The sequence below is a fragment of the Chelativorans salis genome, from assembly GCF_025336525.1.
Taxonomy (GTDB): domain Bacteria; phylum Pseudomonadota; class Alphaproteobacteria; order Rhizobiales; family Rhizobiaceae; genus Chelativorans; species Chelativorans salis.
Genome location: NZ_JAOCZP010000001.1, coordinates 792,316 through 849,986 on the forward strand (window position 1 = coordinate 792,316; position 57,671 = coordinate 849,986).

General features: G+C 62.6%; 45 protein-coding genes and 1 pseudogene (2 of these 46 only partly in view). 26 read left to right on the forward strand and 20 right to left on the reverse strand.

Going from position 1 to position 57,671, the window contains the following annotated elements; translation table 11 throughout:
* A protein-coding gene (locus N5A92_RS03815; protein ID WP_260900518.1) for an autotransporter crosses the window boundary here: on the reverse strand, positions 1 to 2,180 show its 5' portion. The gene continues 406 nt to the left of window position 1, outside the view; only the first 2,180 of its 2,586 coding nucleotides appear in the window; its start codon is at positions 2,178 to 2,180; its stop codon lies off the left edge, out of view.
* A 336-nt stretch (positions 2,181 to 2,516) separates the two neighbouring features.
* Between N5A92_RS03815 and N5A92_RS03820 the strand changes: the two genes are divergently transcribed.
* The 6 genes from N5A92_RS03820 (at position 2,517) to N5A92_RS03845 (ending at position 13,587) form a co-directional block, all read left to right on the forward strand.
* The gene (locus tag N5A92_RS03820) at positions 2,517 to 3,971 is read left to right on the forward strand and encodes a caspase family protein (protein WP_260900519.1); all 1,455 of its coding nucleotides are present in this window, start codon (positions 2,517 to 2,519) and stop codon (positions 3,969 to 3,971) included.
* 118 nt (positions 3,972 to 4,089) lie between these two features.
* The gene (gene icmH, locus N5A92_RS03825; protein ID WP_260900520.1) at positions 4,090 to 5,091 is read left to right on the forward strand and encodes a type IVB secretion system protein IcmH/DotU; all 1,002 of its coding nucleotides are present in this window, start codon (positions 4,090 to 4,092) and stop codon (positions 5,089 to 5,091) included.
* Positions 5,091 to 8,597 (forward strand): type VI secretion system membrane subunit TssM, encoded by a 3,507-nt coding sequence (gene tssM / locus N5A92_RS03830; protein ID WP_260900521.1) that lies wholly within the window; start codon positions 5,091 to 5,093, stop codon positions 8,595 to 8,597. Before icmH ends, tssM begins: the two co-directional genes overlap by 1 nt.
* A 165-nt stretch (positions 8,598 to 8,762) precedes the next feature.
* Positions 8,763 to 10,808: a serine/threonine-protein kinase gene (locus tag N5A92_RS03835; protein ID WP_260900522.1), complete on the forward strand. Its 2,046-nt coding sequence runs from the start codon at positions 8,763 to 8,765 to the stop codon at positions 10,806 to 10,808.
* A gap of 11 nt (positions 10,809 to 10,819) precedes the next feature.
* Positions 10,820 to 11,293, forward strand: coding sequence for a DUF1036 domain-containing protein (locus N5A92_RS03840; protein ID WP_260900524.1), 474 nt, complete (start codon positions 10,820 to 10,822; stop codon positions 11,291 to 11,293).
* Positions 11,290 to 13,587 (forward strand): M23 family metallopeptidase, encoded by a 2,298-nt coding sequence (locus N5A92_RS03845; protein ID WP_260900527.1) that lies wholly within the window; start codon positions 11,290 to 11,292, stop codon positions 13,585 to 13,587. Before N5A92_RS03840 ends, N5A92_RS03845 begins: the two co-directional genes overlap by 4 nt.
* 51 nt (positions 13,588 to 13,638) lie before the next feature.
* Here N5A92_RS03845 and N5A92_RS03850 read toward each other — a convergent pair whose 3' ends face one another.
* From N5A92_RS03850 to N5A92_RS03870, 5 genes are all read right to left on the reverse strand, one after another.
* Positions 13,639 to 14,094 (reverse strand): OmpA family protein, encoded by a 456-nt coding sequence (locus N5A92_RS03850; protein ID WP_313958380.1) that lies wholly within the window; start codon positions 14,092 to 14,094, stop codon positions 13,639 to 13,641.
* 432 nt (positions 14,095 to 14,526) lie between these two features.
* Positions 14,527 to 15,351, reverse strand: a complete 825-nt coding sequence (locus N5A92_RS03855; protein ID WP_260900531.1) for a class I SAM-dependent methyltransferase — start codon at positions 15,349 to 15,351, stop codon at positions 14,527 to 14,529.
* A 91-nt stretch (positions 15,352 to 15,442) separates the two neighbouring features.
* Entirely contained in the window at positions 15,443 to 16,126 is a 684-nt protein-coding gene (locus N5A92_RS03860) for a hypothetical protein (protein WP_260900532.1), read from the reverse strand.
* A gap of 157 nt (positions 16,127 to 16,283) precedes the next feature.
* Positions 16,284 to 17,960, reverse strand: a complete 1,677-nt coding sequence (locus N5A92_RS03865; protein WP_260900533.1) for a LuxR family transcriptional regulator — start codon at positions 17,958 to 17,960, stop codon at positions 16,284 to 16,286.
* A 313-nt stretch (positions 17,961 to 18,273) separates the two neighbouring features.
* The gene (locus N5A92_RS03870; RefSeq protein ID WP_260900534.1) at positions 18,274 to 19,080 is read right to left on the reverse strand and encodes an Fpg/Nei family DNA glycosylase; all 807 of its coding nucleotides are present in this window, start codon (positions 19,078 to 19,080) and stop codon (positions 18,274 to 18,276) included.
* Positions 19,081 to 19,275: 195 nt separating this feature from the next.
* On the opposite strand from N5A92_RS03870, the gene katG reads away from it, so the two are divergent.
* Entirely contained in the window at positions 19,276 to 21,453 is a 2,178-nt protein-coding gene (gene katG, locus N5A92_RS03875; protein WP_260900535.1) for a catalase/peroxidase HPI, read from the forward strand.
* 131 nt (positions 21,454 to 21,584) lie between these two features.
* Here katG and N5A92_RS03880 read toward each other — a convergent pair whose 3' ends face one another.
* Positions 21,585 to 26,300, reverse strand: a complete 4,716-nt coding sequence (locus N5A92_RS03880; RefSeq protein ID WP_260900536.1) for an alpha/beta fold hydrolase — start codon at positions 26,298 to 26,300, stop codon at positions 21,585 to 21,587.
* A 374-nt stretch (positions 26,301 to 26,674) separates the two neighbouring features.
* Here N5A92_RS03880 and N5A92_RS03885 point away from each other — a divergent pair, with 374 nt between their 5' ends.
* From N5A92_RS03885 to N5A92_RS03895, 3 genes are all read left to right on the forward strand, one after another.
* Complete coding sequence (locus N5A92_RS03885) at positions 26,675 to 26,995, forward strand: hypothetical protein (protein WP_260900537.1); 321 nt, start codon at positions 26,675 to 26,677, stop codon at positions 26,993 to 26,995.
* A 212-nt stretch (positions 26,996 to 27,207) separates the two neighbouring features.
* Entirely contained in the window at positions 27,208 to 27,435 is a 228-nt protein-coding gene (locus tag N5A92_RS03890) for a DUF1127 domain-containing protein (RefSeq protein WP_260900538.1), read from the forward strand.
* Between the two features lie 254 nt (positions 27,436 to 27,689).
* Complete coding sequence (locus tag N5A92_RS03895; protein WP_260900993.1) at positions 27,690 to 28,289, forward strand: alpha/beta fold hydrolase; 600 nt, start codon at positions 27,690 to 27,692, stop codon at positions 28,287 to 28,289.
* A 15-nt stretch (positions 28,290 to 28,304) separates the two neighbouring features.
* Here N5A92_RS03895 and N5A92_RS03900 read toward each other — a convergent pair whose 3' ends face one another.
* The 4 genes and pseudogenes from N5A92_RS03900 to N5A92_RS03910 all read right to left on the reverse strand — a co-directional run bounded on the left by N5A92_RS03900 (position 28,305) and on the right by N5A92_RS03910 (position 31,493).
* Positions 28,305 to 29,786: a pyridoxal phosphate-dependent decarboxylase family protein gene (locus N5A92_RS03900; RefSeq protein ID WP_260900539.1), complete on the reverse strand. Its 1,482-nt coding sequence runs from the start codon at positions 29,784 to 29,786 to the stop codon at positions 28,305 to 28,307.
* The gene (locus N5A92_RS27410) at positions 29,740 to 30,045 is read right to left on the reverse strand and encodes a 2Fe-2S iron-sulfur cluster binding domain-containing protein (protein WP_425248537.1); all 306 of its coding nucleotides are present in this window, start codon (positions 30,043 to 30,045) and stop codon (positions 29,740 to 29,742) included. The genes N5A92_RS03900 and N5A92_RS27410 overlap by 47 nt, the downstream gene beginning before the upstream one ends.
* Positions 29,928 to 30,890: pseudogene (locus tag N5A92_RS03905) on the reverse strand (PLP-dependent cysteine synthase family protein); the annotation flags it as partial. The gene N5A92_RS27410 and the pseudogene N5A92_RS03905, both read right to left, overlap by 118 nt.
* A gap of 102 nt (positions 30,891 to 30,992) precedes the next feature.
* On the reverse strand, positions 30,993 to 31,493 hold the full coding sequence (locus N5A92_RS03910; protein WP_260900541.1) for a cupin domain-containing protein: 501 nt from the start codon (positions 31,491 to 31,493) through the stop codon (positions 30,993 to 30,995).
* Between the two features lie 190 nt (positions 31,494 to 31,683).
* Here N5A92_RS03910 and N5A92_RS03915 point away from each other — a divergent pair, with 190 nt between their 5' ends.
* A complete protein-coding gene (locus N5A92_RS03915; RefSeq protein WP_260900995.1) occupies positions 31,684 to 33,639 on the forward strand; it encodes a BTAD domain-containing putative transcriptional regulator in 1,956 nt (651 codons plus the stop codon).
* A gap of 121 nt (positions 33,640 to 33,760) precedes the next feature.
* Positions 33,761 to 34,750 carry a ribonuclease Z gene (locus tag N5A92_RS03920; RefSeq protein WP_260900542.1) on the forward strand — a complete coding sequence of 330 codons (990 nt, stop codon included), beginning with the start codon at positions 33,761 to 33,763 and terminating at the stop codon, positions 34,748 to 34,750.
* 86 nt (positions 34,751 to 34,836) lie between these two features.
* Here N5A92_RS03920 and N5A92_RS03925 read toward each other — a convergent pair whose 3' ends face one another.
* Positions 34,837 to 35,037 (reverse strand): DUF2905 domain-containing protein, encoded by a 201-nt coding sequence (locus N5A92_RS03925; RefSeq protein WP_260900543.1) that lies wholly within the window; start codon positions 35,035 to 35,037, stop codon positions 34,837 to 34,839.
* 55 nt (positions 35,038 to 35,092) lie between these two features.
* Entirely contained in the window at positions 35,093 to 36,130 is a 1,038-nt protein-coding gene (locus tag N5A92_RS03930; RefSeq protein ID WP_260900545.1) for a GntR family transcriptional regulator, read from the reverse strand.
* Between the two features lie 147 nt (positions 36,131 to 36,277).
* On the opposite strand from N5A92_RS03930, the gene N5A92_RS03935 reads away from it, so the two are divergent.
* From N5A92_RS03935 to N5A92_RS03955, 5 genes are all read left to right on the forward strand, one after another.
* On the forward strand, positions 36,278 to 37,021 hold the full coding sequence (locus N5A92_RS03935) for an SDR family oxidoreductase (protein ID WP_260900546.1): 744 nt from the start codon (positions 36,278 to 36,280) through the stop codon (positions 37,019 to 37,021).
* Positions 37,021 to 38,112 carry an Ldh family oxidoreductase gene (locus N5A92_RS03940; protein WP_260900547.1) on the forward strand — a complete coding sequence of 364 codons (1,092 nt, stop codon included), beginning with the start codon at positions 37,021 to 37,023 and terminating at the stop codon, positions 38,110 to 38,112. Before N5A92_RS03935 ends, N5A92_RS03940 begins: the two co-directional genes overlap by 1 nt.
* A 96-nt stretch (positions 38,113 to 38,208) precedes the next feature.
* Positions 38,209 to 39,201 carry a C4-dicarboxylate TRAP transporter substrate-binding protein gene (locus N5A92_RS03945; RefSeq protein ID WP_260900548.1) on the forward strand — a complete coding sequence of 331 codons (993 nt, stop codon included), beginning with the start codon at positions 38,209 to 38,211 and terminating at the stop codon, positions 39,199 to 39,201.
* Between the two features lie 33 nt (positions 39,202 to 39,234).
* Entirely contained in the window at positions 39,235 to 39,732 is a 498-nt protein-coding gene (locus N5A92_RS03950; protein WP_260900549.1) for a TRAP transporter small permease, read from the forward strand.
* A 6-nt stretch (positions 39,733 to 39,738) separates the two neighbouring features.
* Positions 39,739 to 41,019, forward strand: coding sequence for a TRAP transporter large permease (locus N5A92_RS03955; RefSeq protein ID WP_260900551.1), 1,281 nt, complete (start codon positions 39,739 to 39,741; stop codon positions 41,017 to 41,019).
* A 90-nt stretch (positions 41,020 to 41,109) separates the two neighbouring features.
* Here the strand turns inward: N5A92_RS03955 and N5A92_RS03960 are convergent, their stop codons facing one another.
* Positions 41,110 to 43,140, reverse strand: coding sequence for a CocE/NonD family hydrolase (locus tag N5A92_RS03960; protein WP_260900552.1), 2,031 nt, complete (start codon positions 43,138 to 43,140; stop codon positions 41,110 to 41,112).
* Entirely contained in the window at positions 43,127 to 44,434 is a 1,308-nt protein-coding gene (locus N5A92_RS03965) for an ATP-grasp domain-containing protein (RefSeq protein ID WP_260900553.1), read from the reverse strand. The genes N5A92_RS03960 and N5A92_RS03965 overlap by 14 nt, the downstream gene beginning before the upstream one ends.
* A 338-nt stretch (positions 44,435 to 44,772) precedes the next feature.
* On the opposite strand from N5A92_RS03965, the gene N5A92_RS03970 reads away from it, so the two are divergent.
* On the forward strand, positions 44,773 to 45,657 hold the full coding sequence (locus N5A92_RS03970) for a hypothetical protein (RefSeq protein ID WP_260900554.1): 885 nt from the start codon (positions 44,773 to 44,775) through the stop codon (positions 45,655 to 45,657).
* Positions 45,658 to 45,860: 203 nt separating this feature from the next.
* Positions 45,861 to 46,484: a hypothetical protein gene (locus tag N5A92_RS03975; protein WP_260900555.1), complete on the forward strand. Its 624-nt coding sequence runs from the start codon at positions 45,861 to 45,863 to the stop codon at positions 46,482 to 46,484.
* Positions 46,485 to 46,543: 59 nt separating this feature from the next.
* Here N5A92_RS03975 and N5A92_RS03980 read toward each other — a convergent pair whose 3' ends face one another.
* Both N5A92_RS03980 and N5A92_RS03985 read right to left on the reverse strand, forming a co-directional pair.
* Entirely contained in the window at positions 46,544 to 47,206 is a 663-nt protein-coding gene (locus tag N5A92_RS03980; protein ID WP_260900556.1) for a response regulator, read from the reverse strand.
* A complete protein-coding gene (locus N5A92_RS03985; protein ID WP_425248538.1) occupies positions 47,203 to 48,603 on the reverse strand; it encodes a sensor histidine kinase in 1,401 nt (466 codons plus the stop codon). The genes N5A92_RS03980 and N5A92_RS03985 overlap by 4 nt, the downstream gene beginning before the upstream one ends.
* Before the next feature lie 366 nt (positions 48,604 to 48,969).
* Between N5A92_RS03985 and N5A92_RS03990 the strand changes: the two genes are divergently transcribed.
* The 7 genes from N5A92_RS03990 to N5A92_RS04020 all read left to right on the forward strand — a co-directional run bounded on the left by N5A92_RS03990 (position 48,970) and on the right by N5A92_RS04020 (position 56,624).
* Positions 48,970 to 49,878 carry a LysR family transcriptional regulator gene (locus N5A92_RS03990; protein WP_260900558.1) on the forward strand — a complete coding sequence of 303 codons (909 nt, stop codon included), beginning with the start codon at positions 48,970 to 48,972 and terminating at the stop codon, positions 49,876 to 49,878.
* Between the two features lie 176 nt (positions 49,879 to 50,054).
* Positions 50,055 to 51,050 (forward strand): tripartite tricarboxylate transporter substrate binding protein, encoded by a 996-nt coding sequence (locus tag N5A92_RS03995; RefSeq protein ID WP_260900559.1) that lies wholly within the window; start codon positions 50,055 to 50,057, stop codon positions 51,048 to 51,050.
* A gap of 69 nt (positions 51,051 to 51,119) precedes the next feature.
* Positions 51,120 to 51,614 (forward strand): tripartite tricarboxylate transporter TctB family protein, encoded by a 495-nt coding sequence (locus tag N5A92_RS04000; protein ID WP_260900560.1) that lies wholly within the window; start codon positions 51,120 to 51,122, stop codon positions 51,612 to 51,614.
* A gap of 1 nt (position 51,615) precedes the next feature.
* Positions 51,616 to 53,124: a tripartite tricarboxylate transporter permease gene (locus tag N5A92_RS04005; protein ID WP_260900561.1), complete on the forward strand. Its 1,509-nt coding sequence runs from the start codon at positions 51,616 to 51,618 to the stop codon at positions 53,122 to 53,124.
* Entirely contained in the window at positions 53,117 to 53,890 is a 774-nt protein-coding gene (locus tag N5A92_RS04010) for a 3-ketoacyl-ACP reductase (protein WP_260900563.1), read from the forward strand. The genes N5A92_RS04005 and N5A92_RS04010 overlap by 8 nt, the downstream gene beginning before the upstream one ends.
* Positions 53,891 to 53,898: 8 nt before the next feature.
* Positions 53,899 to 54,735 carry a shikimate dehydrogenase family protein gene (locus N5A92_RS04015; RefSeq protein ID WP_260900565.1) on the forward strand — a complete coding sequence of 279 codons (837 nt, stop codon included), beginning with the start codon at positions 53,899 to 53,901 and terminating at the stop codon, positions 54,733 to 54,735.
* A complete protein-coding gene (locus N5A92_RS04020) occupies positions 54,732 to 56,624 on the forward strand; it encodes a bifunctional sugar phosphate isomerase/epimerase/4-hydroxyphenylpyruvate dioxygenase family protein (RefSeq protein WP_260900566.1) in 1,893 nt (630 codons plus the stop codon). The genes N5A92_RS04015 and N5A92_RS04020 overlap by 4 nt, the downstream gene beginning before the upstream one ends.
* Before the next feature lie 81 nt (positions 56,625 to 56,705).
* On the opposite strand, the gene maiA is transcribed toward N5A92_RS04020, so the two are convergent.
* The 3 genes in view from maiA to N5A92_RS04035 are tightly spaced (at most 7 nt apart) and all read right to left on the reverse strand, a layout consistent with a single transcriptional unit that may run on beyond the window.
* Positions 56,706 to 57,356, reverse strand: a complete 651-nt coding sequence (maiA, locus tag N5A92_RS04025; protein WP_260900567.1) for a maleylacetoacetate isomerase — start codon at positions 57,354 to 57,356, stop codon at positions 56,706 to 56,708.
* Positions 57,356 to 57,553: a DUF2783 domain-containing protein gene (locus N5A92_RS04030; RefSeq protein ID WP_260900568.1), complete on the reverse strand. Its 198-nt coding sequence runs from the start codon at positions 57,551 to 57,553 to the stop codon at positions 57,356 to 57,358. Before N5A92_RS04030 ends, maiA begins: the two co-directional genes overlap by 1 nt.
* Before the next feature lie 7 nt (positions 57,554 to 57,560).
* On the reverse strand, positions 57,561 to 57,671 hold the end of the coding sequence (locus tag N5A92_RS04035) for an FAD-dependent oxidoreductase (RefSeq protein WP_260900569.1). 1,473 nt of this gene lie beyond the right edge of the window; the window shows 111 of its 1,584 coding nt (coding positions 1,474-1,584); the start codon falls outside the window, past its right edge; its stop codon occupies positions 57,561 to 57,563.

A 57,671-nucleotide genomic window follows, 5' to 3' on the forward strand; every position in this document is an offset into this window, starting at 1 on the left:
GTGAAAATGCGGCCGACAGACCCCGTCACCGCGAAACCTTTGGTATCGTAACTGCCCGTGGTGTTCAGGACACCGTTCGTTATATCCGTCTCCCCCAAAAAGGCGGTAGCCGACACGAGCGCATAATTGAAACCCTGGCGGAAGAGCCCGTAGCCGCCGAACATGACGCTTCCATTGTCGGCGTCGCCAATGCGGTCGAACCCCTGGAAGGCACCCAAGCCGACATCGGTCGACGCATAGCCGCCGAACAGTCCGAGATTGAGCCCATAGCGGTCGTCGAAGCCGAAATGCTTTGCCGCGTTGAAGTCGAGGCTGATTGCGGCGGAGAAGTCGCTGGCATCGAAGCTTGGGCCCGGACCCGTCAGGCTGTTGTGGCTGATCGTGAAGCCATCATGCTCGACATGCGCCCACTGGCCGGAGGCGAAGACACCGAATGTGGGGGCGATCGCCACCATTTCCGCAGGCCCGAGGCCAAGAAGCGCGGCAATCGCGTCGTTGTTGATGCCGTAGAGGGTGCTCAAAACATTATCGACGGTGCTGACGTCGATGGCGTTCTGCGGGGCGGCGGCGACGCCAAAGAGCGCCGGGGTAACGCGGATGAATAATCCGTCGAGACCGGCGATCACCTCATAGGTGAAGAGCGAAGCTGTCGTGCCTGGCACGCCTGAAATGAGAAACGTGCCGTCGACCGGCCCGCCGGCAAGGATGATGGGGATGTCCGTCGGGCCGGTGAATGCCGGCGTGCCCAGTAGATTGACGAGGATGGTGTTCGTACCGGTCGCCGTCAACGTGTCGGCGACGAGTCGGTCCACCAGCGAGGTCTGCTGGTTCAGGTCGATGCCAATCTGACTGTCGCTGATCGCCAGCCCGCCGAGCGTCAGAACATCGCCCGCCACCCCGTCGATCATGTCGAGGGTCGAATTGGACAGCGTCAGATCTCCAAGGAGTCCGGTGTCGCCGTTGACGAAGAGGGTCGAACCGTTGCTCAGGCTCAGATTGCCGATACCGATCGTTCCCGTGCCGAAGCCGAGCGTGGAATTGTCTAGCGCCAGGCTGTCGAAGCCGGTGAAGACCTGTGTTTTTGTTCCGCCTCCGGCAAGATCCGTGTCTGTTATGCTGCCGACTGAATTCGTGCCACTGAAAAGGACATCATTGCGCAGGTCGAGCGGGTTCGGGACGACGGCATCGTCGATGATCAGTGTGTCGCCCGAGATGCCGACGATGTCACCGCCAATGGTGCCGCCGTAGAGGCGAACTGTTTCGGCTTCCACATCGCCTGCGATCGCGCCGCCCGAGACCGTGACCTCGTCTTCGCCCTCGTTTCCGCGTACATCCCCCTCGATTTGGCCGCCGGAGACGGCGATCCGGTCCGAACCCTCGTTGCCGGCAACATAGGAACTGATCGCGCCGCCCGAGATCGTGAGCGTGTCGTCGCCGCCGCCGCCGCTCACCGCTCCTCCCAGTGTGCCGGCGGTCATCTCGAAAACGTCGTCGCCATCCTCAAGGCCAACGGCATCGGGCCCCGTCTCGGCGTTGCCGTGGATATTTGCGGTTCCGGAGATCGTCACTATGTCGTTCTGGCTTCCGGCAAATATGGACCCCTCTATCGTGCCCCCGCTGACAGTAAACGTGTTGCCGCCGCCGAGGCCGTACAACGATCCGGTGACCGTGCCTCCGCTCATGATGAAGGTGTCGGCGCCCGGCGCATCCTCCGCGTCCTCACCATAGACACTGCCGTACACGGCGCCGCCATGCATCTCGAACCGGTCGGCGCCGGCGCCGAGATCGATATGGATTAGGTCCACCGAATTACCGACCGTGCCGCCGGAGATGACAACGGTGTCGTCACCGCCGAGCATCAGGATGAAGCCGGGGCTGGACAACAGGTTGTTGTCACCATCGACGGCTGGAGTTTCCGCGCCGTCCTCGCTGATGCTGCCACCCGTCATGGTCAGCGTATCGCTCGCATTGCCGTCGTAAAACTCAAGGTCTCCAAAAAAATACTGAGTGGCAAACGGCGCCGCCGCTGGATCGCCAGGCTCGCAGACGATGTCCACCCCGCCCGCAGTGTTCTCACTCGCCTCGCAGGCTTCGGCCCCTGATGAATAAAAAGATGATGCAGCGGCAACCGCCAGCCCGGACGCACCATACAGCCGAAGTGTCCAAGACCTGCCGATCATCGCTGTCCCCTTCCCGCCAGAGGCCTGCGCGCCAACCTTTCGTCACCTCTTCGGGTGTGGCCGCGCTTCAAAATACCACCAGCTGCAATCAGGCGCCACATTTCGCTCAGGTGAACAGAAAGGTGGGGTGCATATAGTGTTCGTTGGGATACACTTTCGCGGATCCCGCAAATGCTTTCCGCGCCCAAGTTAGCTCGCCCTATGCCGCGCTTCCATCTTGGTGTAGAATTTGTCCCGATCTTCGGCGCTACGGAGGTGGGTCTCCCCAGAGGGCGACACTGCTTCGCCGAAGAAATCGATGGCCTCAGGATTGCCGCGCGGGACGAGCAAGCTGCCATGCCCCATCTGTTCCTTCTTCATGTTTCGGCGTTGCTGCTCTTTTTCATGCTCGGCTCGTCTGGCGCTCGTGCGGCGGTCGAGGAAGAAGACGCCGCGCAGCCGCGAACGCGCATCGCAATCGTCATCGGCAACTCCGACTATCAGAGCGCAAGACTTGAGCATCTGCCAAACGCGACCAACGATGCGACGAAGCTGGCCGAGAGCCTGGAACGGCTGAATTTCGACGTTATGACGGGTACCAACCTTTCGGTCGAGGAATTCAATGCGCTTTTCGACGAGGCGGAGAGCAAGCTTCCCGGTGCCAGTGCTGTTCTGATTTTCTACGCCGGCCACGGCATTCAGTCTGAGGGCGAGAACTATCTGCTCCCCGTCGATACGCCCGATCCCGAAAGTCTGGAAAAACTGAAGGCCGGTGCCATCAGGCTCAACGAGCTGATTGCGCGCTTTGCGAACCGCGCTCGCCAGACGTTTATCTTCCTCGACGCCTGCCGCAACAATCCGCTCGGCAGCGGCGCGGGCGCGAGCGACGGTCTGGCGCAAGTCGAGGTAGGCGAGAATACCTTCATCGCCTTTGCCACACAGCCGGGCAATGTGACGGTAGACGGTGCCGGCGAGAACAGCCCCTTCACCGCTGCGCTCCTCAAGAACATCGAGATTCCGGGCTTGAGCATCTCCGACATGATGATCCGTGTGCGCAACGGAACGGAAGCGCTGACGCTCGGCCGACAGGTCCCGTGGGACCAGTCGAACCTGCGTGAGCAATTCTATTTCACCGAGCAGCAGGTGCTTGATCCGGTGCAGCTCAGCGCCAGCCTTTCGCGCATCCTGTCAGACCCCATCGCCAAGGAAAAGCTGCAGGTCGAGCTTGCCTCCAATGACCTGCAGACCGCGGTCCTTATCGTCGGGCAGACGCTTCGATCGGTGGAAATTCCCGAGGATGCGCCATCCGGCCTAGCCGGCACCCAGATCGCCAGCCTTTCGCACGAGACACTCGAAGGTGCCCGCCAAAGCGTGGTGTCCGGCATTGAGACCCTCATCGTTGGCAGGACCGCCACCGAGGATGACAGCAAGAAAGAAAGAATAGAGCTTGCCCGCAGCGTGCAGACGGAGTTGAGGCGCCTTGGCTGCTATCGTATGGGCGTGGACGGCATCTGGGGCAAGGGTTCGGTTCGCGCGGTAACGGACTTCTACAGGAACACCGGCCAGTCCGTTTCGAGCACCGAGCCGACTGTCGAACTCCTTGGCGACCTGTTTCTGCGCTCCGGCCGCATCTGCAAGGAACCCGTCATCGTCAGGAAGGCCGCGCCCGAGAAGGTTGCCTCGGGTGCCGGCGAGACGCGTAACAGCCGGCCCGGCGGCCGGAGCACCGGAGGGCATTCCGAACCCGTCCGCCCACCTGCGCCCCCTCCTCCCGACATCAGCGGCGGGATAGGTATCGGCGGTGTGTTCTAGGCAGTGCGGACCATGTGATGCGGGGCGCCCGGAAGCAAGATGAAGGGGGTATGACCACCGTACACCCATCGCGGGACGGTGCCTGTGGTAGATGCCGCGGACTGCCGGAAGATCGCCCATGACCTCGAATGACGATCCACAGGGCGAAGACGGCAAAACCATTATTCGCCCGAGCCGCCGGAACCAACCGGATCGCGCAAGCCGGACGCCTGACGACGGTACCCTTTCGCAGCACGGAGGCTCCGGAGCGACGGTATTCGATCCTGGCCTCGCGCAGCGCCCTCCGGCAGGCTGGCAGACGGGTACTGTGATCTTTCAAGGCCCGCCTTCCGCTGACAGCCTCTCATCTCCGGCGCCCGATGCGGTGCTCGCCGTTCCCGACGGCTTTGCATACACCTCCGCCAATCCGTTCATCGCCGCCGCCGCACCCGTCTTGGTAATCCTTGGCCGTCTGCAGCTTGCGTCGTCGACCAATGCCGACCAGGCGGCACTGGCAGAACGCATTGCACGTGCCATTCAGGATTTCGAACATCGGATCTCCGACGCGGGTCTTTCTGATGAAGACATACGGATGGCGAAGTTCGCGCTGTGCGAGACGGCTGACGATGTCATCGCGCATCTGCCGGACACGGATCCGAAGGGCTGGAAAGAACACGCGATGCTGCCGCGGTTCTTCCACTTGACAGCATTCGGCACCGGTTTTTTCCAGGCGTTGAACAAGGTGCTAGCGGACCCGGACCGGCACTGTGATCTCATCCAGTTCATGCACGCCTGCATGTCGCTCGGCTTCGAAGGTCAGTATCGGGGGAGCGTGCGGAAAGACCATGGCATCGATCGCGTACGCCGCGACGTCTATGAGACGCTGCGCTATTTCAGACCGCGGACCGAGGAGGATATCTCGCCGCGCTGGAAAGGTTTGGCGGAGGAAGCACCAGACACCGCGTCGCGCACACCCCTGTGGTCGGTCGCAGCCGGCCTGGCCGTGCTGCTAGTCGGCGGCTACGTCGTCCTGCGTGTGCTCATTGCCGGCGACGGCGAGGCCGTCGTGCAGAAACTGCTGGCGCTCAACCCGGACACGCCTGTCACCATCGAGCGCGCAAGCGTCTCGAGGCAGCCATGATGAGTTGGCCTCTGCGGATGGCAGCAGCAGCGGCACTGACAGCTCTCATCGCCGCACTCTGGCTGGCCGGGCCGATGATTGGTTTTGGCGATGTCCGACCGCTCGAGCCTGCCTGGGTGCGCGCTGTATCAACCGGCGTTCTCCTTGTCGGCTTCGGTACCTACTGGATCTTTCGTTTCCTGCAGATACGGCACTCGCACGAGGCGCTGATCCCGTCCGCCCGCAGCGGCGCTAATGGCGGTGATGCGCCTGAACTGCAGACGCGCATGGCGGAAGCGGTGGCCAGGCATCGACGGGCGCGGGGAAAGCGCGGCTTGCGGGAAATCCCATGGTATCTCGTCATCGGTCCGCCGGGCAGCGGCAAGACGACGGCACTGGCCAACTCGGGCCTGAAGTTCCCCTTCGCTGGCCCGGAAGCGGGCGACAGAACGCAAATATGCGACTGGTGGTTCGCCGAGGATGCCGTGCTCGTCGACACGCCGGGGCGCTATACCACCCAGGGCGGCGATCCGCGCAGCGACAACCAAAGCTGGCTCGCCCTCCTATCGCTTCTGAAAAGACATCGCGGCCAGTGGCCCATAGACGGTGTCATACTCACCTGCAGCCTCGAGGATCTGATGATCCTCGACGACCAGGGGCTAGGCGCGCACGTGGTCGCCATCGGCAACAGACTGCAGGAAATCGAAGAGCATCTGCAGAGCGGATTTCCGGTCTATGTGCTTTTCACGAAGGCTGATCTGGTCGCCGGCTTTGTGGAGTATTTCGGCAGCTTCGATCAAGACCGCCGACACAAGGTATGGGGCACAACATTTGACGCGGGGGAAAACCTAAAAACCTTGCTCAAGCAAATCCCGGCGGAGTTCGAAGCTCTCGCGGGACGCCTGGCTGAAGAGGCCACCGACCGGCTCCAAGAGGAGCGGGATTCCGCCGCCCGCATTGCGCTCTTCGCCTTCCCGGCACGGTTCGGCCTTCTGAGGGAGCGCGTCACCGGCTTTCTCCGCTCCATCTTCGAACGGGGCAAGCACGGCGAAGACGTGAAGCTGCGCGGCTTCTACTTTTCTTCCGCCACCCAAAAAAGCCCGGCAATCGACCAGGTGCTACAGGATGCCGCCGGCGGCTTCGCCCGCGTCAACGTTCCCGCTCACGCCTCGAAGGACGGCGAGGGCTTCTTCCTCAACGATCTCCTGAGCAAGGTCATCTTCGCCGAGGCTGGCCGGATACTCCAGGACCGCTTTGCAGCACGACGCGCAGCGACATTGCGCTATGGCGGCCTAGCGGCGATAGCGCTGGTTGCTGCCGGCGCGCTCGGCATGTTGGGATGGAGCTATTCAGCCAACAGCTCCCTCATCGCACTCACCGACGAATCCGTCGAGGACCTGCGGCACGGATCGGAACAGCTGCTTGCCAGCACGACGGTCGCCGACGCGGACCTCGAAAACGTCATCACCGTCTTGCAGACACTGCGTTACCTGCCCGCCGGCTTCGAGACCCGGGACCTGCGGGCACCGATGCATGAAACTTTCGGCCTCAGCCAGCGCGAGCGCCTCCGTTCGGCGTCGATCACCGCATACCGGCAGGCGCTGGAGCGTATGTTCCGCTCGCGCCTCCTCCTTCAACTCGAACGGACCATCGGCGAAAGGATGGTCGATCCCATCGAACTCTACGAGCCGCTGAAGGTCTACCTCATGCTTGGTGGGCAGGCGCCGAAGGTGGACGACGTACTTATCGTCGCCTGGATGCGCAGGGATTGGGAGGAAAACCGCTACCCGGGATCGAGCAACCGCGAAGGCAGGCTGGAACTCGAAAAACACCTGCGCGCCATGCTCGAACTCGATGACGGCAGAGAACCGTCCTTCGCGCTCAACCGCTCGCTGGTCGAGGCCGCGCAGCGCTCGCTCGGGCGGTTGACGCTGGCAGAACGTGCCCGCGCCCTGATACGCTCCGCGATCTATTCGGCAGGTCTTGAGGATTTTTCGCTGGCCGCAGGCGGGGGGCCGGAAGCCGGCCTCGTGTTCGAAACGGTCGATGGCAACGATGTGGCGACCCTCACCGTGCCCGGCCTTTACACCTATGAAGGATTCAACAGCTTCTACCTGCCGCAGCTGGCCGGTGTCGCGCAAAAGCTGACCGATGATCACTGGGTGATCGGCGACGGCGGCGAGCAGGGTATGGAGCGGGAGTTGCCGCGGCTCGGACCCGAACTCCTGGCCCGCTATGGCAGGGATTTCGGTGATGCGTGGAATGCCGTTCTCAACCGACTGAAATTCAAATCCCTGTCAGCCGACGGGCCGCAGTATCTCGCGCTCTCGGCCGCCGCCGCGTCGGACTCGCCCCTCAAGCGCCTTTTCGAAGCAGTCGCCAGCGAGACGGCTCTGGCGCGGGCGCCGAGCGTGGCAGCGAACGGAGAGGCTGCGCAAGAGACGGCCGAGCGCGCAAAGGGTCTCGCCCGCATCGGCATCCAGCTCCCCACGAGCAAATCCCAAAATCGCGCGGGCGCGGCCTTCTCGGGCGCGAACCAGCTTCCCGGGGCAAGCGTCGAAGCCCAGTTCAGGCCCTATCACGCGGTGGTCAGCGGCCCTCCCGGTCAGCGCCCGATCGATGTCCTGGTCCACAACCTGCACGACATCCACCAGAGTCTTCAGCTCGCCGCCGCCGTCCCGGGTCAGGCTGAACGCGCGAACGCGAACCTGCAGCTGCAGATCTCCAGCCTGCGCACCAATGCCTCCCGACTTCCCAAGGCGATGTCCAGGATGGTCCATGAGGCAGCTGACGAATTCGAGGGCGATGCCGCGGAAACGTCCATCGCCAAGCTCAACCAGATGCTGCAGGAGACGGTTACCGATCCCTGCCAGGCAACAATCGACAACCGGTATCCCTTCGCCAAGGGTAGCACGGAGGACGTGCCGTTGGCGGACTTCGTCAGGATGTTCGCGCCCAACGGTGTGATGGACCGGTTCTTCGCGCAGCATGTCGCCCCGCTCACCGATCTCAGCAGCCAGACCTGGCAATGGAAGCAGGGCACGCGCCTGGGCCGCGAGCTTTCGGTCTCGGCGCTGAAGGCGTTCCAGCTCGCTGCCGAGATTCGCGACGCATTCTTCCCGCCCGGCGCCTCTGCTCCGGCGGTCGACATCACCTTCACGCCGGTTTCGCTGAACAGCGACGCCGAGATGGCGCTTCTGGATGTCGACGGCCAGTTGCTCCAGAGCTACCAGTCCGGCAGCGTTCCAGGCACAGTGACATGGCCGGGCAGCGGCATGTCCTCCGGCAGCGCGAACCTGAGCCTGACGCCTGAACTGCCCGGCAGGGAATCGGCAGTTCGTTTCCAGGGCCCATGGGCACTGAAGCGGCTCTTCGATACGGCCTCCATCACCCGCAAGGAGGACGCGGTGGAGGCACAGTTCGTGATCGGCGGCCGCGACATCGCCTATTCGATCACGACGCGCTCTTCAGACAATCCGTTCCTCCTGCCCGCGCTCTCCAATTTCCGGTGCCCAGCGGAGTTCTGACGGCGCACCGCCAAGCCGCGAATTTCTATACTCTTGCGCGCCCCTGTGGCAGACTGCGGGACGCAGGCAGGGTGGCGACGAAGCGTGAGGAAACGCCGGGAAGACCTTCCCGTTCTTTCCGCCGCCGTCGCATCGCCGGCAGCCGCTTGGCGGAGGGCGGGTTTGATGAACTCCGATGACAGAACCCGGGTCTTGCCGGGGATGACGAGCGCGACCGTGGGCACTCAGCTCAGCGGCATCTATGAGCTTGACGAACGCATTGCCTCCGGCGGCATGGGCGAGGTCTACCGCGGCCACAACATCCAGACCGGTGACGACGTCGCCATAAAGATCGTTCTGCCGGAATTCGCCCGCGACCAGACGATGCTGTCTTTGTTCCGCAAGGAAGCCTCCATACTCAATCATCTCTCGCATGATGCTGTCGTGCGCTACCACGTCTTCACGGTCGATCCAGGCATCGGCCGGCCATATCTCGCCATGGAGTTCGTGCGCGGCCAGTCGCTGTTCGACGTCATGCGGCGTGGGGCGCTTCCGGCCGAACAGGTGCGCAGGTTGTGCCACCGTCTCGCCTCGGGCCTCGCCGCCGTTCACGAAGCGGGAGCGGTGCATCGCGACCTTTCACCGGACAACATCATCCTGCCGGAGGGCCGGGTGGAGAGGGCCAAGATCATCGACTTCGGCATCGCGCGCTCGGCGACTGTCGGCGGCGAAACGCTGATCGGCGGCAAGTTCGCCGGCAAGTACAACTACGTCTCTCCCGAGCAACTCGGCCTTTACGGCGGCGAGGTGACGGAACGCTCCGATATCTACAGTCTCGGCCTCGTGTTGGTGGCTGCGCTCATTGGCGAACCCCTTGACATGGGAGGATCGCAACTCGAGGTGGTGGAAAAACGCAGGATCGTGCCCGACCTTTCCTGCATCGCGGGCGAACTTCGGACGATCATCGAGGCGATGCTGCAGCCCGATCCCGGCGATCGGCCGGCGAGCATGGCGGAGATCGCCTGGATGACGCGTGACGACACCGTCACCGGGGCTCCGGGCAATCCGGCCCCGCCCTTCGCAGCGGTGGACCCGGGTCGGGAGCCATCGCCGGCGGGAAGCGAGGAGTCGGGCTTCGTCCCCCATATATCGCCCCGTTTGCCCCGCCCACCAGCAGCTCCCGCACATGCCCCGCCCCCGCCCGCCACGACCGGGCAATCATCGGGCAGGAGAGACATAGCGCTTGCCGCCGTGGCCGCGGTCATCATCATTTCCGGCGCAGGCGCCTATCTCGCACTCCGACAGCAGGCGCCTGCCCCGCAGGTGGAATCGTCATTCGAAGCCGCTCCCGAAGTCGCCGAGCTGGCCGTGGCCACCGATCAACCGCCCCCACCTTCCCCTACGGCGCAAACGGAAGCGCAGGATTCTCCGGCATCTCCGGTCGAGGAGGCCGGAATCGCGCCGTTAGAATCTCCGGCACCCGCCGCTCCTGATACGGCGCTCGTTGAGCCGGAAACGGCGAAACCGCGGAACGACAGCGGGACGGCGACGGCAATGAACATTCCCAAGATTGCGGTTCCTCCGCCGGAAGCCATCGACGACGCCGCCGAGCGCATATCCTGGCTGCGTGACTACCAGGGTGGTGCATGCTTCTACGCGACGGCGACGACGGTCACCGACAAGACTGTAGAGATCGAGGGTTTCGGAACCACCGTCGAACCTTTCAAGGCGCTTCTCGAGGCCTTCCAGGCCGAGTTCGACATCGAGCCGGATATCAGCGTCAGGCTTATAGAGCCGGCGCAGTGTGCCGTGACCGACTTCCTGCACGCTCTCGGCGGCACCAAGGCCGAGAAGCCGGAGTTCGTTCTAGACCGCACGTCGGTGCCGAGCGGCCTGCCGATCAGCGGCAGACTGGAAACACGCACCGGGCTGCAGTCAAGCCTGCTTCTGATCGACAACGAGGGCATGGTATACAACCTGGACAAACGCCTCTCCCCCGGGGCGGGCGAAGCAACCTTCAGTATCCCGATCAGCCTTGATGGCGAGGGCCGCGCAGCCGGAGCTGGTGTGCCCCAGATCATGTTGGTGATCACCGGCGCCGGCACGGTTCAGGCCGCTGCCTTCTCGGAACCCAGCCCGGCGGGTACCACGCTTCCGGCGATCCTGGCGGAGATCCGGGATAAGGGGATGAACATGTCCGCGACGGCCAAATATTTCCGGCTCGGCGGATAGCATCAGGACAGATGGAACATCGCCACCCTCCCCGCTTCTGTCGATCCACGGAGTCCCGCTCCGCCACCCTCGCCCGCTTGGCGCCCGTCGCGCTCGCCGTTGCCCTACTGGCCGTCCTCTGGCCGGAGCGCGCCCGCGCCGAATTCACTGTCTGCAACCAGACGCTCGACGTCGTGAACCTCGCCGTCGGCCAGGAGGTCGACAGCGCTTTTCAGACCAACGGCTGGTGGACCGTGGGGGCCAACCAGTGCGTAAACGTCATCCGGGAGGAGCTGGCGAACCGTTACATCTACATCTATGCGACGGATGTCTTCGGACAGCCGATCCTGAACGGCTCCACCGAAATGTGCGTGGAGCGTCGGCGCTTCACCATCCGCGGCATCGAGGACTGTTGGCAGCGCGGGCACATTGCAACACGCTACTATGAGGTGGACACGCTTGAGCAGGTGCGCTGGACGCTCTTCCTGACAGAGAGCGGCCCATGATGCACGGGATCGACTCCAGTTTCCGATTGCGGAAAGAGGCGCTCTCCGCGCGGCGCTCGCGGATGAGGCGTCACAAGATCGTCGCCGGCCTCTTGGGGCTGCTTTCGTTTGCTGCCGCTGTCTACATGATGGCCGAGTACTGGCTGCCTGGCGACGAAGATGAGGAATTCAATGTCGCCGAGGGCATGGGCGAGCTACCAGCTGACGCGCCGGTCTATGTTCCCGCTATTGTTGACCTTCCGGGCGACCCCATGTGGATAAACTTCGAAAAGGGCACAGAGAAGAAAGGTCGGTCGATCGCTCGGCCGGCGGAGCTTGCGGATCCGGGCATATCGCCCCGCGTCGAGATTCTGGCGGATGCCATGCTGAGCTCCAGCGAACGCTTCATGACGACGATACCTTCAACGCAGGAGGACTTCGCGTTCTTCCAGGCGCAGCGAGCTGTGGTGGCAGGGGCTCCCGACGTCGGCTCCGATTTTCAGCCTTCAGGAGGCGTTGTTTCCGGTGAAACGGCGGAAGCCATCGCCGATTCCGGGGCCGGCTGGAGTGAAACCATCGACAAAGGCGAGGTCAAACTCCCTGCTTTTCAAAAAACTGAGATCGAGAACAACACAAGCGTGGCGATGACCGTCGACGAATCGGAACGAAGCGTAACGACCGACGACATCTTCGTCAGGGTTCTCAGCAAGCGAAGCCTGGAGAGCGTCGTTCTGGACGAAGATTTCGATGCCGGGGAAGCGGAACGCGCCGAGCAAGCCATGATCGCCCTCTTCGGCCTCGAGAGCCTTGAGCCCGGCTACGTCGTCGCCCTGCGCGGATATCGTCCCTCCCGGCAGACGCGTCCGCCGCTGCTGATGCAGGTCTCTATCTACACCAGGGACGCCTTCGTCGGCACGCTCGCACGCAACAGCTCCGGCGATTTCGTGTTGGGGGCCGATCCATGGGTGCGCAACGATCTATTCAACTATTCCGGCGTTCCGCAGGACGACACTCACAAGCGCCAGTACCGCTTGCTCGATGCGATCTACTCCGCGGCCGCCCGCAACAACGTCCCGACCGGCGTGATAGGCGAAGCGATTATGTATCTCTCGCGCGGCGAGGATCTCAACGCCTTCGCCACAGAGAGCGACCGGCTGGCCCTCGTCTATTCCCAGACCGCGCGCGGCGACGACGGCGTATCGGGCCGGGTGCTTTATGTGGGCGTCCACGGCGCGCAGAGGAGCTTGGAATGCTTCGTCTTCCGGCAGGACGACGGCAACTACGCCTGCATTACGCGGGAAGACCAGATCCATTCGCTGACCGTCACCAACGGCATGGTCACGCCCGTGAACGGGGTTTTGACGTCAACATTCGGGCCGCGGAAGCACCCCATCCTGAAAACAGTCCGCATTCACAAGGGAGTGGACTGGATGGCGCCCGTCGGCACCCCGGTCTTCGCCGCTTTCGATGGCAAGATCACCTTCCAAGGCAACGGCGGCGGCTATGGCAATCTGGTCAGGATCGCCCATCCCGACGGTCGCGAGACGCGCTATGCGCATCTGCAGCGCTTCAATTTGAAGAACAGCGTCGGCACCGCCGTCAAGGCTGGCGAGGTCATCGGATATGTGGGAACGACCGGTCTTTCGACGGGCCCGCATCTTCACTTCGAGCTCTATCAGGCGGGCTCGGCCGTCGACCCGCTCGGCACGGGGACGGCGGTCGCGTCGGACGATTCCGCCGTGGAAGCGCTGACGGCACGCATTATCCAGGTGGAAAGTGGCGGCGACATACGGGCCAAGAACCCCAAGTCGTCGGCGACAGGCCTCGGCCAGTTCATCGAACGCACGTGGGTCCGGATGATGAATACCTATCGCCCGGATCTTGCACGCTCGCTCTCGCGCGAGGAGCTTCTGGCCCTGCGTTTCGAACCGACCATCTCGCGCGAGATGGTGCGCAATCTCGCGCGTGAGGGCGAGGCCTACCTGAGGGTGCGCGGTCACCAAATCACGGCCGGCCGTCTCTATCTCAGCCACTTTCTGGGAATGGAGGGGGCCCACAAGGTGCTTTCGGCACCCGGCTCAATGCCGCTCGTCGCCGTCGTTGGGCAACAGGTGATAGCAGCCAACTCGTTCCTCACCGGCAAGAACGTCGCCTACGTCGTCGACTGGGCGGAGCGGAAGATGCGCGGCCATGCGGCGCCAACCGCGCCGCAACCCGCTTCGTCCACTAGGGAGATTAGGGTGTCATCGCCCGAATTCGAGAAGTACAAGCAGGCGATCGTCCAAATCCTGGACGCCACGATGAGCGCCCTTTGAGGCCAAAGAGCGTTTCACGATCTCTCGGCCGCGCACGGCCCCGAGCGGTCTCTACTGGAGATTAATCTTCATCTCGACCCGTCTGTTCACCGGGTCGTATGGGTCATCCGCCCGAGGATGCGTTTCGCCCATGCCGACGGGCTTGAGCCGCGAAATCTCCACGCCGGCGGAAAGCAGATATGCCGTCACCGACCGCGCCCGCTTCTGCGAGAGCTCATCATTGTAGCTGTCTGCGCCGGATGCGTCGGTGTGGCCTTCGACGATAAAGGAATGAGCCTGCAGTCTGTTGTCCTTCAGCGCCTTGGCAAATTCGTCGAGCGTTGTTTGCGCATTCGATGTCAGATCGGCAGAGTCCAGATCGAAATTGATGAGCATGTCGAGCCCTGTCTGGGCCGGCGCATCGTTCCCGTTATTGCACTCGTCTTCCGTGCCCACGCAAATCCCGCGCGATACGCCGAGATCAGCCGCGTTTGCGAAAAACTCAACGATGTCCTCTGAAGTCTGCAAAGGTTCGGCCGACGCATTCGGTGTGACAAGCGCCGCCGCCAACAAAAAGACTGAAGCACTTCCCCGCACTGCGGTGCCTCCAGCTTGCGAAGTCCGATCTTTGCAGCAGATCGAAAGGAAAGTATTTTAGTTCCGGGCCTGCAGCCTGTCAACGCAACGAGTCGTGGTCCGTTCAGTGTGAATGCGTGTGCCATTCCGGACCATCAAGGACGCCACTGTCAGGCGCTTCCACTATGAGAGTTACGAATCGATAATTCGCTATCGATGCATCGCGGGCAGCTCGAAAAGCCGAAATATCCCGGTAGATTTGAACGGTGTCGTCCTGCTCCAAGAGGACTGCGCCTTACCCCAGGCGGCTCGTTGCTGCGAGCGCGCCTGGAGGCAGCCGTCCTTTCATTCGCTCCGCGAGTAGCATCGCTCACATTCAGGAGCCTATTTCAGCGCAGTCGCCGTCGTCATGCCCACTTGAAGCGACATCGAACCGTCGACCACAAATTCCTGCCACTGCGCACAGACATCGCGCTCCAGCGCCATGCGCTTGGCCTCATCTGCCTGAGCCGCCGCTTCGGCAATCGGCGTGCTGTTGATGTATTGCCACAGGAAATCGGCGGGTGCCGGGAGACGAAGGATCTTGGGCTTCGCCTGAACATCGACGTCCCGGAAGCCGGCGCTGCGCATGAGTTCCGCAAGTTCATCGACATCGTGCATCGAGAAGACAAGATCACCGAACGATGCGGCTTCCGAGCTGAAGTTGCGGGCCAATGCATCCGTCATGACCGCGAAGATGGGCGGCTTGGGCCCGGGCACGGTGACAAAGGCACGTCCACCCGTATCCAGCACCCGCCGCATTTCGCGCAACGCTGCCAGCTTGTCCGGGATGAACTGAAGTCCCATTTGGCAGAGGACCACATCGAACGCCGCATCCGGAAGCGGCATCGACTCGGCACTTGCCTCGTGCCAGTCGATCGAAATATCCGGTGGGGTCCGCGAACGGGCCACCGCCAACATGCCGGGATTCACATCCAGGCCGGCAACCGCGCCCGTGGCGCCGACGCACTCCGCCGCGAGCCGCGTCACGACCCCGGTTCCACACGCGACATCGAGCACGCGCTCGCCCGGTTGGAGCCTCGCGGCGGCGATGAGATCATCGGCCACCGGTGCACCGATGGAAGGGACGAAAAAGCGCTGATAGTTCTCTGCTGGGCTTCCTCCAAAGGACTTGCCATACACTTGCTGAGTCATCGTCAGTTCCTCCATTTCCTGGGACTTCCCAAGCCTCGAGCGTTGGCCGCGCAAACGCGGAATTCCCCAACACATCGGAGATCGACCTTTACGGGCGGGCATTGATCTAGGCACCGGAGGGTGCATCGCGCCGGTTGGCGGCATGGTGCGTTTCCGCCCTGACGAGGCCGGTTCCGAGCCAGAGGAGCCAAAGACACATCAGGATCGAGGAGGCGACCCAGATCGGTCCACCAAAGCCGATCCCCGCCCAAGCGTTGAGCACCCAGCCGATGAAGGATCCGCAGGCGGCGACAGCCGCAACACCTGCCGCCCAGACCGGCGTTGCCTTTTCAGCAGTGCGTGTCTCTTCTCCCGCGATTACCGCAACTGCCAGTGCGAGGGCGGCAAATCCGTTGGCGCGTCCTTCCGAGAACGCCCACCAGGCGGCAAATGCCGCCTCGTCACCCGCGACCGCAACATGCGTGACAGCGGTTGCCTCGGCGACGGCCGTCGATGACGTCCAGAGTGCGCCGATGGCGAACATCCCCCAGGCAAAGACCGTGAAGGGGCTTTCCGCCAAGCGCGTGCGGGCGCCCAGCAGGATGATGCCCGCCATCGCGAAGAGCGATAGCCCCACGGCTGCGAACCAGTGCGCGAGTTGCCAGCGCAGTGATTCCGCTGCAATGACCGCCATCATGTCTGAGAGACGAGGTTCAGGCGCACCGTGAATGACGAAAGTGATGATTAGCATGACCGCCCCGAGGGCGAGTGCCGCGCCGGCCGCCTGTACTGCTGCAGACTTCTGAGTCATTGTCACATTCATCCGGCCGGCCGCTGTCGAAGGGCGGACCGGATGCTCCCTGTTGGATGTCTTTGGGGAGTCTAGATCGCGGAAGGCCCACCTAACTTCGGCAGAATTACCCAAAAGCAGCCAAGCGGTCGGTGGGTAGAATCACCCACAGGCGACTTCACATGAGATTGTGCCGATAGGCGTAGGCCGTCGCGGCTGCACGCGAGGGAAGGTCGAGCTTAGTGAAGACGTTCTCCAGATGCCGGTCGACCGTACGCACGCTGACACGGAGTTCCTCCGCGATCGCCTTGTTGGTCTTTCCCTCTGCGACCAGCCTCACGACCTGAAGCTCCCGCGGGCTGAGCCCGTGCGCAGGCGCTTTTGCCGGCTTGCTCAGAAGCGCCTCGACCCGCGCCAGATCCGGCGCAGCACCAAGCCGGTGGAAGGTGGAGCATGCCGTGTCCAGCTCCATGAAGGCGCCGTCATTATCGTCAAGCGAACGGCAGGCAAGGCCCATGAGCACCCGCGCCCGCGCGGCCTCATAGGGCTCCTCGACCTGCAGCCAGACCGCTAGAGCCCGGCGGGCGAAGCCCAGTGCTGACCGCGCGTCGCCGTCGGCGAGCGCGACGGCAGCGCCCGCCTGCGCGGCGATCGCCTTGAGTACGGGCGCGTCGATGGTGTTTGCAAACTCCTGCAATTCGTCGGCAGCGCGGTGCGCTTCCGCCATCTCGCCCGCCTCCAATGCGATCTCCACCCATGCCGGCAGAAGCCGCGAACGGCGCAGGGGCTCGCCGACAGCGTCGAGAACGCGGCGCATGGCAGCGACCGCGTCGGCCGTACGCCCCTGCACGAGGCGTAGGAGGGAAAGGCCCGGTTGGGGCTCGAAACCGTGCCGGTTGGCCTCACGGTAGTCCTCTTCCGCCGCGGGAAACTCGCCGCGCAGGCGGTGGATCTCGGCCCGTTCGTAAAAGGCTTCGCCGGGAGGCTGCAGTTCGGTGCCTTCGCAGATCGTCATGCAGACGCGACCGGTCTCCGCGATCGCGTCGTCCCATGCGCCGCCATGGCGCATGATCTGGGCACGATGGACGAGGCAGGCCCTGGTGAAGGCGACAAGCTGCGGCTGCTCAGCGCACCAGCTTGTGAGAGCCGAGGTCCATGCACCGGCGCGGTCGAGCGCATAGACCTGCCGGCAGGCCTCGATGACGCTGCAATAGACGAGGCCCGTCATGATAGGCGACAATTCGCCGGTGGTGACCGCCGCCATCGCCTCGTCGAGAAGTGCCAGCCCTTCCTCAATGCGCTGCTGGCGGATAAGGGCCTTGCCCTGCAGATGGCGGGCGCACGCGCCGAGATCGGCGTCCCCGAACCGTTCGCCTATCTCGACGGCGTGCGCTGCCGTGGCAAGGGCCTTCTCGGCGTCGCCCGCATGAAGATGCTGCTCTACCAGCGGCAGGAGGAGATAGCCCTCCTCCACGCAGGCGCTCTTCTGGTGCTTCAAGAGCCGCTGCGCGCGGCCGAACCATCCGCCTGCCGGTCCCATCTCGCCGCGAAAGGCGAGCTCCAGGCCGAGCCAGAAGGCACAGCGGATTGCACGCGCCGCGTCGCCCGCCTCGGCATGGGCTTTATGCGCGCGGTTGAGAGCGCCGAGATACTCGTCGTCGCGGCCGATGAGATAGGCGGAGGCGGCAAGGCGCTCGAGATCCTCCGCGTCGAGCGGGGCGTGCTCGACGGCATGCCGGAAATAGCCGTGGGCGTCGGCCCAGGCACGTCGCGCGTACGCTTTGCGCCCGCGATCGAGAATCCGGGTCGTTTCGGTGTCGTCGGAGCGCGTTTGGCGTGGATCGGGGCTGGCCATCTTCCTCCGTCCATTCACGGTTAGCATAGCAGAAAAGGAGAAAACGCGCGAACTTGAGCCTTCCGTGCCATAAGCAGATGTCGCGCCGGGATGGCGACAATGAACGCCCGCCTCCGCGGCTAGCTGGAGGCGACCGCCGCCGCCTATCTGCCCGCGCGGGCCTGTCGACCAAATCGTCCTGCAATCCGAAGAATCCAACGCTGCCAATGCGAAAACACAAAACTCCGCCGAGGATCCTCGACGCTTTTTGCTTTCTGCGGCAGCGCGCGTCGGAACGCGCGTCAGCTGGATTGCCTTTCAGGCACTCCCGAGTTTACGGTTCGGCTTGGCAGTGCGGACAGATGTAAGCGGTGCGGCCAGAGACTTTGAGCGACCGCACCTGGCCGCTGCAGCGCGGGCAACGGGCGCCGTCTTTGCGGTGTGGCAGTAGATAGTCCTGGGGTATGCGCTTCTCCACGTCCTGCGTGCCGGCGCCATTATCGATCGCCACACGGAGCACTCGTCGCGTTGCCTCAAACAAAGACGACAGCTGCTCCCTTTTCAGATTCTGCACTTGTGCCTTGGGATGCAGGCGCGCATGGAACAGGATCTCGTTCGAGTAAATGTTCCCGATGCCCGCCAGCAGGCTTTGATCCATGAGGGCCGATTTGACCTGCCCCTTGCGGCGGCACAAGCGCTCCGCAAAGGCTCTTCGATCGAGGGACGGATCGAGCGCATCGGGGCCGAGTTTATGGGAGGCGATGAACACGTCGGGATCTTTGAGGAGACGAATGCGGCCCAGCATCCGTTGATCATCATATGCAAGGTGGTAGCCGTTGTTGAAGTCAAGCCGCAGCCGGTCGTGCTTGGGATCGTCTTTCAGGCGCTTGAAGTACTTTAGGCGGCCCGTCATGCCGAAATGCAGGCCAAGCCATCCCTTCCTGTCGAGCGCGACGAAGAGATGCTTGCCATGGCGGCGGGTGGTTTCCAAGCGCCGCCCGCGCAGCGCGCTGGCGGCTTCTTTGCCGGAGACGCCGCTGAGGACCTTGGTGCTGCCGACATTGGCTGCGCTAATGGACTTGTGAAGCGCCCTTCTGCGCAGATAGCGGCCATAGTTCTCTACATCCGGAAGCTCGGGCATCTGATGCTCCGTGTCTTGACCGACAAACGGATGCCAGCCGAGCCGGTTCCGCACGGCGCAATTCCATCTGGCGGATCGTCAACTGGATCATAAGGAAAACCTATCGAAGGAAACAGAAAACGCAATTGGCGATTATCATCTGGCTTCTTTACTCTAGAATAATTCTAGGCAGCGAGCGGCCGATTGGAGGAAAACATGGAAGTGAAGACTGACGAAAATGCGGGTAAGTGCCCATTCACCGGCGGCGCCCGCGGCCCCAGGAACCGTGACTGGTGGCCGGAGCAGTTGGACCTCGACGTCCTCCATCGGAATTCGGATCTGTCCGATCCGATGGGTGAGGGCTTCGACTACGCCGAGGAGTTCAAAAACCTGAACCTTGACGCCGTGATTGCGGACCTGCATGCCCTGATGAGGGGTTCGCAGGATTGGTGGCCGGCCGACTTCGGCCACTACGGCGGGCTGATGATCCGCATGGCTTGGCATAGCGCGGGCACCTACCGCATCACCGACGGTCGCGGCGGCGCCGGCGCTGGCCAGCAGCGGTTTGCCCCCCTCAACTCCTGGCCGGACAACGCGAACCTCGACAAGGCGCGCCGGCTGCTCTGGCCGATCAAGCAGAAATATGGCCGGAAGATCTCCTGGGCCGACCTAATGATCCTGGCCGGCAACGTCGCGCTGGAATCGATGGGCTTCAAGACTTTCGGCTTCGCCGGCGGACGCAAAGACGTGTGGGAGCCGGAAGAGCTCTACTGGGGACCCGAGGGTACGTGGCTGGGCGACGAACGCTACAGCGGTGAGCGCCAGCTCTCCGAGTCGCTGGCCGCCGTGCAGATGGGGCTGATCTACGTCAATCCGGAAGGGCCGAACGGCAAGCCCGACCCGGTCGCGGCCGCCCACGACATCCGCGAAACCTTCTACCGCATGGCCATGAACGACGAAGAGACCGTCGCGCTGATCGCCGGCGGCCACACCTTCGGCAAGACCCACGGTGCGGGCGATCCATCGATGGTCGGCCCGGATCCGGAGGGTGCGGCCATCGAGGATCAGGGCCTCGGCTGGAAAAGCGGGCATGGCACGGGCTTCGGGCCCGATACCATCACCGGCGGCCCGGAGGTCACTTGGTCGCAGACGCCGACCAAGTGGAGCAACCACTTCTTCGACAACCTGTTCAAATACGAGTGGGAGCTGACGAAGAGCCCGGCAGGCGCCTGGCAGTGGAAGGCGAAGGATGCCGAACCGTCGGTCCCGGACGCCCACGATCCGTCGAGGAAGCATGTGCCGACCATGCTGACCACGGACCTGTCGCTGCGGTTCGACCCGGAATACGAGAAGATCTCGCGGCGCTTCTACGAAAACCCGGATCAGTTCGCCGATGCCTTTGCCCGCGCATGGTTCAAACTGACGCACCGCGACATGGGTCCGAAGGTGCGTTACCTCGGCCCGCTCGTGCCGAAGGAGACGCTGATCTGGCAGGACCCGATTCCGGAGATCGACCATGAACTGGTGAGCCACGAGGACATCGCCGACCTGAAAGCAAAGATCCTCGCCTCAGGACTGTCCGTGTCGGAACTGGTTTCAACGGCATGGGCCTCAGCCTCGACCTTCCGCCGCTCCGACAAACGCGGCGGCGCCAATGGCGCGCGCATCCGGCTCGCGCCTCAGAAGGACTGGGAGGTCAACGATCCGGCTCAACTGGCAAGGGTGCTCGAGACGCTGGAGGGCGTACAGAAGGATTTCAATGGCGCACAGACCGGCGAGAAGAAGGTATCGCTCGCGGATCTGATTGTTCTCGGTGGTTCGGCAGCGGTCGAGAAGGCTGCGAAGGACGCCGGCATCGACGTGACGGTGTCCTTCACGCCGGGGCGGATGGACGCAAGCCAAGAGCAGACGGACATCGATTCCTTCCGTGCGCTCGAACCGCGGATCGACGGCTTCCGCAATTATCTCAGCGGCAAGCAGTTCATGCTGCCTGAGGAGGCGCTGGTCGACCGGGCGCAATTGCTGAGGCTGACGGGGCCGGAGATGACGGCTCTCCTCGGCGGTCTGCGTGTCCTCGGTGCGAATGCCGGCGGCGCCGAGCACGGTGTCTTCACCCGTGAGGTGGGGAAGCTGACGAACGACTTCTTCGTCAACCTGCTGACCATGGACACGCAGTGGCAGCCCGTCGCCGACGGCACATATGAGGGCCGCGACCGCAAGACGAACGAACTGAAATGGCGGGCCACGCGTGTCGATCTGATCTTCGGTTCGCACTCGCAGTTGCGTGCGTTTGCGGAGGTCTATGCTTGCGCGGACGGCCAAGAGAAGATCGTGAAGGATTTCGTGAAGGCCTGGACCAAGGTGATGAACGCGGACCGATTCGACCTCGCCTGAACTGAGCGGGACGCAGAATAGGACATTCTCCCACGCGACTGGCACGGGCGCGGCGCGATCCGCGCCCGCCTCCCAACGGCACGATTGCCGAGATCATCGGCACGAGGGTAAGGAACTTTCTCTATTGTGAACTATGCCGGACTATACCGCCACGCTGTGGAGGTATGATCCCCGGCAATGTCGCCTGACGCCCACCGACCGTCTATCTCGACATGAGAATCGCGTAGCTGCATGTCGCCGTAGAGCTTTTCGGCCTTAGCAAGAGTTTCCTCGGCCGTGCCGAGTTTGGCCCGACGCTGTGCGAGACCAAGGGTACGGAGCGATCGTGCAAGCTCGGGCTGCAACGCGTGCTGCTTCGCAAGCGCACAAGCTTCTTCCAGCCATGCCAAACTGGACCGCGAAGGCTTGAGTTCCGCGAACCCGCGCAGCACCATGATCTCGCTCCATGGATCCCTACGCTGCCGGGCAAACTCGAGCACATGCCCGAGATTTGCCGCAGCTTCCGGTTCGCCCAGCCGCGCACGCACGCAGGCCAGCACCGCCCTGGCGTGGCATTCGAACTGCGGCAGGTCCATCCGTTCGGCTTCGGTGATCGCCTTCTCGAGCGTGGTGTGTGCGGACTCCAACTCACCGATCATGAACTCCGCGTGGCCTAGGATCGTGAGCAGCCAGCGCTGCACCAGGAGCGGGCTGCAAGGGTCGGATTCTGAAGCGCTTTCACGCAGGCTCGCCATGAGTGTAGCGTCGGGGCCGCGCAAAACCCCGACAACACCGGCGAAGTAGACGGCGGCGCAACTATCGACAGGCCGTTCCACCTCGCTGACCACTCGCCGGAGCTCCGCAAGCGTTCGATCCGCTTGCTCAAAAAGTCCGAGGCGCGCTTCTGCCTGCGCGCGGTGCCCGAGATACCAGACCGAGCGTAGGCCGATCTGACCAAAACGCTCATGGCGCCATCTTCTGATGAAGCATTCCTCGTGTGGGACGAGCCGTTGAAGCACTTGCCGCGCCTCGCTGCGTAGAACAAGTGCCTGCGAAGCGGCCAGATCGGCTTCGCAGATGCAGCGCTCTACTCCAGCCTTAAGCGCTTGGCGCTTCAGCGTTTCGGCTGGTTCGAGCGCCGCCTCGTATCGGCCGTGGGAGCTGTTCAGATAGCTCAGATGCAGGAGGACGTCTGAAACGCGCTGCGAATCCCCCAGTTCCATCGCCAGTTCTCGTGCTTCCAGCAAAGGCAGAAGCGCCTCCTGATAGGCTCCGAGGGCGCCGTAGGCGGGCCGCATCCGCACGCGCAGGTCGATCGCTTGGGCAAGTGTCTCCTGCGTTCGCGGCAGTGCGGCCACCGCTGTTCGCGCTTTTTCGAGAAACTGCGCGGCTGCGGCGTAGGCGGAGCGTTCCTCCGCTCTGCCCGCGGCAAGCAGAAGATAGCGCGTGGCAGCTTCCCACTGCTCGGCCCGTAGCGCATGCTCTGCCACCTGCTCGATGTAGTGGTTGAGCGAGCCGGCATAGAGGTTTTCCATGGCCACCAGCACGCTTTGGTGCAGCTTTCTGCGATCCTCCGTCAGCAACGAATCATAAGCGACATTCAGTGTCAGTGCGTGCTTGAACGTGTATTCCACATGTGGAAAGCTTTGCACCTCGAAGAGGAACTCGAGATCCTGCAGCTTGACCAGAGCCGAATCCAGCTCGGTTTCCGGCGACAAGAGCCGCAACAGAGGATACGGCACATTCCGTCCAATCACGGCCGCAATCTGCAGGACTTGCCGCTCAACCTCTCCGAGCTGCTGAATGCGCGCGGCAATCACCGACTGGACCGTTGACGGGACGACCACATCCCTTACGGCGCTCCTCGCCTGGAAATGCCCCGGCGGACCGGTGAGAGCGCCGCTGGCAACCAGCGCCCGCACCATCTCTTCCAGGAAAAGCGGCGTTCCCTCCGCGCGTTCGGCAAGGAGGGCGCGCAACTCCCGCAGGCTGGGATCGGAACCCAGCAGTTCGCTGAGTAGCTGCTCCATCTCTTCGCGAACGAACCGCTCCAGCCGGATCTGCTGGAAATAGCCGCGACGGCTCCAGTTGTGCCGATAATGGGGCCGGTAGGTGGCGATCAGCATGATACGGTTGGCGCCGATCGTGTCGACGAGCCGGTTCAGGACAGCCTCGCTCTCATTGTCTATCCAGTGGAGGTCTTCCACCAGCAGGGCCACCGGTGATTGCCTGCTCATCGCAACCAGGAACGCGCTCATTGCCTCGCAGACCCGCGCAGTCCGCTCCCGTGCATCGATCTGCTGCCAAACCCCGTCTTCGAGAGGCAGATCGGCCAGGAAGGAAAGCGGCGGGATGTGATGGGAATCAAGCCTGAGTTCCGCATGCTTGCGCAGGAACCGATCGCGCGCTTCCGATAATGTGTCCTCGCTGCGGATGCCGCAGGCCGAAAGCAGCAGTTTTTTGGCGACGCCGAGGGAGACAGTCGAATCGAACTCGAGCCCACCGCTCTCCAGAACGGCAAAGCCCGCCACTTCATCGATAGCCAGGAATTCATGCGCGAGGCGGGATTTACCGAGGCCGGGGTCGGCGACGATGCCGACCACCTGTCCGTACCCCTCACGAACGCGGCGCCACACCGCAATCAGGCTCTTGAGCTCGGCGTCGCGCGCAACGAGCCCTGTCAGTCCGCGGTTGGCCCTGAGATGCCAGCGGGAGAGGGCATGGTTTTCGCTGATGAGTTCGTACGTGCGCTCGTCCCTTCCAAGCTGCGGGTGCTCCGAATGCCGCATGCGCTGCATCTGGACATAGCCGCCGGCCGCCGCGCGCGCTCGGGCGGTCGCCGCGACAATTTCCCTGTGCAGCGCCCGCATTAGCCGGTTGGCAGCTCGCGGGGCCGCCCCGTTCAATTCCACCCGGCTGCCTTCGGCGCCCCGGTGCTGCCGAACGATAACCTCTCCACTGTCGATCCCCGCCCTCAGGCGCGCACGGCCCTGCGACAACTCCTCCACGGAAAGCTTCGCCGCAAGGGCGGCGCGGCAAGCGAGGAAGGCATGGTCTTCCGTCGCTCGCGCCAGCCCAAAAGCCGCCGTGACGGAGCCCTCTATACTTGCCGTCACAACGCCGCCATGGTCCTCGATCACTTGGACCAGCCGGTCGTAGACGGGCTGAAGCTCGCCGACCACCGTTTCCGGATCGGCCGTCTCGAAGATGTACTGAGGGCTGACAACTTCCGCTGCCAGTATGGTGACGTGCTGGCGGGACCGATCGACACCCAGCCGGGCCTGCGGCATCGCCAGCTTCTGTGTTTCTTCGGGATCAGCCAGGAAGCGGCGGGTCTCCTCTAGGAAGACGGCGAAGGCAGGCTCCTGCGCGAGCAAGACATGATTCGCGCTGTCCAGGGCAAGGAAGCGCGCGCCGGGGATCTTGGCCGCCATCGCTTTCCCGTGCTCGAAAGGAATGACGACATCGCGGTTCGCATGCATGACAAGCGCCGGCGCGCGGATCCGCGGCAGCAGGTCGCTTACGTCAATGTCGGCAGTCTCCTGGAACATCCGGTATGCCGCTTCGGGAGAAACCGTGACGCGCTGCAGCTCGTTGTACCAGTCCTTCTGCTCCGTCGTGGCCTCGGGAATGAACATGGACGTAAACATTTGGCGAAAGACGGGATCGTCCTGTCCCCATCCCTCGCGGATCAGCGCACCCATTGCTTCGCGACGCGCAATCTCGCGCGGGTCGCCGCGTTTGCGCCATCCCTGCATATAGCCGCCATAGAGTACCATTCCGGCCACCCGCTCGGGATGGCGCGCGGTATATGCGACGGATAGAGCACAGCCCTGGGAGATGCCGAGCAGGAAGAAACGGCGTAGCCCGGCGGCATCTATGATGCTTTCGAGGTCGGCGATCATCGCCTCGAACGATAGATCGGCTGGATCACGATCCGACAGCCCGTTTCCACGCTGATCATAGCGCACGAAGCGGAAATGCGCCGAGAAACCCTCCATCCAATGCTTCCACACCGGGCTGTCCCAGTCGCGTTCCAGGTGCGACATCCAATGTGAAGCCCTCACCAAAGGCGGGCCTTCACCGCTCAACGCATAGGCAAGCTGAACTCCATCGGGCGTCGCACATCTGCGGATTTCCTGCGCCAGTGGCGCCCGTACCAGCGTTCCCTGCCGCTTTGGCTCCTCTACCTTTGCCGCGTCGCCCCGAACCGATTCTGCATCAATCTCCCCCCGCCGGCTCTGGACCACCGCCAGATGCCGAGCCGCTTCGCCTAGCCTGCGAATCTCGTCGCGAAGGCCATCGTCTTCGGATTGAAGCGCCTGCAGATCATGCGCATGCGGCAGTGCCCGCACCGGCTCCTCGGCGAGGCGATCGATGAGCACGCGCAAGATGCGAAGCCGGGTCACGTCGAGTTCGTCGCCGATCGCCGTCCTCCAGGCTTCGAACTCCGGGCAGCGCGGCAGTGACAGGTTGTCGAGGAACCGCCCACGAAAAGCGCCAGCCAACGTCTCCAGTACATTGGTGTCGAGCGCCTCGATGTCACCGCTCGCAAATCCTCTGAGCGGCGCGATGTCGAGCAGGAATCCGTCCTTGTTCAAGTGCACGACATTGCGGTCGGCTTCTAGAATGCCACTGTCGCCGGTGTCCACAATGTGCCTGATCTTCGACAAGCTCCAGCGTAGTGCACCGCGCGGATCGTCCGGGATCTCCCAGAACATCTCGCACAGCCGTTCGCGCCGCTGCGGCCGGTCTGTCAGCGCCAGATAGGCAAGAAGTGCGCGCGTTTTCTTGGACGGCGGCAGCGGGCAAGCTTCGTCGTTGCGAAGGACGGTCAGGTCTCCGAGGACGCGAATTTCAAGCGACACGGCAACCCCCAATCAGTCTTCAAATGTACCAATTTGAACCGACTGCCGGAAGTCATCATTTCTTCCCAACAGGAACAGTTTTGGAAGTGAGCGGCAAACAGTTCTAGCCCGGTTCAGCACTTCCGGAAGCTAGTACTTTAGCAGCCCGCCCCCTCGAAATTGATGACTGACTTGAGCGACCAAAAGAGGTTGGTGGCCGCCATTTTTGGTAGCTTTTGCGCGTGTTGGGACTGGCGGCGGCGCCCGCCGCCTTGCGAGAGAAACACCCTAACAGCAGATTCAACGCACGATTACACGCTTCCATCCACGTTGGTTCCTACGCCCGGCCCCTATCAGTGAAATCCTCACTGAACCAACCAACATCAGAGGCTACCATGTACAAGACCATCATTCTTTCCTCCATCTTTGCAGTGCTTAGCGTCGGTAATGCGGCTGCCTTCGACGCCGCTTGGGGCTTCGGGCCGAGCGACGAAAATGATCAGCCGATCCCACGCTTCCAGGTCGGGGAGTCCGTTGACCGGTCCGCCGTAACCTCCGGAGTCACAAACACCCGCGAGTCCTACGGCTATGCCACCGGTGCGGCAATGAATCTGTCGGAGGGAACCGGGCGCACGGTTAAGTTCTCCGCCGCCCAGGGCTTCGGCCCCAGCGACGAGGACGATCTGCCTGCTCCGCGCTTCCAGATCGCCCGCTGACCGGCGGCAGCGGATTCCGGAAGCAAGCAGCCCCGGCACCTCCGGGGCTGCTGAGGGCGCAGCTGTAAAGTCGGTTTCGATCGCGACACGGTCATACGCCCAGCTACCACCCATCATCTAATGGCGCACCGCACGCAACCGCTCCGCGTCCGCTGACGCGGAGCGTCGTGATGAATTGCCTTTGGGAGCGCCGGAGAACCTCGGAGACATGCATGTACAAAGCAACCGTATTGAGGCCCCCTGTGGCCTTCTCCCGTGGTGTGAGCTTCCTCGCATCCAGCTTCCGCCATATACGGCGTCAATTGCGCCTGCGCAGGACCATCCGGGATCTGGAATCGTTACCGGACCATATCCTGCACGACATCGGCCTTACGCAGTCGGAAATCGCGTCGGTATTGCGGCTCGGGCCAGACGACACGACCCGGCGCCAGCGCGGCTGATGCGAGGGATGAGCGATGAACGTCCTTCAGTTTTCCGCCTACTATCAAGCGGTCATCTCAGACCGGCGCGTGCTTGCGCTCCACTGCTCCGGCAGCGTGGGTGGACAATGGCAGGCGCTGCGCCAACGCTTGGGAGCCGGCTTCACCTTCAGCGCTCCCGATATGATTGGCACGAGAAGCGTCGGTCATTGGGCGGCGGGTGCGCCTTTCGCCCTCTTGCATGAGGCTGCATCGCTTATCGGCATGAGGGGCCTATCCACCTGGTGGGCCATTCCTATGGAGGCGGCGTGGCGCTGCATCCCGCCACAAGGCGCCCCGAGCGGATTGCCAGCCTGACGCTCTACGAGCCCTCGGCCTTCCATCTCTTGAACGAGATCGGGGTCGAGGGACGCGAAGCCTATGCCGAGATTATGGATGTGGCCGGTAGGATTCGCAAAGCGCTCGATGACGCCGTGCCCGAAGCCGGTGCCCGATGTTTCATCGACTATTGGAACGGGCTTGGAAGCTGGCGCGCCATGAAGGCGGCGATCCGCGCCGAAATCCTTGCCTACCTGCCAAAAGCGCCACTCGAATTTGCGGCGCTGGCCGAGGAAAATATACTGAGCACCGTCTATGCAGACTTCCCATTCCCCGTAATGATCATGCGCGGAGGCCGATCGCCTCGCTCCGTACAGCTCATAGCCGACTACCTCGCCCGTCGCATTCCCGCGGCCGTCCGGATCGACTTGCCGGAGGCCGGCCATATGGGGCCGATCACCCATGCGGAGATGGTGGCGGAGCGCTTTGCCCCACACATCGAGAACGCCTGCGTCTTTTTCAATGGCCATTCTCAGGCTGCCGGACATCTGGCATAGGGTAGGCGGTCGAGATCACGCGACCGCGATGCCGGAGATGTGGCGGCCGAGGCGGACACACTCGCGGACGAGGAGCCTGAGATCACCGCCTCGGGTGCGATGGTTGTTGATGGCGACCCTCAGGCAATGTTCACCGCGCACCGTCGTGTCAGAGAGCGCTGCCGTACCCTGTTCCTGCAGGCGCAACATGATCTCCAGATTGAGCGCCTTCAGCTCGCCGCTACCCATCCCCTCGGAGCGAAAGCGAAAGCACACGATGTTGATGTTGGTCGGCGCGACGAGCTCTAGGAGAGGCTCGTTCTCAATCAAATCACTGAGAAAGGCGGCTTGGGCGATGTTCTGGTCGATCAGTCGGCCGAACGTCTCCACCCCGTGCTCTTTGAGCGCCATCCATACCTTCAGCGCCCGGAAGCCGCGCGTAGTCTGCAGGCCAAATTCGTGCAGCCAGAGGCCTGAGGCCAGGCCGCGCGGCGTCGATTCCAGGAACTCGGGCGTGACTGCAAAGGCGCCCCTATGCGCGGAGGCGTCTCGCAGCAATACGCAGCCGACCTCGAAAGGCGCGTGCAGCCATTTGTGGGGATCAAGTGCGACGGAATCTGCGAGTTCAATGCCGGCAACGCGATGCGCATTCTTCGGCGCGATAGCGATAAGTGCACCAATGCAGCCGTCGACATGGAACCAGAGATTCTCCTCCGCCACCAGCCGTGCCAGCGCTGGAAGATCGTCGATGGCGCCCGTGTTTACCGTCCCGGCCGTCGCGATCACGCACGCCGGCCGAAATCCGGCAGCGCGATCCTCGGCGATCGCCGCACGGAGCGCCGGAATCTCGATCCGTAGGTCGCGGTCCGTCGGGATGCGCCGCAAGGCCCGATTTCCCAGCCCGAGTGCCTCCATGGCCTTGCGATGGCAGCTGTGTATCTGGTCCGAGCCATAGAAGCGCAGCGGCTTGTCGATGGCGGCGACACCGGCTTCCCGCACGTCGACGCCAGCCTTGACGTTCCGTGCCACCGTCAGCCCTATGAGGTTGGCTATAGAGCCGCCGCTGACAAGAGTGCCGCTGGCCGAAGCCGGCAAGCCCATCATCTGCTTGCACCAGTTCACCACCTGGCCGTCCAGGAGAGCCGCGGCATGGTTGCCGCCGCCCAGATTGGACCCCTGTATAGCCGCCAGGAAATCCGCCAGCGCCCCGGTGAAGTTGCCTGAACCCATGTACCAGGACCAGAAGCGCGGATGGATGTTGCCCATTGGATAGGGCATCACCTTCTCCGCAACCTCACCGTAGACTTCAGCCAGCGGCGCAGGCGATCTGGGGAGGGGAGCCTCGAAGAAGTTCCTCACTTCCTGAGGCATCTCCTGCCATACGGGACGTCTCCCGACATCGCGCAGATAAGCGATGGAATCGTCGATGATGCGATGTGAGAGTGCCTGGATATTGCTCCAATCGCTCGGATCAAGCGATTCCTCCGCCACCTTCGGGGCGTTCTCTACGTCGTTCACCGCAGCCTCCTCTCGCCGTCAGGCGGCGAATTGAAAGCCCGGCGTGGAGCGGGATAGAGCAAGTTCCTCTTCGTCCATTTCCGCTTCGATCGTCTCGAAGAGGGGCGTGGTCAGATAGCGCTCCCCGGTGTCCGGCAATATGCACAAAATGACAGAGCCCGCAGGAGCCTGCTCTGCAATCTGCCTTGCCGCGGCAAAGGTGGAACCGCCGGAGATACCGGTGAAGATACCTTCCTTCTGGGCCAGCGCCTTGGCCCACTTGATGCCCTCGGCGCCTGCGATCGGTATCACTTCATCATAAAAGCGCGAGTCGATCGCCTCCTGGAGCACGTAGGGGATGAAATCCGGGGTCCATCCCTGGATCGGGTGCGGTTCGAAGGCAGGATGGCTGACAGCTGGTGCGCCGTCCGGCCCCCGCTCCTGGGCATGGCCGCTGCCGATGAGCTGAGCGTTGGCCGGTTCGCTAAGTACGATCTTTGTTTCAGGCCGCTCCCGGCGCAGCACGCGTCCGACGCCGGCGACGGTGCCGCCCGTGCCGTAGCCGGTCACGAACCAGTCGAGCCGGGACCCGGCAAAGTCGTTGATGATCTCGCGCGCCGTGGTCGCCTCGTGGATGTCGGCATTCGCCTCCGTCTCGAACTGGCGGGCGAGGAACCAGCCATTGGCCTCCGCCAGTTCAACGGCCTTCCTGTACATGCCGAAGCCCTTTTCGGCGCGCGGCGTCAACACGACCTTGGCCCCCAGCATGCGCATGAGCTTGCGGCGCTCGACGGAGAAGCTATCGGCCATGGTGACGACGAGCGGGTAGCCCTTCTGCGCGCAGACCATGGCAAGGCCTATGCCGGTATTGCCGCTGGTTGCCTCGACGACAGTCTGCCCCGGCTTCAAAGCGCCGGTGCGCTCGGCCTCCTCAATGATGTTGAGTGCCAGCCGGTCCTTCACGGACGAGGCCGGATTGAAGAATTCAGCCTTCACATAGATGGTCGCATGGTCCACGCCGAGTTTATTGATCCGGATCGTGGGCGTGTCGCCTACGGTATCGAGAATGCTGTCGAAGAGGCGGCCGCGGCCGGCCGTCGTTCGTGTTGTTGCTTGAAGTGACACGAGCTACTCCTTGTCGGTTGAGAAACCCATTGCGCTGGTGAACCGGGCATCGCCATGAGGTCGCCAGTGATGGCGGCCTCATGTAAGCTTTGCATAATAGACCTAGTTCGTGCGGGGGTCGTCCTCGGGGTTCACATATTCCACCCCGAACGGGCCGATGCTATTGAGCTGGACAACCGTCTCACGATCCGTCCAAGCGAAATGCGCCATGCCGACGGGGATGCGAACGAAACTGCCCGGTTCGAGCAGCGATGCCGATTCCTGGTCAAACTCCTTTCCGGTCCCCATGCCGAAGGCGCCGGAAATCACCGTCACATGCTCCTCTTTCGGATGCATGTGCGGCGGTATCTTGTAGTTTGCCGGGAACTTCAGCCGCAGCACGAACTGGCCTTCTTCCGCGGGATTACCGTGCAGCACCGCAAATTCGGCGCCTGCCGGCAAGGTGGGTGGGCCGGATTTCCACTCCACCTGGTCTGCAGATACCGTCATGTGGTGCCCTTCGTCGGCCGATGATGGCAGTGCCGACAGGGTGAGAGCCGCGCCCAGTGTCGCAGCGCCGCAAAGCGCCGGCAGACAGACGCGGTATGCGTAACGCGGATTCATCTCCATTCCTCCTGATCCTGTCTTCTGTTCGCCCCACGGGGCGCAAAGGCGGCGGGCCGGCACCTGGTCCAATCGGGATGCTGCCCGTCGAATTTCATGATAGAGTGCTGGTGAAGAGCCCGCCGTGGGAGGAGACGTGGAAACGCGCGTGGAATCCGCCGAGTTGGGCGCGGGCGGCCTTCGAATCCGGATGCTCGGCCCGCTGAGGGTCGACCGGGCCGACGCCGCGTTGGACCTTCCGGCATCGCGGAAGGTGCGCGCGCTCCTTGCCTACCTGGCGCTTGCCTCGCGCAAGGTCAGCCGTACCCGACTCTGTGAGCTTTTCTGGGACGTCCCGAACGACCCGCGGGGTGAGCTGCGCTGGTGTCTAAGTAAGCTGCGACACGTCCTCGACGAGCCTGAGCGGCACCGGGTCTTGACGTCGAACGACATGGTCTCCCTCGATCTCCGCGATTGCTTCGTGGACGTCATCGAGATCGCGGCCGCAGCCAGCCTGGGCATAGAGAAGCTTGATGAAGAAGGGCTGCGCACTCTTTCCGATCTTTTTTCCGGCGACTTCATGGAGGGGCTGGAGATCGACCGGAGCCCACAATTCGACACCTGGCTCGCCACGCAAAGGCGCCGCTTCAGGGCCTGCCATATGGCGGTGCTTGAACACCTGATCGAACGTCTCCCGGTCGGCAGCGAGGAGATCTTCCCACTCCTGGACACGTGGATCGAGCTTGCCCCGTTTGACGCGCGCGCTCATCTAACGCTGCTGCGCGCGCTGTCCGAACGCGGCAAGCTCGGCGATTGCGAGGAGCACCTTACCGCCACGGCAAAGCTCTACGAGGCGGAAGAACTGGATTTCGGACCGATCCGGGAGGCATGGCGAACCCTTCGCGACCGGCGAGTGGGTGCTTCATGCTCCATCGAAGCTGCCCCTGCGGGCCCCGTATCCACGCTGGTGATCGGTGCGTCTCCGCGCGCCTCGCTCGCCGTGATGCCCTTCATTGACCAGGCGAAAGAGGATGACGTTCGCGGCGGACCGGCCGAAGGCCTCACCCAGGACATCATCACGCGCCTGGCCAAGCTCAGAAGCCTGTTCGTGATCGCACGAGGCTCCGTCTTTGCCCTGGCGGAACGGAATATCGGTCCGGAGGAAGCCGCCCGGATGCTCAATGTCGACTACTTCGCCAGCGGAACCGTGCGGCGGCAGTCGGGCCGGCTGATCGTCACCGTCGAGCTGGTCGAGGCGCGTACGGTCAGGATCGTCTGGGCGGAGACCTTCGACTATAAGGCGGATGATGCTTTCCTCATCCTCGACGAGGTCGGCAACAGGATTGTTTCCTCGATCGCCAACGAGATCGAAGTGGCCGAAAGGAACCGCGCCATCCTGAAGCCGCCCAGTTCGCTAAATGCGTGGGAGGCTTATCACCGCGGCCTCTGGCATATGTACCGCTTCACCAAAACGGACAATGAGCAGGCTGCGCACTTCTTTGAAACAGCCGTGCGGCTGGATCCGACCTTTGCCCGCGCCCATGCCGGCGTCTCCTTCACCCATTGGCAAAATGCATTTCAGCACTGGGCGGATCGTCAGCGCGAGACCGACCTTGCCTTCGAAGCCGCCGGCCGTAGCCTGATTGTCGATGAACACGACCCGGCTGCGCATTGGGCGATGGGGCGGGCACTTTGGCTATGTGGCCGGCAAGACGAGTCGCTCGGCGAGTTGGAGCAGGCCGTCGATCTCAGCCCGAATTTCGCGCTCGGGCACTACGCGCTCTCCTTTGTCCAGTCACAGTCGGGCGATGCGCGCGCGGCCATTGGAGCATCCGACCACTCGCGCAGCCTGAGTCCGTTCGATCCATTGCTGTTCGGTATGCTCGGCGCGCGCGCTATGGCCCATGTACGTCTGGGCGAATTCGAACAGGCGGCCGAGTGGGCCTTGAGAGCGGCAGCACGCCCGAACGCCCATGTTATCATCCGGGCGATCGCCGCACACTGCCTCGCATTGGCCGGACGGGTGGAAGAGGGGCAGGCCTACGCACAGGCCATCCATGAGACGCTTCCGACCTATGGCATTGAAGATTTCCTGTCCACCTTCAGGTTCTCACCAGATGCCGAAGCCCTCTTCCGGAGAGGGGCCAAGCGGGTCGGCTTGGGATAGCTCTCTCTCCGACCTGAAATGCCGAAGCGCTCGTCCCAGACCAAGCTCCAGCTGTGGGCGGGGAACCGCACCAGCGGCTGGCGGTTTCCCAACCTGAGATGTTCTGGCTTCGCCTTGTTCGATGACGCTTCTGATCCAGCCACGGCTCGTGAATGAGCCTTACTCCGATCCGGGCCTGCTGCTCGACTTCAAGTTCGGCGCTCGGGCGATCCTGTTCGACCTCGGCAACCTGTCGGCGCTCGCGCCACGAGAGATCCTGCGAACGACGCACATCTTCGTGTCGCATATGCATGTAGACCACTTTATCGGCTTCGACCACCTCCTTCGGCTCTGTCTCTATCGGGACAAGCGGCTGAACATCATCGGCCCTCCGGGCATCGGGGACGCGGTAGGGGCCAAGCTGCGGGGCTACACATGGAACCTTCTCGACGAACAAGCACGCGATTTCTCGATCGTCGCTTCCGACTGGACGGATGACGGATTTGTTGCCTCGAGCATCTACCGGGCACGCGATGCGTTCGTCCGGCAACCGCAGGCCCCCGAGCGCGCAAACCTGCCCCTCGACGAGGCGGAGTTTTGCATCGAGGCAGCGACGCTCGACCATGGCATTCCGAGCCTGGCCTTTGCATTCCAGGAGAAGGTGCGGATCAATGTCCATAAGGCGCGACTTGACGAGCTTGGACTCCCCGTCGGCCCATGGCTCAGCGAGGCAAAGCACGCTGCAAGGGCCGACGCCGAAGCGGAGACCGAATTCATGCCCGCCAGCGGCAGAAGCATCTCGCTACGCGAACTGCTGGATGCCGGCGCCCTCAGACATGCAAGAGGCCAGCGGATCGTCTACGCTACGGACCTTGCTCATCATGCCGAAAACATCACCCGTCTTCACCGCCTCGCGCAGGGTGCGGATCAGCTGTTTATCGAGGGCGGTTTCCTGGAAGAGGACCGGCAGCTTGCTGCAAGCAAGAAACATCTGACCGCCCGGCAGGCGGGCGAGATCGCGCGGGTGGCCAACGTCCGCGAAGCCCATCAAATGCATCTGTCTCCCCGCTATCTCGGGCGCAAAGCCGAACTGCGCGAGGAATTCGAGCGAGGCTTCAGATCCACCGAATAGCGCCCCCGCAATATGACTATGGGTGGCTCAGGTGTTCGAACCAGCGAGACGCACCATGAAAGGCTGACATGCAGGCGATGGCCGGTCTACCGATTGAGCAACCAGAAGATAAGGCTGAGAAGCACGCTGATGAGGAGCGATGTCATGAGCGGGATATAAAGCCGAAAACCGTCCCGCTCGATGATAATGTCGCCGGGCAAGCGCCCGAGGCCCAGTTTCTGTAACCATGGCCAGAGAAGACCGGCGACAAGAAGCACAATGCCAAGGGTAATCAGCAGACGGTTCATCGCATCCTTCTCAAGATCATCTCGTTGGCCTCCCGACACAGAGGAACCAAAAGCATCACTTCTCTTGCAACCGCTCCAGATAGGGCAGGCTTTCGGCTTGGAACTCGCGCCTGATGACATCCACACGCGCCAGCGCCCGTCCGGCTGATACCTTCAAGTGATGCTCCAGCGCGCTGGCGGCCTTATCCACATCACCGCTCTCCAGATGCCGCAGGACTTCCAAATGTTCCGGCAGGAAGGGTTCGGTGTTGAAGAGGCGTGGCGTCCAGCGATAGAGGAAGCGGTGTGCGATCAGGAGCGATTGGGGGAGCGTGATCGCCTGCATCAGGGTGCGGTTGCCGCAATATTGAAGCAAAGCGACGTGCATTTCCTCCTCCAGCCGGTCGAGGGTCGGTCCCTCGATGGCGTCGGCGTGGGCGATGGCTTCCTCCAGGTGCTTTCTCATGTCGAGCAGGAAGTCGCGCGGTAGACTTGGTGCGGCCTTAGTAAGCGCGACGGGCTCCAGAATGCTTCTGAGTTCGTAGAGCTCGCCCACATGCTCCGGCGTGAGCGCGGGCGCATACCAGCGCGAGCGTTCGTCCTTGCGGATGACGCCGCGCTGCTGCAAGCGGCCCACCACGTCGCGCGCCACGGTGCGGCTGACATGGTAGCACCGCGCCAGCTCCGCCTCGTTGACGCGCCAGCTTGCAAACGAGATGCGGCCGATGATCTCGTCCTCCACCTCCGCATAGATGCGCTCCCAGCTCGAGCGTGAGGTGAGGCGGATGTCCTCCCTCGGAGTTGCGACACCGCTTGAGCCGGCCCCCTTCGCAGGCGCGCGCACCGCATAGCCGCGGCCCGTCGTCTTGACGAGAAGACCGCTTCTCTCAAGCTCGGCCAGCGCGCGCCGGGCGGGCGCGCGGCTGATGCCGAACTGATCGGCAACCGCCGTTTCGATGAGCCGCGCTCCAGGCGCCAGTACGCCGTCCTCGATCTGGGCGGCCAGAATGTCGAAGGCGCGCTGATAGAGCCGGGGAGCAGGACCGGCCCCCTCCCGACCGGCCCGCGGCTGTTCGCTCTCACCTCGGCGGCTTCGGGCGGGCGATATGCTCATCTGCTCTCCTTCTTGCCTTTTCCCTCACGGCCACATTGCCTGCCTCGGCGGAAACGACTTGTCCAGCGCCCATGTTTCGTATAGTGTACACATTAGACGTTTTGCGCGACAGTGCAAAATCATCCTCTAGGGAGGAGACAGCAAGCGATGGTGGGTCGGCTTGCCGGCAAACACGCATTCGTGACCGGTGCGGGTCAGGGCATCGGGCATGCCATCGCGCTCGCTTTCGCCGAAGAAGATGCGGAGGTGGTTGCGGCCAGCCGGACGGCCGAGAAGATGCAGGACTTGCCCGAGCGTTCGTCTTTGATCACGCCGGTGGGCCTTGATGTTACGGATGGTCCGGCGGTCGCCCGTGCCATTGCGGATGCGGGACGCATCGATATCCTCGTCAACTGCGCCGGCTGGGTGCACAACGGCACGCTGCTCGACTGTTCCGAGGAGGACTGGTCGAGAAGCTTCGACCAGAACGTAACCTCCTGCTTTCACACCATCCGTGCCGCCCTCCCGGGCATGATCGAGCGCGGCTCGGGCTCGATCATCAACGTCGCCTCCGTCGCCTCGTCGATCACCGGGGTGCCGAACCGCGCCGCCTATGGCGCCAGCAAGGCGGCGGTGATCGGGCTCACCAAGGCAGTGGCGCGTGACGTGATCCGCACCGGCGTGCGCGTCAATGCGCTGTGTCCGGGAACGACACACTCGCCCTCGCTGGAGGCCCGGATCGCTGCAACGGACGATCCCGAGGCGACCCGCCGCACCTTTACCGAGCGGCAGCCCATGGGCCGGCTCGGCACGGTGGAGGAGATGGCGGCAGCGGCGCTTTATCTCGCCGGTGACGAGTCCGCCTTCACGACGGGCGCCGTCATGGTCGTCGACGGAGGACAGACGCTGTGATGGCGCACACGGGAACAAAGACGGATGGCACGCAATCCCGCGTGACGGCAGATGCGCTGGAACGTTTCTGCCGCGATGTGTTCGCGGCCGCCGGTGCCGACACGCCGACGGCGGATGCCGCCACCTGCGCCATGATGCACGGCTCCCGCCTCGGTATAGACAGCCACGGCGTGCGCTTGCTCGAACACTACGTGAAGGCGCTTACCCATGGGCGAGTGAACCCTAAGCCGAAGCTCAACCTGACCCAGAAAGGCGATGCCGCAGCCACGCTGGACGCCGACGACGCCCATGGTGCGCTCGCCGCCTATACTGCGATGGAGGAGGCTGTGAAGCTGGCGCAGAGTGCGGGACTGGGGGCCGTCGCCATCCGCGACAGCTCTCATTTCGGTCCGGCCGGCGCTTATGCCCATGCCGCGGCGGAGGCCGGCGTGATTGGAATCGCTATGTGCAATTCCGACAGTTTCGTAAGGCTGCATGAGGGTGCGCAACGCTTTCATGGCACCAACCCCATCGCCTGCGCGGTGCCCGTACCCGGTGAGCGTCCTTGGCTGCTCGACATGGCGACCAGCGCCATCCCTTTCAACCGCATCCAGCTTTACAAGAGCCTTGGCCAGAAGCTGCCTCCTGGCACAGCATCACGCACCGACGGCGGGGACACGGATAACCCCGCCGAAGCCGAAATGCTCGCCCCGCTGGGTGGCAAATTCGGCTTCAAGGGCGCAGGGCTCGCGGGCCTTGTCGAGATATTCAGTGCGGTTCTTACCGGCACGCGGCTCTCCTTCGAGATCGCGCCGATGTTCGGATCAGATTTTTCCACGCCGCGCGGCCTAGGCGCCTTCGTCCTGGCGCTGAAGCCCGGCGCCTTCGTGGACGAGAAGGCATTTGCCGACGGTATGACGCGCTATCTGGCTGCACTGCGCGGCTCGACGGCGCGCGCCGGCGGCACAGTCCTAGCTCCCGGTGATCGCGAATGGGCAGAGGCGGACCGGCGGGCGGTCGAGGGCATCCCTCTCGACCCCGCCACGCTCGAAGCCTTTCGGCGTCTTGCCGATCGGTTCGGAATTGAGATGCCGCGAGGGGCCGATGCATGAGCCACCGGCGCCGGGATACGCCGACGGGCTATGCATCCGGCATCGGAAACATTTGCCGGTGGAGGGAGTGACGTACCCGCGTAAGGAGGAGAAGACATGAGCAAACTGATGAAACGGCTTTCAGTCGCCAGCGCCGCAGTAGCCCTTGCCGCGGGCCTCCACGGCGCAGTGCAAGCGCAGGAGACCTACACATTGCGCTTCAACCACGTGCTAGGGCCCAACGAGCCCTTCCACCAAGGCTTCCTCGACTGGGCCGAGCGCGTGGAGCAGCGCACCGATGGCGGGCTCACCATCGAAGTCTTCCACAGTGCCCAACTCGGCGTGGAGGAGGACATTATCGAGCAGATCCGCCAGGGTGCCAATATCGGCCAGAACACGGACGCCGCCCGCCTTGGCAACTATGTGCCCGGTATCGCGGTGGTGAACGGTCCCTATTTCGTGGAGTCGCTGGAAGAGGCCTATCAACTGGCTGATTCTCCCACCATGCAGGAATGGCAACAGGAGCTGGCGGACGAGCACGGGCTGAAGGTGGTGTGCTTCGACTGGGTCCAGGGTTTCCGCAACTTCTTCACCAACAAGCCGATCCGCACGCCGGAGGATCTGGCCGGCCAGCGCATCCGCACGCCGCCCGCACCCATCTGGCAGGAATCGATCCGCGCGTTGGGTGCGGAGCCCGTGGCACTCAATTTCACCGACATCTATCCGGGCCTGCAGCAGCAGGCGGTCGACGGGGCGGAGCTGGTCTACCCCAACATCACCGCCGCCAATCTCTACGAGGTCCTGAGCCACGGCAGCGAGACCAAGCACATCCTGCTCGTCAATTTCCAAGTGGTCAGTTCCCAATGGTTCAACGGCCTGCCGGAGGATTACCAGACCGCACTGGTGGAGGAGTGCCGCACCGCTGGCCAGGAGACCTCCGCTACCATCGAAGAGGCCGTCGCTGAAGCCAAGGCGGAGGTGATGGAGCAGGGCATGACCGTTGTCGAGGACGTGGACCTGGAAGCCTTCCGCGAGGCCGGCGAGAAAGCCTATGAGGAGCTCGGTCTCGTCGAGGCGAAGAACAAGGTGCAGGAGGAAATCGGGAAGTAGCGCGAAAGGGAACGGCTCCGGCGAGGAACGCTGATGGGCACGATCTATGCTCTCCTGAAAAGACTCGAGGCGGTCCTTGCCGGGACCTTTCTGCTTCTCATGGTGGTCCTGATCTTCACGGGTGGGGTGGCGCGCATGCTGGGCCACCCGCTCAACTGGACCATCGATCTTTCCACTGCCTCCTTCGCCTGGGGCGCCTTCCTGTGCGCCGATGTTGCCTGGCGCAACAACGCCCTTATGTCGATCGACGTCCTGACGGCGCGACTGCCGGCAAGGGCGGCGCGAGCGCTCACCTACGCGAACTACCTGATCATCGCGGGCTTCCTCGTCTACGTTATTTATGCTGGCACGTGGCTTTCCTGGACCAGCCGGGCACGCGCCTTCCAGGGCATTCCGAGCGTCAGCTATTCATGGGTGACTGCCAGCATCGTGGTGGGTGGGCTGCTTCTGCTTCTCACTACGCTCATCAAGGTACACGCCGCGCTCAAGGAAGACGGCCTCTTCCGCTCCTCTTCCACGGTTGCGCGGTAAAGGCTCATGCTGATCGTTGCTATCGCCTTTATCGTGCTTCTTCTGATGGGCATGCCCGTTGCCTTCGCCATCGCCATTTCGGGCACACTGTTCTTCATCCAGCACCCGGAGCTGCCGTTTACGATTCCCGTCCAGGTGACGGTCTCGCAGACGCAGAACTTCGCCCTGCTTGCTGTGCCTCTCTTCATCATGGCCGGCAATTTGATGAACCGTTCGGGCATCACCGAACGCCTGCTGGAGCTCGCTTCCGTGCTGACAGGCAGGCTCACCGGTGGCTTGGCACAGGTCTCGATCGCCCTTTCGGCACTGATGGGTGGCGTCTCCGGTTCGGCCATAGCAGACGCGGCCATGCAGTCGCGGATCCTCGGTGACGAGATGGTGAAGCGGGGTTTCCCGCTTGGCTTCGCGGCGTCCGTGCTCTCCTACGGCGCCGTGCTAACGCCGATCATCCCGCCCGGTATCGGCATGATCCTCTACGGCACGATCGGCCAGGTCTCGATCGGCCGCCTCTTCGCCGCAGGTTTCGTGCCGGCCTTCCTCTTGTGGCTTAGCCTCTCCGTCGCCGTCTGGCTGACCGCCAAGCGGCGCGGCTATATGCCCGAGAGAGAGCAATGGCCGACCGGACGGGAGGCGATCCGCGCCTTTACCGGCGGCATCTGGGCTATACTGTTTCCCGTCTTCCTGCTGCTCGGCCTGCGCATGGGTGTCTTCACCCCCTCCGAGATTGGTGCCTTCGCGGTGGTCTATGCCATCTTCATCGGCGTGCTGATCTACCGCAAGATGAAGGTTCGAGGCTTCCTGGAGGCGATGGAAGGCAGCTTAGGTGACGTCGGCTCGGTGATGTTCCTGATCGCCCTATCGGCGATCTTCAGCTATGGCATTGTGCTCGATCGCGTGCCCGAGGTGGTCTCGGGCTGGATCCTCGGCGTCACCGGCAATCTGCAAGGTGCCATGATCCTAGTCGCGCTCTTCGTGCTCGTCATCGGCTTCTTCATCGACGCCACCGTGCTCATCATCATGCTGACGCCGATCTTCCTGCCGCTCATACGCCAGCTCGGAGGCGATCCCGTGCATTTCGGCATCGTCTTCATCCTGGCTGCCACCATCGGCAATTTCACGCCGCCGGTCGGAGCGGCCATGTATGCAGTGTGCTCGATCATGAAATGCCCCATCGGGGCCTATACACGCGAGTCCGTACCGCTGTTCGCAGCGGTCGCGCTGGTGACGCTGTTTTTGATTTTCGTGCCTGGCGCGGTGCTCCTCTTGCCCAACCTGATCTTCGGGTGAGCGGGCGACAAATTCGCCGCATGGTGCTGATAGCCCGAGAAGCTGTTCCTTACCGTCCACGACAAAGCGATCAAGCTGAGGGCCGTTGTATCAGACCAAGTTCCGCGGCACGGTCTTCTGCCAGGTACGGCAGAAAACCCTGCGCTCGTTCTCATATGCGTCTATGTCTCCTTCCACATAGAACGCACCGCCCGAACAAGTGAGGCGCGTACGCGTCTTCGTGCGGATCCGCCAGTCGTCGCCGCGTGCGAGAGTACGCTCCCACATGGTCTCCCCCGCGACCGAACCGAAGTCGTTGCTACAGGCGCTATAACGCTCGACGGCCTTGGCGCCGACCTCCAGCCCCGCAGCCTCCTGCAGGTAGGTTCCACGATCGTCGATGACCTCAAGCACCGATTCGTCACTCGCCAGATTGCGCCGTACCAGCCACTCGTGCTCCTCGGGCAGGATCAGGCGCCGGCGGCTCGGACGCGCGCCCTGAGGCTCGCCGAGTTCTCTCAGTTCGGAGTCTTCCGCGCGCGGCTCGCGCACCGGGACATGAAGCATGCTATCGCGATAGTGCACGGTCATCATCACCGGTTCCGGCGGCGGCCACGCCAGCGGCCAGTATGAGGTCGACAGCGACAGGCGCAGCTTATGTCCTGCTGGCAATTGCTGCGCGATGTGGTTGAGACGTACCGTCACCCGAGCCGTCTCGCCGGGTTGCATCGGCGAAGGATGCTCCCGGCTGTCGCGGTGCGTAAGGTTGAACAAGCCGTAGGTGAAGCGCGTCGCGGAGCCGTCGGGCCAGACATCGGAGAGACGCGCCGCGATCATGGCAATCGGCCGGTCGACGCTCACCGTCAGGTCGATGACTGCCTGACCCAGAATTTCGATGGTCTCTGTCAGGGGCTCGGTCTCGAAGATGAGGGCGCCGCCATCCTCCTGGCGCTGATCGTGCGCCAAATCAGGCCCAGAAGCATAGGAGCACCATTTTCCAGCGAACAATCCCACGGAAAGGGGTGATTGCAGCGTTTCTACCGGGGGAACGGGGTCGGTCGCTTCCGCGTGGTCGGCAAGCGACCGTTGACGCAGGACAAAGGAACGGTCGCGGATCCTCGCCGATGGCCAAGTGTCCTCGCCGACCCAGCGCCCCGGCCGAGCCTCATATTGCGTTGTGGGTCGCTCGCTGTTCTGCATCCATGCTCGCAGCATCGGCTCGTCCATGACGCCGTTCGCCTCACTCTTAAGCCAATGATCCCACCAGCGCTTGATCTCGGTGAGAAAATCGATGGCCGGTCCGGGCCTGCCGAAATGTGGATAGGTGTGAGCCCAGGGCCCGACGAGCCCCTTTCTCGGCGTTTGCAGGCTCTCGAGCATGCGGAAAACGGCATTGGTGTATCCATCGGCCCAGCCGCTGACCAGCAGGACCGGGCAATCCACGGCCGCGTAGTCCTCACGGATCGAGCCGTGGCGCCAATAGGCATCGCGGCGCTGGTGGGACAGCCATGTCGGCAACCAGAAACCGCCGGCCTCCAGGCGTTCGAACCACATATCCCGCCACTTGTCGCCGACGAGGAGCGGGTCGGGCGGCATACTGTTGTAGGCGAACATAACCGAGGCCCAGGAAAGATTATCGCCCAGAAGGCAGCCGCCCATGTGGTGCACGTCGTCGGAATAGCGGTCGTCGGTGGAGGAGGCGCTGACGACAGCCTTCAGCGCCGGCGGCCCGAGCGCGGCGATCTGAAGCGCGTTGAAGCCACCCCAGGAAATCCCCATCATGCCGACGGCGCCGTTGCACCAGGGCTGGCGGGCAATCCACTCAATCACGCTGAGGCCGTCTTCGAGCTCCAGGGGGAGATATTCGTCCGCCAGCACGCCCTCCGATTCGCCGCTTCCGCGCAGGTCGACGCGGACGCAGGCATAGCCATGGCCGGACAGAAAGCCGTGCGTGATTTCGTCGCGATGGGCCGTGCCGAAACGCTTGCGATAGGGTATGTATTCGAGAATGGTGGGAACGGGCACCCTGCGCGCCTCCGTCGGCAGCCAGATGCGCGCCGACAGACGCACGCCGTCCGCCATGGGTATCTCCACATGGTCATCGATCTCGACGGAGTAAGGAAATTTGTCAACGTACTTCATCGGATTGCGGTGCCGTCAGTCCTATCTCGAAAGGCAGAAGTTCCATGATGTCCGCATGTTTGGCCATCAGTTCCTTATCGCTTCGTCCACCGACAAATATGTCAGCGATCTCGAAGCTGTAGCTGTCCTGAAAGGCCAGATGTGACAAACGCTGACCCTCCTTGACCAGGATCTGGATTAGGGCTTCCGGGTAGCGCGACTGCATGTGGTGAATTTCCGGCGCGGAAGGGATCCTGATGATCTCTCCGTCCTGAAACAGCCTCACCATGAACTTCGCCGCCTTGGGCCATCTGCCCTTGCGCTGGGGAAAGACTGGTTCGCGCCCGAGCGCCAGATCGAGGATGACCTTTTGGTGACTGGCGCCATCGACGTCCTGGAATAGTGGGCAATGGGATTTCGAGATGCGCGTATTCACCTCCAGAAGGCTGATACGGTCGCTCGGTTCGTCCCAGAAGAACTCCGCATTGAAGGGTGCGTTGTCGTAGCCGACGTGGTTCAGGACCCGCGCAATCACGTTTTCCATCCGCTCGAGAACCTGGCGCGGCAATCGGGACGGGTATTCATAGCGCGAGAAGGAGGATCGCGACTGCCCTTCCCGCAGCGAATCGACGTGACCGTAGACGGTAACGTCGCCGTTGAAGACATAACCTTCCAGCGTCACCTGCGCATCGGCCGAGATGATCTCCTCTGCTATACAGAAACAGCCGCCGACCTCGGCCACCGCAGCGGGCCGCCCGACGATGTCGAGGAATTCGTCGAAGGGATTTCCGAAGGTTCCGATGTGCTGGCGCATGGCTGCGATCGCAGTTTGCAGTTCGTCGGCATCGTCGATACGGAACCCGAGATAAGAAGAATGAGAGACGACAGGCTTGAGCCAGAAGGGAAAGTCCAGGTCGATGCTCTCGCTGGGATTTTCGGCGAAGGGATCGACGGCGCAGACATTCGGCGTGACATCGGGCACGCAGGCGTTCATCTCCCGGCGCGCCCAGTATTTATGCTCCAACATGGCGACCGTTTCCAGCCTCGGTGCAGGCAAGCCCTGCCTCTGGCAAAGCACTGGTGCCAGACACGCCCCTGGGAAATCCCAGTAATTCAGGATGGCGTCGGCTCGCTCGCCATCCCGCAGCCTCCTTTCCGCCAACTCCAACGTCTCGTTGAAGCTGAAGCCTGGCTCGACCTCGACTGACTCGTGTGGATTGAGCAATTCGCGAAAATGCATTTCGTCGGCTTGCGGCACGGCCTCCAGCAGCGCCAGGTTGAAGGGTTCCAGGCCGGCAACGTATACGGTTGGCATATCTTCCGCTTTCTCCGGGGATAGACTTCGCGGCTAGGCACTACCTAGGAACCGTTATGGCCAATCTAGGTTCCGACGAGGCGGGCAAAGGCGTCGTCATACGGTGCCTGCTTCTGCCGCTCGCAGCACGCTAGGGCCCGCTTCGGGCCTTGGTCGAGCCTCGCCACAAACTTCCGTCTTAGCCGACATGGTCTGAGGTCCGAATCGTCGGCCGTAGAAGTCCGATGCCCGGAACAGCGCCCAAAAGATCCTGTTGTAGGCGCCGATTCATCGGCGATTGGCCTGCCGGAGAGACGGTAGCATTGACCGATGAATCGCCTACGGAAAAGGAGAAACCGATGAAACGAGTACTAGCACTCTCGACCGCTGCCTTGATGGCAACCTCCATCCTGGCTTTTCCTGCCCTGGCCGACGATGACGACGGGGGCGGCAGCTCGACAGAGGCGTCCAGCAGCAGTTCATCCACATCCGACGCCTCTAGTAGCGCATCCTCCGACGGGGCCGGCGGCTCGGTTGAAGCATCCAGCAGCGGTTCATCCACATCCGATGCCTCCAGTAGCGTCTCTGTCGATGATGGGACAAACAGCGTCTCTGGTGCGGCGGATGCTTCCACTAGTGCCAGCGGGTCGGCTGACGTCTCCGGATCGCTGGACGGCTCCGGCAATCTGTCGGGCAGCGCCAGCACGTCCACCGAAGCCGATGCCGAAGCTGAGGCTTCGGGAAGCCTGAGCGGAACGGAAGACGAAGGAGCGATGGCGTCCACATCTCCAGAAGCTGAGACAGATGCAGAAGCCGCAGCTTCGGGCGCCGGCACGACTGAGGCCGCTGCAACTGCCGATGCTCCGGAAGGAACCGACGCTGTGAGCGCAACCGCGATCGCTTCGTCCGAAGAGGTTGTGCAAGCCGTTTCGGCGATAGAGTCGAGCAACACGTTCGTCACGCAGATCAGTGACGTTGGCGAAGGGGCGACGGTAAGCGTCGTGAATATCGGGTCGATCACCAACACCGAGAACAACATCACGATCGAGAACGCTATAAATATCCATGCCGATTACATCGCCAATCTGCAAAATGCGATTGCATCGAATGGGACACTCAGCGCGACCCTCGAAGCCAACAATGTGAACGTGTCCTCGATCGTTGGAGCGAGAGCCCAAGGAAACCAGCTGATCCTTTACGGGCGCGACTGCGACAGATCGCATCCCCTGGCGCGCTGTGGCTGACGGCTGACGTCGCAACTATAGCAAGGCCTGTGGTCAGCCTGCCGGAACCGGCGGGCTGACCATCTGACCATCGCTTTGCTGGGACGGCACCGATCTGAGCTGCTTCCAGTTACGAGGTCTCCACGATTGTTGCCGACAGCCAGCAGTATTCGTATCTTATCGAAAGGATAGAGAGAGCCAAGCGGCTGAAGAGGAATAGAGCCATGCTCTTGGCCAGAAAGCTCACATCCACACTCCTCGGTGTGTCCCTCACGGCTGCACTCGTCGCGGCCCCCTATCGCTTCACCTATACCGGTCCCTCGAAAGGGCTTCTCCCGCAGATGGCGGTCGCTCAGGACGAATCCGAGGGCAGCGATTCCGGCTCGGGCGGTGGGTCACAGAGCAGTGACGAGTCCGAGGACGAAGGAACCATCAGCCCAAGCGGTGCCAGAGAGGCCGATGAGCAAAGCGGTAGCGTCCCCACGGATGCGGGCGAGGCCGGCCAAGCAAGTCCCGCCGAGGAAGTCGAGCACGACATCAGCACGGAGCCTGCGGATAACAACAACGTTGACCAAGTCGAGCCTGACCAAGCCGAACCTGACCAGGTAGGGCCTGACCAGGTAGAGCCTGACCAGCAGGAACCGGCCGATGAGGCAACTGTCGATGTGCCGACTGAAGCCGAGGAGCCGATTGAAGAGGCAAACGTCGAAGTGCAGTACTCAAACGGCATGCGGGAGGAGATACGGGGCGGTCGCTACGAGATGACCGATGCACAGGGCCGCGTCATAATCAATCGCCCCGCAACGGAGTCCGATCACACACGGCTGCTCCGCGCCATGGGTAGGTGATAGCGAAACTGATTCTCTGGAGCGCCGTGGATGTCTTCGCGAATTTTCGCGAGCGGATGTCACGCGGGCGGATAGCCGTTTTCCACCGCATCACGCAGCACCATGGCGGCTTGGGTACGGTTACTCACGTCAAGCTTGGCGAGAATGCGCGTCATGTGATGCTTGACCGTCTTTTCCTGAAGATCAAGTCGCCGCGCGACGTGCTTATTGCTCAATCCGCCTGCTACCAGCGTCAGGATTTCCCTTTCCCGCTCGGTGAGGGCGGCAAGCGGATTGGTCACGGGCGGCAAGCCGGATCGCGTGGAGAGGTCCGAGAGCAACCGCGCCGACAAACTGGGTGAAACATAGCTTTCGCCTGCAGCAACTGTGCGCAGGATTTCGGCAAGCGCCCGCGAGCCGACGCCTTTTAGCACATAGCCCTTCGCACCACTGTTTAGAGCCTTTGCGACATCCTCTGTCCTTTCTGAAACGGTCAGCAGGAGGATCTTCTGGGTGGGGTGGCGGGCGAGGATCGGCTCGATTGCGTTCAAGCCTCCGCCAGGCATCGATATGTCCAGCAAGACGATATCCGGACGCTTCGCTTCAGTTATTTGCAGCGCGTCTTCCTTCGTGGCTCCTTCGCCAACAATTTCGAAGCCGCCGTTTTCCGATAGGCTGCGTGCCACTCCCTCCCTGAACAGTGGGTGGTCATCAATCACCGCAATCCGGATTCCTGCCATCACACCGGCTCCACTTCCTCAATGTCGAGAGACATCCGAACCTTCGTACCCCTTTTGGATGAGATCACTTCAAACCGGCCGCCCAGGCTCTCCACCCGCTCGTGGAGCCCAGCAAGTCCGAGCCCCTCGGAATGCACGTTCGCTGGATCGAAACCGTGGCCATTGTCCGAGACCTCAACAGTGATGTGACCAGCATCCGCTGTTTGCATCACCGCTTGCCCAATACCCCCGCCGTGACGATAGCTGTTATTCAGCGCCTCCTGCACAAATCGATAGATACAAATTTTCTCCGAAGGCGAGAGGGAATGTGATATCTGCGACATTGACAGTGCGGCTGTCGTTCCAGTGCGCCGCTCATGCGTGCGGACGGCCAATTGGAGGATCTCCGGCAACTCGGCTGCTTCGACGTGCGGCAGAACGAGACCGTGGCAGATGCTTCTGATTTCACGCAAGGCTTCTTCCAGGGCAGATTTGATGGCAAGCACCTCGCGCTCGCGCGCCTCGCTTGCCGCGGACGCGTCGGTCAGGGCGGTGCTGTCCAGCTTGAGCGCTGCAAGCGCCAGAAGCTGCGAGGGCCCGTCGTGCAGGTCAGCGCCGATCCGTCTCAGGTAGCGCTCGTTGAGTGCAGTCGTGCGCTGGGACGCGCGCTGGACGCGCAAGCGCAATGCCTTGTTCTGTGCGACCAGGTCCAACAGCTCGGCAACGCGTTCCCTGAGGGCCTGGCTCTGGCGGTCGATCAGACGGCTGCCTCGAAAGACAATCGCTGAAAGCGTGAGGAAGAAACCCGATATGACGGTAGCTACAGCAAGCCAGCTCCAGGCACGCGCCCGTAGCAGGTCGCGTTCGAAATCGGTGGCAATCTCCTGGAATTCGGAAACCGCGACGACATCGCCGGACCACGGTTGCAGCACCGGGTTGTAGATTTCCAACAGCGGACTGCCGCCAACGACTCCCACCTCGCCCGTGCGGTCGGCGGACCGATGGAAATCCGCGACCAGTCTGCCCTTGAAGGCTGCCTGGAGATCGTCGCTGAGTTCGAAGCGCTTGCCGATGAGGGTTTTGTCCTTGGAATAAAGGATCGTTCCGTCGCGGCTCCACAGATTGAACGATGCGAGACGATTGCCGAGCGCCCCCTGCCCGAGTGTCTCATCGAGCGCACGCTTGACCGGGTCAGCAAGCACCTTGCTCCTCTGCATATCCGGCAAGAGTGGAGCAATAACACTGTCCACGTAACGCGCCGTTGTCGCTGCAGAATTGCGGGTAACGCTGTCCTGGATCAGGTTCGTTACCAGAACGCCAATGATGACCATGGCGGCAACCGAAACAAGCCCGCCCGCAACCAGGAACTGAGCGGCCAGGGACCGCGCGTTCCAAAAATCGCGAAGCCGGTGCAATTGCAGCACCGCGCCACGTTCCCTTTCACGGCCCAGCCGTTGTTCCGATTCGACACCGTCGGGATCAACGGCGGGAGCTCGTGTCATAAGCTTCCCGGTCGGCATAGCGGCTCGCGGTTCATTGCCGGCGCTAACGGTAATCGAGCACCAGCGCGTTCTCCTCGGTCTACGAGGCCGGGGTATCAGCAGAAGGAAACGCGCACATCCTGGATTTTTTATGGAATCTAGGCGGCTTGCTGCTGGCCAGAATCTCATCGAGAGCAAGTGCGACGATCGTGCACTGATAATTAGAAACATGAAAAGCATGTTGAGCCGCTTGTTGGCTTCAGGTTCTGTGTCGCGTGCTATGCTGACGAACAAGGAGCGATCCACATGCTGACGCTCAGGCAGATTGAGGTGGTTCGAGCGGTGATGGTTGCCGGCACGATTGCTGGTGCAGCTAGGCTGCTCAACGTGGCGCAGCCCGGCATCAGCCGCACAATGAAGCACATGGAAGCTTCGCTCGGCATAAAGCTTTTCATACGCAAAGGTGGTCGCTACGTACCCTCGCCCGAAGCAGTCAACGTCTTCGGGCAATTGCAGGAGGTGCACAAAAAGATCGAGGATCTGCAGTTCACGATCGGCCAGCTCGAACGAGGACGCGGTGTTGAACTCTCCTTCGGCTCGGTGCCCAGCATTGCCAACGTAATGGTGCCGCGCGCCATCGCCGCCACGAAGCACCGCTACCCCGACATCCGCATCGACATCGATATCCTCAAGATCGAGGACGCGATCGACTATCTGATGCTGGGCCGCGGCGAGTTCGCCGCGATGAGCTATCGCTTCGACCACCCCTCCATCCTCTTCGAGCCGCTGGCCAAGGGCCATCTCGTCTGCATCGCCGGGCCGGACCACCCTTTCGCGTCACGACCGGTGGTCGCAGCGGCGGAAATCGCCGGCTGTCCGTTGATCGGCATAGACCCCAACGACCCCTATGGCGGCATCATGGCAGGCATCTTCGCGCGCGAGAATCTCGACTATGAGATCACTATACGCGCCCGCTTCGGCACCACGGTGCTGGCTCTGATCAAGCAGGGTCTAGGCGTGGCGGTCATAGATGCGTTCACCGTCGCCGATATGAACCGCTCCGAAATCGCCGTCGTTCCGATTGCCGAGCCTACGGAGTTCCAGACTTATATCGCCCGACGCGGCGACGTGGCGCTCTCCAGCTTTGCCGAGAGTCTCATCAGAGACCTGCGTCAGATCATGAACGAGACAACGGCGCAACAGGCCATGGCATAACATCATGTTATCCATCCATGAATGATTAGTAATTGCGTTATCGTGAGGGCAGGGTCATGATTCCGGGCGTTCACGGGAGGAGCCGTGGCCAGTGCCCGCAAGGACGGGCGGGGCGAGGTTTCTCGTAACTTCGTGCCGGTATGAGCGGCAAAACGCTGCCGCCAAGGGAGGAAAACATGATCCGCAAATTGATCGGGGCGGCCTCCGCCCTGTTGATGATGACCGCAGTTTCCGCGGCTCAAGACTTTCCAGAGCGCGAGCTTCTCGGCGTCGTCATGTGGGGTGCGGGCGGTGCGACCGACACGGTAGCGCGTGCCATCAACCCTGCGGCAGAGGAGGCGCTTGGCAAGCCGATCGTCGTACTCAACAAGTCCGGCGGTGCCGGGGCGATCTCGACGGCCTATGTGAATGCCGCGCCCTCGGACGGCTATACCTTTCTCTATGGGGCGGAAAACCCGCAGCTTCACCCCGTGATGGGCGTGTCACAGCTCGACTACGCGCACTTCTATCCGGTCAACATACTGGGCCGCGGCGTGGCAGTTATCGTCGTTCCTGCGGATTCGAAATATCAGTCGATGCAGGACTTGCTGGAAGATATAAAGGCCAATCCGGGGGCAGTGAAGATGGGCTCCACGGGGCCCGGCGGCCTGCCGAGCACCATCGGCGCGCTAATCAAGAATTCGACGGATTTCGAGGTAACTGCCATACCTTTCGACGGCGAGGGTCCCGGCCTTACCGCCATGCTCGGCGGCGAGGTCGACTTCATGCCGGCCGGCATTTCAGCAGCGGCCGAACAGATCAAAGCCGGCAAGATGCGTGCGCTGACAGTCGTCAATGCAGAGCCAGTGGACACTCTTGCCGACGTGCCGCCGATCACGGACGCGCTTCCTGAGATGGCAAAATTCCTGCCCTGGGGACCGTTCTACGGCGTGTGGGTCAAGAGGGACGTGCCCGAAGATGTGAAGGCGAAGCTCGTCGAAGCTTTCCACACCGCTGCGGAAAGCGAGGAGTTCAAGACGCTGATGGCAAATAAGGGCAACATCATCATGGATATTTCCGGTGATGAGGCCGACGAATTCCTCACCAAATGGCAGCAGGTGACGGCCTGGGCTCTTCAGGACACTGGCGCTGCCAAGGTCAGCCCCGAGGAACTTGGAATTCCGCGGCCATAATCCTGCCGAGCTGCCGGCCCGCATGAGGCACTCGTCCGGCAGCACGGCCACCGCATGGGAGATGAAGCCATGTCGTCCAAGCCCGCCCGCAGGCCGGGGGAACTCGTCTTCGCGCTGCTCGTCCTCATCTTTGGCCTTGCCGCTTTCTGGCAGGCTTACGAGATCTCCGGATTCAGCGGCCTGACTACACCCGGCATCTTTCCCATGCTGGCAGCCGGGATGATGGTCATCGCAAGCCTTTTCATACTGGCAGACACAGCCCAGCGGAATGCGCCGGATGTGAGCAGAGGATCGGTCCCGGCAAGTTTTCTGCGCGAGATCATGCCGCTGCGGCATGCCATCGTGATCGGCCTCATCCTCCTTTATCTGATTGCGCTTCCCCTGCTCGGGTTCGTCGTCAGCTCCGGGCTCTTCCTGCTCGCCGCTTTTCAGTATCTGTGGCGGAAGAACCCGCTGGTCACCGCCGTGCTGGCTGCCGGCTCGTTGGGGGCGATCTATCTCGTCTTCCGTGTCGTCTTCCAGGTTGTCCTGCCCCGAGGCACGTGGCTCGGAGGCTTGATCTGAAATGCTGGAAGCGCTCGGCAATTTCTCGATCGTCTGGCTTGATCCCTGGCTCCTGTTCCTGACGGCGGCGGGCACGCTTGCGGGCATATATATAGGCGCGATACCGGGCCTTTCGGTTACGATGGCGACATCGATCCTCATCTCCTTCACCTTCAAGTGGCAGGTGAACGAGGCGCTGGCGCTTATCGCCGGCGTCTTCATGGGCGGGGTCTATGGCGGTTCCCGCACGGCGATTCTGCTCAACATCCCCGGCGCTCCAAGCGCCATCGCCACCGCGCTGGAAGGCTATCCGCTGGCCAAGCGCGGTGAGGCGGGTGAAGCGATTGGCCTCACTACGGTGATGTCGGTCCTCGGCGGCTTCGTGGGGATCCTCGCGCTGGCGCTGTTCGCACCGGTCATCTCTGAGTTCGCGCTTCTATTCAACTCACGCGACTACCTGCTGCTCGGGCTGATCGGCATTCTTCTGGTGGGAACGCTGTCGGGCGAGAGCTTTGCAAAGGGCGCCTTTGCCGGCGCGCTCGGTGTGCTGATCGGCATGGTTGGCCTCGATCCTATGACAGCCGAGGGACGCTTCACCTTTGGCACCATCACGCTTATGGGCGGCATTCCTTACGTGGCTGCGATGATCGGCTTCTTCGGCGTCGCCGAGGCGCTTGTCCAGCTTCACACGCTCGACCTGGCCGCGGTCAAGCAGAGGATCGACCGCATCGTTCCGCGCCTTTCCGACATCAAGCGGTATTTCGGGCTGGCGATGCGCGCCTCCGGCATCGGCACCATCATCGGCGCCCTGCCCGGCACGGGCGGCGACATCGCTGCGCTTCTCGCCTACGATCACGCCAAGCGCTCCACCAAGAATCCCGAGCGCCCCTTCGGCGAGGGCTGCAAGGAGGGCCTTGTGGCGCCAGAGGCGGCAAACAATGCGGCGGTGGGCGGCGCCTTCATACCGATGCTGACGCTCGGCATTCCCGGCGACGCGGTGACAGCAGTCATCATCGGCGCGTTGTTCATCCACGGTCTGAAGCCCGGACCGCTGCTTCTAACCGAGACACCGCACCTGTTCTGGTTCACGGTTGGCAGCCTGACACTCGCCAACATCTGTCTGCTGATCTTCGGGCTGACGGGCATCAAGGTCTTCACCAGAATCGTCGAGTGCCCCAAAGCGATCCTCATTCCACTGATCATCGTTCTGTCCGCCGTCGGTACCTATGCGATCCAGAACAATCCAGTCGACATATATTGGATGCTTCTCTTCGGCGTCGTCGGCTATTTCATGAAGACCTACGGCTTTCAGGTGGGACCTGTGATTCTCGGTGTGATCCTCGGGCCGATGATGGATGCCAACTATCGAAGGGCGATGATCGGCGCGCGCGGCGACATAGGCACCTTCCTGTGGGATTTCGTCTCGCATCCGATTTCACTGATCCTAACCATCGGCTTTCTCACGATGCTGCTCTCCCAGACGCCCATTTGGAGCTTCACCCGAGCCCGCTTGAGGAAGCAAGATGCCTGAGGGTGGTGTCGCCATCGTCACGGGAGCAGCCCGGGGTATCGGCCGAGCTATCGCAATGCGCCTCGCTGCCGCCGGATATGATCTCGTGTTGAACGACCTGAAAAGCGACGATCTCGAAAGCGCCGCCTCGGAGATCGAGAACCTTGGTCGTTGTGCCGTCCTCGCTCCGATAGACATATCGGCGCCAGACGCGCCGGAGGCTGTCATATCGGCAGCGCTGGACCGTTTTGGCAGGGTCGACGGGTTGGTCAACAATGCCGGCGTATCGGTCGCTTCCGTCGGAGACATTCTCGACGTTACGCCTCAATCCTACGACCGATGCGCCAACGTGAACGCTAAGGCGGTATTTTTCATGACGCAGTGCATCGGCCGGTATTTTGTTAAAAACACCACTCTTGGCGGCCCTGGTCGCTTCATCATTTCGATCACCTCGTCGAATGCCTCGGCCATATCAGTCGACCGTTCAGAATATTGCGTCTCCAAGGCGGCGGCCTCGATGGTCACCCAATGCTTTGCCGCGCGCCTCGCAAACCACGGTGTGGGTGTCTATGAAATCCGCCCCGGTGTCATAGAGACCGACATGACCAAGCCGCGGCTGGAGCGTTTTCGCAAACGTATCGATGAGGAAGACCTGACGGCGATCAAAAGGCTCGGCTCACCGGACGATGTTGCGGAAACGGTCATCACGCTCGCGCGCGCGGGCCTCCCCTATTGCGTGGGGCAGATCCTCGCCATCGACGGCGGGCTCGCCATGCGCCGCTATTAGGTAACCCGATGCACAGCATCACCGGCACGACACGCTGCTATCCGCTCCTCGGTTATCCGATTGCGCAGGTGCGCACGCCACCGGCAATCAACGCCTATTTCGCCACGAGGCGGATCGATGCAGTGATGTTCCCCATGGAAATCGCGCCTGACGCGATCGACCGGTTCTTGTCCGGCCTGCGCGGTTGGTCCAATTGCGGCGGTGCCTCAGTGACGGTCCCCTACAAGCAGGCGGCGTTTAGCGCGATGGACCGTGTGACCGATCGGGCATGCCGAGCGCGTGCGGTCAATATCATCCGCCGCGAGCCCGACGGCACACTGTTCGGCGATATGACCGACGGTCTCGCCTTCGCAGAAGCTCTGCGGCGCAACGGCGTTTTGCTTACAGGCCGCGTCGTGCTGGTCGTCGGCGCGGCCGGCGGCGCGGGAAGCGCCATCGCATGGACGCTGTGCGAAGCCGGCCCTTCCGTCCTGTGCCTGGTCGATCCGAATGCACAGAAGCTGTCAGCGCTTTCTTGCCGGCTGCAGGCTGCGTTCCCTGAATGCACCGTTGTTACCGATTGGCCCGAAAGTGTTGCAGTCGACATCGCCATCAACGCCTCCCCTTTGGGCATGGGCTCCGGCGATCCTCTGCCGATCGACCTCGACCGCCTGCCGGCAGGTGCGGTTGTCTGCGACGTCGTCACCAAGCCGAATATGACGCCTCTGCTCCTCGCGGCCAGGCGGGGAGGCCACCCAATCCAGACTGGCAACGATATGGCCGATGCTCAGTTGGACTTCCAGATGCATCATCTCGAGCTCTGGCAGGAAGCTGATGAAGCCGCCGCGCACGGACGGATGTCATGAAAACCTCGATCGCCACCGTTTCGATAAGTGGAGACCTGCGGGAGAAGCTGGCGGCGATCGCGGCAGCGGGCTTCGACGGGGTTGAGATATTCGAGAATGATTTTCTTGCCTTTGACGGCGGCCCGCGCGATGTCGGCAGGATGGTGCGTGATCACGGCCTGGAGATCACGCTGTTCCAACCCTTCCGCGACTTCGAGGGCATGCCCGAGCCACAGAGGAGCCGCGCCTTCGACCGCGCCGAGCGCAAGTTCGATGTGATGCAGGAGCTGGGCACTGACCTGATGCTCGTGTGCTCGAACGTATCGCCGGTCTCGCTCGGTGGCATCGACCGGACCGCCGACGATTTCAATGAACTCGGCGAATGTGCGGCCAAACGGGGCTTGCGGGTCGGCTATGAGGCATTGGCCTGGGGACGGCATGTCAGCGACCACCGCGATGCGTGGGAAATCGTGCGGCGCACCGATCGTCCCAATATCGGGCTGATTCTCGATTCCTTCCACACGCTCGCCCGCAAGATTGATGTGAATTCGATCCGCGCAATCCCCGGCGACCGCATCTTCATCGTTCAGCTTGCCGACGCACCGCTGATCGAGATGGACCTTCTTTACTGGAGCCGGCACTTCCGCAACATGCCGGGTGAAGGCGATCTGCCGGTCGTCGACTTCATGCGCGCTGTCGCCGCCACCGGCTATGACGGGCCGCTGTCACTGGAGATTTTCAACGATCAGTTCCGCGGCGGCTCGCCTAAGTCAATCTCGGTCGATGGGCGTCGCTCGCTCCTCTATCTGATGGACAAGGTGCGCCGGCTCGAACCGGATATCGCCATTGATGTGCCCTCTATGCCGGACCGTATCGAGGCGAGCGGAATCGAGTTCGTTGAATTCGCCGCCGATGAGGCGGAGGCCCAGGAGCTGGCCGGCATGTTCCGCACGCTGGGATTTGCACCGGCCGGTCGACACATATCCAAGGATGTGACGGTCTGGCGCCAAGGCGGCATCAACCTCGTTATAAACACCGAGCGGGAGGGCTTTGCCCACTCCTCTTATCTGGTTCACGGAACATCAGTCTGTGACATCGGCCTGAAGGTGGAGAACGCGAGCGCCACGGTGGAACGGGCGCGCGCGCTGGTCGCCGAGCCGTTTCAGCAAACGGTCGGCCGCGGAGAGTTGAAGATCCCCGCCATCCGCAGCGTCGGCGGCGGCGTCATGCATTTCATCGACGAGAAAACAGAGCTTGCGCGGGTCTGGGATATCGAGTTCACCCCGCTTGCAGGGGATGAGTATCCCGCCGCGGCGGGGCTGAGGCGTATCGACCACATTGCCCAGACTATGAACTATGAGGAGATGTTGACCTGGGTTCTCTTCTACACCTCGATCTTCGCCACAGACCGCACGCCCATGGTTGACGTTGTCGATCCCGGCGGGCTCATCCGTAGCCAGGCTATCGAAAGCGCCGACGGCGACCTCAGGATCACGCTGAACGGAGCGGAGAGCCGCCGCACGCTGGCCGGCCATTTTATCGCCGAGAGCTTCGGCTCGGCAGTCCAGCACGTCGCCTTTCTGACAGAGGATATCTTCGCCACGGCCAAGGCGCTGAAGGAGAACGGCTTCCGTTCCTTGAAGATTTCACGCAACTACTATGACGACCTCGAAGCTCGCTTCGGACTGGAGGCTGGTTTTGCCGGCCGGCTGCGGGAGGAGAACATCCTTTATGATCGCGAGGGCGAGGGCGAGTATTTTCAGCTCTACAGCCCCAATTACGGTGAAGGGTTCTTCTTCGAAATCGTTGAGCGGCGCGGCGGCTATACCGGCTATGGTGCCGCTAATGCCCAGTTTCGCATCGCCGCACAAAAACGTGCCCTTCGCCCAAAGGGGATGCCGAGACAGTAAGGCCTCCAATTGTGGATCTTGGCCTCGCCCGTCCCTCCTTTCAGGTGACTGACGTTCCGCCGAAGGCCCCGTGAACGGCGCCTACGAGTTGAGCGGGGGCGGTCCGAGCCGATCGGGATGCGCCTTGTCGAAGGCGGCGATCTCCGAGCAGTTCCGGTCGATCCTCTGCATCCGTTCAAGCCCGGAGAGATCCACCTCCCAGCGCCGCGCATTGTAGAGCTGCGGCACGAGGCAGAACTCTGCCATGCCGGGCCTGTCGCCATGGCAGAAATCGCCGGTGCCGCCGCCGTCGTCCAGCATGGCCTCGAAGGCACGTAGGCCGTCGGCGATGAATTTCTGCATCCAGGCCTTGCGCGCCACGTCCCCGTTGCCGGTGAGCTCCACTATATGGGCAGCAACACGCGTGTTGCACACAGGGTGGATTTCCATGGCAATGGCATATGCCAGCGCGCGCACGCGAGCGCGCCCGGCCGCATCCTCAGGCAGGAAGCCGGCCGAGCGCGTCTCCTCGAGATATTCTATGATCGCCAGCGACTGGGTGAGCATGCGCCCATCGATATGGAGCGCCGGCACCAGCCCCTGCGGGTTGCGCGCCAGATGCTCCGCGCTCATGTGCGTTTTAGCCAGGAGGTCGACGGGCACGATCTCGTATTCCTCGCCTAGCATGTTCAAGGCGATGCGCACGCGGTAGCTCGCGGAGGATCGCCAGTAGTCGTAAAGCACTGTAGCCATTATTCCTTGCTCCCGCGTGCGGCGGTGAGCGCCGCGCTCAATGTTTCGAGATCGCCGATTCGGTTGGCGAGGATCAGTACTAGCCGCGCATTGAGCGCGGCACTCTTCTCGAAACTCAGCCCTTTGTGCGCTTCAAGCAGCGCCTCGTAGAAATCGTCGCCCGCCGTTCCAAGACGGTCGTCTGCAAAATCGCCCATCACTGCCTCACCTGCCCAGTTCCTTGTCGACCACCGCCCGGACATATTCCTCCGTCGGCTTGCGGAAGACGGCGCAGATATGCTGGTCCGGCCGGAAGAGATAGGAGAGGCGGGTGCC

Coding starts and splice junctions, on each gene's coding strand:
- N5A92_RS03890 (WP_260900538.1), top strand. CDS start 27,208: ATGTACAAAGCAACCGTATTGAGGCCCCCTGTGGCCTTCTCCCGTGGT.
- N5A92_RS03820 (WP_260900519.1), top strand. CDS start 2,517: ATGCCCCATCTGTTCCTTCTTCATGTTTCGGCGTTGCTGCTCTTTTTC.
- N5A92_RS03930 (WP_260900545.1), bottom strand. CDS start 36,130: ATGAGCATATCGCCCGCCCGAAGCCGCCGAGGTGAGAGCGAACAGCCG.
- N5A92_RS03935 (WP_260900546.1), top strand. CDS start 36,278: ATGGTGGGTCGGCTTGCCGGCAAACACGCATTCGTGACCGGTGCGGGT.
- N5A92_RS03950 (WP_260900549.1), top strand. CDS start 39,235: ATGGGCACGATCTATGCTCTCCTGAAAAGACTCGAGGCGGTCCTTGCC.
- N5A92_RS03910 (WP_260900541.1), bottom strand. CDS start 31,493: ATGAATCCGCGTTACGCATACCGCGTCTGTCTGCCGGCGCTTTGCGGC.
- N5A92_RS03835 (WP_260900522.1), top strand. CDS start 8,763: ATGAACTCCGATGACAGAACCCGGGTCTTGCCGGGGATGACGAGCGCG.
- N5A92_RS04015 (WP_260900565.1), top strand. CDS start 53,899: ATGCACAGCATCACCGGCACGACACGCTGCTATCCGCTCCTCGGTTAT.
- N5A92_RS03855 (WP_260900531.1), bottom strand. CDS start 15,351: ATGGAGGAACTGACGATGACTCAGCAAGTGTATGGCAAGTCCTTTGGA.
- N5A92_RS03990 (WP_260900558.1), top strand. CDS start 48,970: ATGCTGACGCTCAGGCAGATTGAGGTGGTTCGAGCGGTGATGGTTGCC.
- N5A92_RS03965 (WP_260900553.1), bottom strand. CDS start 44,434: ATGCCAACCGTATACGTTGCCGGCCTGGAACCCTTCAACCTGGCGCTG.
- N5A92_RS04010 (WP_260900563.1), top strand. CDS start 53,117: ATGCCTGAGGGTGGTGTCGCCATCGTCACGGGAGCAGCCCGGGGTATC.
- N5A92_RS03860 (WP_260900532.1), bottom strand. CDS start 16,126: ATGACTCAGAAGTCTGCAGCAGTACAGGCGGCCGGCGCGGCACTCGCC.
- N5A92_RS03865 (WP_260900533.1), bottom strand. CDS start 17,960: ATGGCCAGCCCCGATCCACGCCAAACGCGCTCCGACGACACCGAAACG.
- N5A92_RS03920 (WP_260900542.1), top strand. CDS start 33,761: ATGACGCTTCTGATCCAGCCACGGCTCGTGAATGAGCCTTACTCCGAT.
- katG (WP_260900535.1), top strand. CDS start 19,276: ATGGAAGTGAAGACTGACGAAAATGCGGGTAAGTGCCCATTCACCGGC.
- N5A92_RS03995 (WP_260900559.1), top strand. CDS start 50,055: ATGATCCGCAAATTGATCGGGGCGGCCTCCGCCCTGTTGATGATGACC.
- N5A92_RS03885 (WP_260900537.1), top strand. CDS start 26,675: ATGTACAAGACCATCATTCTTTCCTCCATCTTTGCAGTGCTTAGCGTC.
- N5A92_RS03845 (WP_260900527.1), top strand. CDS start 11,290: ATGATGCACGGGATCGACTCCAGTTTCCGATTGCGGAAAGAGGCGCTC.
- tssM (WP_260900521.1), top strand. CDS start 5,091: ATGAGTTGGCCTCTGCGGATGGCAGCAGCAGCGGCACTGACAGCTCTC.
- N5A92_RS04000 (WP_260900560.1), top strand. CDS start 51,120: ATGTCGTCCAAGCCCGCCCGCAGGCCGGGGGAACTCGTCTTCGCGCTG.
- N5A92_RS03970 (WP_260900554.1), top strand. CDS start 44,773: ATGAAACGAGTACTAGCACTCTCGACCGCTGCCTTGATGGCAACCTCC.
- N5A92_RS03840 (WP_260900524.1), top strand. CDS start 10,820: ATGGAACATCGCCACCCTCCCCGCTTCTGTCGATCCACGGAGTCCCGC.
- N5A92_RS03945 (WP_260900548.1), top strand. CDS start 38,209: ATGAGCAAACTGATGAAACGGCTTTCAGTCGCCAGCGCCGCAGTAGCC.
- N5A92_RS03960 (WP_260900552.1), bottom strand. CDS start 43,140: ATGAAGTACGTTGACAAATTTCCTTACTCCGTCGAGATCGATGACCAT.
- N5A92_RS03975 (WP_260900555.1), top strand. CDS start 45,861: ATGCTCTTGGCCAGAAAGCTCACATCCACACTCCTCGGTGTGTCCCTC.
- N5A92_RS04020 (WP_260900566.1), top strand. CDS start 54,732: ATGAAAACCTCGATCGCCACCGTTTCGATAAGTGGAGACCTGCGGGAG.
- N5A92_RS03955 (WP_260900551.1), top strand. CDS start 39,739: ATGCTGATCGTTGCTATCGCCTTTATCGTGCTTCTTCTGATGGGCATG.
- N5A92_RS03870 (WP_260900534.1), bottom strand. CDS start 19,080: ATGCCCGAGCTTCCGGATGTAGAGAACTATGGCCGCTATCTGCGCAGA.
- N5A92_RS04005 (WP_260900561.1), top strand. CDS start 51,616: ATGCTGGAAGCGCTCGGCAATTTCTCGATCGTCTGGCTTGATCCCTGG.
- N5A92_RS03940 (WP_260900547.1), top strand. CDS start 37,021: ATGGCGCACACGGGAACAAAGACGGATGGCACGCAATCCCGCGTGACG.
- N5A92_RS03915 (WP_260900995.1), top strand. CDS start 31,684: ATGCTCGGCCCGCTGAGGGTCGACCGGGCCGACGCCGCGTTGGACCTT.
- icmH (WP_260900520.1), top strand. CDS start 4,090: ATGACCTCGAATGACGATCCACAGGGCGAAGACGGCAAAACCATTATT.
- N5A92_RS04030 (WP_260900568.1), bottom strand. CDS start 57,553: ATGGGCGATTTTGCAGACGACCGTCTTGGAACGGCGGGCGACGATTTC.
- N5A92_RS03925 (WP_260900543.1), bottom strand. CDS start 35,037: ATGAACCGTCTGCTGATTACCCTTGGCATTGTGCTTCTTGTCGCCGGT.
- maiA (WP_260900567.1), bottom strand. CDS start 57,356: ATGGCTACAGTGCTTTACGACTACTGGCGATCCTCCGCGAGCTACCGC.